Source organism: Citrobacter sp. JUb117, from assembly GCF_024809055.1.
Taxonomy (GTDB): Bacteria; Pseudomonadota; Gammaproteobacteria; order Enterobacterales; family Enterobacteriaceae; genus Citrobacter; species Citrobacter gillenii.
The window spans coordinates 573,745-630,893 of record NZ_JANUFB010000002.1 but is presented as its reverse complement, the minus strand read 5'-3'; the positions used below and the strand labels follow the sequence as shown (position 1 = coordinate 630,893).

The 57,149-nt window shown below is 55.3% G+C and carries 57 protein-coding genes (1 of these 57 running past the window's edge); 44 read left to right on the top strand and 13 right to left on the bottom strand.

The window, feature by feature from the left end; translation table 11 throughout:
- Positions 1-223 precede the first annotated feature (223 nt).
- From M2374_RS06840 to iadA, 4 genes are all read left to right on the top strand, one after another.
- The gene (locus M2374_RS06840) at positions 224-1,288 is read left to right on the top strand and encodes an AI-2E family transporter (RefSeq protein ID WP_096756194.1); all 1,065 of its coding nucleotides are present in this window, start codon (positions 224-226) and stop codon (positions 1,286-1,288) included.
- Positions 1,289-1,454: 166 nt separating this feature from the next.
- Positions 1,455-2,114, top strand: a complete 660-nt coding sequence (locus tag M2374_RS06835) for a nucleoside recognition domain-containing protein (RefSeq protein WP_117343530.1) — start codon at positions 1,455-1,457, stop codon at positions 2,112-2,114.
- Position 2,115: 1 nt separating this feature from the next.
- Positions 2,116-2,577, top strand: a complete 462-nt coding sequence (locus M2374_RS06830) for a YjiG family protein (RefSeq protein WP_115257801.1) — start codon at positions 2,116-2,118, stop codon at positions 2,575-2,577.
- Between the two features lie 11 nt (positions 2,578-2,588).
- Positions 2,589-3,752: a beta-aspartyl-peptidase gene (gene iadA, locus M2374_RS06825; RefSeq protein WP_181688887.1), complete on the top strand. Its 1,164-nt coding sequence runs from the start codon at positions 2,589-2,591 to the stop codon at positions 3,750-3,752.
- Between the two features lie 107 nt (positions 3,753-3,859).
- Here the strand turns inward: iadA and bcp are convergent, their stop codons facing one another.
- Both bcp and M2374_RS06815 read right to left on the bottom strand, forming a co-directional pair.
- The gene (bcp, locus tag M2374_RS06820; protein WP_181617570.1) at positions 3,860-4,330 is read right to left on the bottom strand and encodes a thioredoxin-dependent thiol peroxidase; all 471 of its coding nucleotides are present in this window, start codon (positions 4,328-4,330) and stop codon (positions 3,860-3,862) included.
- Positions 4,330-4,902: a glycine cleavage system transcriptional repressor gene (locus M2374_RS06815; protein WP_003037954.1), complete on the bottom strand. Its 573-nt coding sequence runs from the start codon at positions 4,900-4,902 to the stop codon at positions 4,330-4,332. The genes bcp and M2374_RS06815 overlap by 1 nt, the downstream gene beginning before the upstream one ends.
- A gap of 145 nt (positions 4,903-5,047) precedes the next feature.
- On the opposite strand from M2374_RS06815, the gene dapA reads away from it, so the two are divergent.
- The 6 genes from dapA to ypfH all read left to right on the top strand — a co-directional run bounded on the left by dapA (position 5,048) and on the right by ypfH (position 11,600).
- Positions 5,048-5,926, top strand: coding sequence for a 4-hydroxy-tetrahydrodipicolinate synthase (gene dapA / locus M2374_RS06810; protein ID WP_096756200.1), 879 nt, complete (start codon positions 5,048-5,050; stop codon positions 5,924-5,926).
- A 16-nt stretch (positions 5,927-5,942) separates the two neighbouring features.
- Positions 5,943-6,977, top strand: coding sequence for an outer membrane protein assembly factor BamC (gene bamC, locus M2374_RS06805; protein ID WP_181617569.1), 1,035 nt, complete (start codon positions 5,943-5,945; stop codon positions 6,975-6,977).
- Between the two features lie 110 nt (positions 6,978-7,087).
- Positions 7,088-7,801 (top strand): phosphoribosylaminoimidazolesuccinocarboxamide synthase, encoded by a 714-nt coding sequence (gene purC / locus M2374_RS06800; RefSeq protein ID WP_096756202.1) that lies wholly within the window; start codon positions 7,088-7,090, stop codon positions 7,799-7,801.
- Positions 7,802-7,930: 129 nt separating this feature from the next.
- Positions 7,931-8,797, top strand: coding sequence for a neutral zinc metallopeptidase (locus tag M2374_RS06795; RefSeq protein WP_117343535.1), 867 nt, complete (start codon positions 7,931-7,933; stop codon positions 8,795-8,797).
- A 15-nt stretch (positions 8,798-8,812) separates the two neighbouring features.
- Positions 8,813-10,828, top strand: coding sequence for a tRNA(Met) cytidine acetyltransferase TmcA (locus M2374_RS06790; protein WP_181688888.1), 2,016 nt, complete (start codon positions 8,813-8,815; stop codon positions 10,826-10,828).
- Between the two features lie 73 nt (positions 10,829-10,901).
- Positions 10,902-11,600 (top strand): esterase, encoded by a 699-nt coding sequence (gene ypfH / locus M2374_RS06785; RefSeq protein ID WP_181688889.1) that lies wholly within the window; start codon positions 10,902-10,904, stop codon positions 11,598-11,600.
- 83 nt (positions 11,601-11,683) lie between these two features.
- Here ypfH and M2374_RS06780 read toward each other — a convergent pair whose 3' ends face one another.
- From M2374_RS06780 to M2374_RS06770, 3 genes are read right to left on the bottom strand one after another with little or no spacing between them, the layout of a single operon-like run.
- Positions 11,684-11,884 carry a hypothetical protein gene (locus M2374_RS06780; RefSeq protein ID WP_096756206.1) on the bottom strand — a complete coding sequence of 67 codons (201 nt, stop codon included), beginning with the start codon at positions 11,882-11,884 and terminating at the stop codon, positions 11,684-11,686.
- Positions 11,885-11,911: 27 nt separating this feature from the next.
- Positions 11,912-13,039 (bottom strand): succinyl-diaminopimelate desuccinylase, encoded by a 1,128-nt coding sequence (gene dapE / locus M2374_RS06775; RefSeq protein ID WP_259154093.1) that lies wholly within the window; start codon positions 13,037-13,039, stop codon positions 11,912-11,914.
- A gap of 3 nt (positions 13,040-13,042) precedes the next feature.
- On the bottom strand, positions 13,043-13,399 hold the full coding sequence (locus M2374_RS06770; protein ID WP_181688891.1) for an ArsC family reductase: 357 nt from the start codon (positions 13,397-13,399) through the stop codon (positions 13,043-13,045).
- Between the two features lie 388 nt (positions 13,400-13,787).
- On the opposite strand from M2374_RS06770, the gene ypfM reads away from it, so the two are divergent.
- Positions 13,788-13,847 carry a protein YpfM gene (ypfM, locus tag M2374_RS06765; RefSeq protein ID WP_001386977.1) on the top strand — a complete coding sequence of 20 codons (60 nt, stop codon included), beginning with the start codon at positions 13,788-13,790 and terminating at the stop codon, positions 13,845-13,847.
- Between the two features lie 76 nt (positions 13,848-13,923).
- On the opposite strand, the gene acrD is transcribed toward ypfM, so the two are convergent.
- Positions 13,924-17,037: a multidrug efflux RND transporter permease AcrD gene (gene acrD / locus M2374_RS06760; RefSeq protein WP_181688892.1), complete on the bottom strand. Its 3,114-nt coding sequence runs from the start codon at positions 17,035-17,037 to the stop codon at positions 13,924-13,926.
- Between the two features lie 184 nt (positions 17,038-17,221).
- Positions 17,222-18,919, bottom strand: a complete 1,698-nt coding sequence (gene narQ, locus M2374_RS06755; RefSeq protein WP_096756210.1) for a nitrate/nitrite two-component system sensor histidine kinase NarQ — start codon at positions 18,917-18,919, stop codon at positions 17,222-17,224.
- A 261-nt stretch (positions 18,920-19,180) separates the two neighbouring features.
- On the opposite strand from narQ, the gene aegA reads away from it, so the two are divergent.
- From aegA to M2374_RS06740, 3 genes are all read left to right on the top strand, one after another.
- Entirely contained in the window at positions 19,181-21,160 is a 1,980-nt protein-coding gene (gene aegA, locus M2374_RS06750) for a formate-dependent uric acid utilization protein AegA (protein WP_181688893.1), read from the top strand.
- A gap of 156 nt (positions 21,161-21,316) precedes the next feature.
- The gene (nudK, locus tag M2374_RS06745) at positions 21,317-21,895 is read left to right on the top strand and encodes a GDP-mannose pyrophosphatase NudK (protein ID WP_096756212.1); all 579 of its coding nucleotides are present in this window, start codon (positions 21,317-21,319) and stop codon (positions 21,893-21,895) included.
- 120 nt (positions 21,896-22,015) lie between these two features.
- Positions 22,016-23,059: a DUF1176 domain-containing protein gene (locus tag M2374_RS06740; protein WP_181506728.1), complete on the top strand. Its 1,044-nt coding sequence runs from the start codon at positions 22,016-22,018 to the stop codon at positions 23,057-23,059.
- Here M2374_RS06740 and tkt read toward each other — a convergent pair.
- The gene (tkt, locus tag M2374_RS06735) at positions 23,049-25,043 is read right to left on the bottom strand and encodes a transketolase (RefSeq protein ID WP_115257812.1); all 1,995 of its coding nucleotides are present in this window, start codon (positions 25,041-25,043) and stop codon (positions 23,049-23,051) included. The genes M2374_RS06740 and tkt overlap by 11 nt on opposite strands.
- 279 nt (positions 25,044-25,322) lie before the next feature.
- Between tkt and maeB the strand changes: the two genes are divergently transcribed.
- The 18 genes from maeB to eutR all read left to right on the top strand — a co-directional run bounded on the left by maeB (position 25,323) and on the right by eutR (position 42,679).
- A complete protein-coding gene (gene maeB, locus M2374_RS06730) occupies positions 25,323-27,602 on the top strand; it encodes an NADP-dependent oxaloacetate-decarboxylating malate dehydrogenase (protein WP_181688894.1) in 2,280 nt (759 codons plus the stop codon).
- Positions 27,603-27,761: 159 nt separating this feature from the next.
- Positions 27,762-28,097 carry an ethanolamine utilization microcompartment protein EutS gene (gene eutS, locus M2374_RS06725; protein WP_096756222.1) on the top strand — a complete coding sequence of 112 codons (336 nt, stop codon included), beginning with the start codon at positions 27,762-27,764 and terminating at the stop codon, positions 28,095-28,097.
- Between the two features lie 12 nt (positions 28,098-28,109).
- Positions 28,110-28,589, top strand: a complete 480-nt coding sequence (gene eutP / locus M2374_RS06720; RefSeq protein WP_096756223.1) for an ethanolamine utilization acetate kinase EutP — start codon at positions 28,110-28,112, stop codon at positions 28,587-28,589.
- Complete coding sequence (gene eutQ / locus M2374_RS06715; RefSeq protein WP_115257814.1) at positions 28,567-29,280, top strand: ethanolamine utilization acetate kinase EutQ; 714 nt, start codon at positions 28,567-28,569, stop codon at positions 29,278-29,280. Before eutP ends, eutQ begins: the two co-directional genes overlap by 23 nt.
- A gap of 9 nt (positions 29,281-29,289) precedes the next feature.
- Positions 29,290-30,093 carry an ethanolamine utilization cob(I)yrinic acid a,c-diamide adenosyltransferase EutT gene (gene eutT / locus M2374_RS06710; RefSeq protein ID WP_137361928.1) on the top strand — a complete coding sequence of 268 codons (804 nt, stop codon included), beginning with the start codon at positions 29,290-29,292 and terminating at the stop codon, positions 30,091-30,093.
- Positions 30,090-31,106: a phosphate acetyltransferase gene (gene pta / locus M2374_RS06705; RefSeq protein WP_181517990.1), complete on the top strand. Its 1,017-nt coding sequence runs from the start codon at positions 30,090-30,092 to the stop codon at positions 31,104-31,106. The genes eutT and pta overlap by 4 nt, the downstream gene beginning before the upstream one ends.
- A 38-nt stretch (positions 31,107-31,144) precedes the next feature.
- A complete protein-coding gene (gene eutM / locus M2374_RS06700; RefSeq protein ID WP_005121908.1) occupies positions 31,145-31,438 on the top strand; it encodes an ethanolamine utilization microcompartment protein EutM in 294 nt (97 codons plus the stop codon).
- A 121-nt stretch (positions 31,439-31,559) separates the two neighbouring features.
- Positions 31,560-31,847 (top strand): ethanolamine utilization microcompartment protein EutN, encoded by a 288-nt coding sequence (gene eutN / locus M2374_RS06695; RefSeq protein ID WP_096756227.1) that lies wholly within the window; start codon positions 31,560-31,562, stop codon positions 31,845-31,847.
- 11 nt (positions 31,848-31,858) lie between these two features.
- Entirely contained in the window at positions 31,859-33,262 is a 1,404-nt protein-coding gene (locus tag M2374_RS06690) for an aldehyde dehydrogenase family protein (protein ID WP_096756228.1), read from the top strand.
- Between the two features lie 12 nt (positions 33,263-33,274).
- Complete coding sequence (gene eutJ, locus M2374_RS06685) at positions 33,275-34,114, top strand: ethanolamine utilization protein EutJ (protein WP_096756229.1); 840 nt, start codon at positions 33,275-33,277, stop codon at positions 34,112-34,114.
- Complete coding sequence (eutG, locus tag M2374_RS06680) at positions 34,104-35,291, top strand: ethanolamine utilization ethanol dehydrogenase EutG (protein ID WP_115257818.1); 1,188 nt, start codon at positions 34,104-34,106, stop codon at positions 35,289-35,291. The genes eutJ and eutG overlap by 11 nt, the downstream gene beginning before the upstream one ends.
- 123 nt (positions 35,292-35,414) lie before the next feature.
- A complete protein-coding gene (eutH, locus tag M2374_RS06675) occupies positions 35,415-36,662 on the top strand; it encodes an ethanolamine utilization protein EutH (RefSeq protein ID WP_096756231.1) in 1,248 nt (415 codons plus the stop codon).
- Positions 36,659-38,062, top strand: coding sequence for an ethanolamine ammonia-lyase reactivating factor EutA (gene eutA, locus M2374_RS06670; RefSeq protein ID WP_115257819.1), 1,404 nt, complete (start codon positions 36,659-36,661; stop codon positions 38,060-38,062). Before eutH ends, eutA begins: the two co-directional genes overlap by 4 nt.
- Positions 38,063-38,073: 11 nt before the next feature.
- A complete protein-coding gene (eutB, locus tag M2374_RS06665; protein ID WP_096756233.1) occupies positions 38,074-39,435 on the top strand; it encodes an ethanolamine ammonia-lyase subunit alpha in 1,362 nt (453 codons plus the stop codon).
- A 20-nt stretch (positions 39,436-39,455) separates the two neighbouring features.
- Positions 39,456-40,352: an ethanolamine ammonia-lyase subunit EutC gene (eutC, locus tag M2374_RS06660; RefSeq protein WP_096756234.1), complete on the top strand. Its 897-nt coding sequence runs from the start codon at positions 39,456-39,458 to the stop codon at positions 40,350-40,352.
- 9 nt (positions 40,353-40,361) lie between these two features.
- Complete coding sequence (gene eutL, locus M2374_RS06655) at positions 40,362-41,021, top strand: ethanolamine utilization microcompartment protein EutL (RefSeq protein WP_096756235.1); 660 nt, start codon at positions 40,362-40,364, stop codon at positions 41,019-41,021.
- Between the two features lie 11 nt (positions 41,022-41,032).
- Positions 41,033-41,578, top strand: a complete 546-nt coding sequence (eutK, locus tag M2374_RS06650) for an ethanolamine utilization microcompartment protein EutK (RefSeq protein ID WP_096756236.1) — start codon at positions 41,033-41,035, stop codon at positions 41,576-41,578.
- A 48-nt stretch (positions 41,579-41,626) separates the two neighbouring features.
- The gene (gene eutR / locus M2374_RS06645; protein WP_115257821.1) at positions 41,627-42,679 is read left to right on the top strand and encodes an HTH-type transcriptional regulator EutR; all 1,053 of its coding nucleotides are present in this window, start codon (positions 41,627-41,629) and stop codon (positions 42,677-42,679) included.
- Positions 42,680-42,766: 87 nt separating this feature from the next.
- On the opposite strand, the gene hemF is transcribed toward eutR, so the two are convergent.
- Together hemF and amiA are read right to left on the bottom strand one after the other, a co-directional pair.
- Positions 42,767-43,684: an oxygen-dependent coproporphyrinogen oxidase gene (gene hemF / locus M2374_RS06640; RefSeq protein WP_181688895.1), complete on the bottom strand. Its 918-nt coding sequence runs from the start codon at positions 43,682-43,684 to the stop codon at positions 42,767-42,769.
- 2 nt (positions 43,685-43,686) lie between these two features.
- Positions 43,687-44,556, bottom strand: a complete 870-nt coding sequence (gene amiA, locus M2374_RS06635) for an N-acetylmuramoyl-L-alanine amidase AmiA (protein WP_117343548.1) — start codon at positions 44,554-44,556, stop codon at positions 43,687-43,689.
- A 212-nt stretch (positions 44,557-44,768) separates the two neighbouring features.
- On the opposite strand from amiA, the gene M2374_RS06630 reads away from it, so the two are divergent.
- From M2374_RS06630 to cysM, 10 genes are all read left to right on the top strand, one after another.
- A complete protein-coding gene (locus tag M2374_RS06630; protein WP_096756240.1) occupies positions 44,769-45,194 on the top strand; it encodes a GNAT family acetyltransferase in 426 nt (141 codons plus the stop codon).
- Positions 45,181-45,630, top strand: coding sequence for a DUF2919 domain-containing protein (locus M2374_RS06625; RefSeq protein WP_115257824.1), 450 nt, complete (start codon positions 45,181-45,183; stop codon positions 45,628-45,630). Before M2374_RS06630 ends, M2374_RS06625 begins: the two co-directional genes overlap by 14 nt.
- A gap of 60 nt (positions 45,631-45,690) precedes the next feature.
- Positions 45,691-46,266, top strand: coding sequence for an RpoE-regulated lipoprotein (locus tag M2374_RS06620; protein ID WP_181688896.1), 576 nt, complete (start codon positions 45,691-45,693; stop codon positions 46,264-46,266).
- A 93-nt stretch (positions 46,267-46,359) separates the two neighbouring features.
- Positions 46,360-47,259: a porphyrinogen peroxidase gene (gene yfeX / locus M2374_RS06615; protein WP_096756243.1), complete on the top strand. Its 900-nt coding sequence runs from the start codon at positions 46,360-46,362 to the stop codon at positions 47,257-47,259.
- A gap of 198 nt (positions 47,260-47,457) precedes the next feature.
- Positions 47,458-48,255, top strand: coding sequence for an SDR family oxidoreductase UcpA (gene ucpA / locus M2374_RS06610; protein ID WP_181688897.1), 798 nt, complete (start codon positions 47,458-47,460; stop codon positions 48,253-48,255).
- Positions 48,256-48,412: 157 nt separating this feature from the next.
- The gene (cysP, locus tag M2374_RS06605; protein WP_115257825.1) at positions 48,413-49,426 is read left to right on the top strand and encodes a thiosulfate/sulfate ABC transporter substrate-binding protein CysP; all 1,014 of its coding nucleotides are present in this window, start codon (positions 48,413-48,415) and stop codon (positions 49,424-49,426) included.
- Entirely contained in the window at positions 49,427-50,260 is an 834-nt protein-coding gene (gene cysT / locus M2374_RS06600) for a sulfate/thiosulfate ABC transporter permease CysT (RefSeq protein WP_096756246.1), read from the top strand.
- Entirely contained in the window at positions 50,260-51,135 is an 876-nt protein-coding gene (gene cysW / locus M2374_RS06595) for a sulfate/thiosulfate ABC transporter permease CysW (protein WP_115257826.1), read from the top strand. Before cysT ends, cysW begins: the two co-directional genes overlap by 1 nt.
- A complete protein-coding gene (gene cysA, locus M2374_RS06590) occupies positions 51,125-52,222 on the top strand; it encodes a sulfate/thiosulfate ABC transporter ATP-binding protein CysA (protein WP_096756248.1) in 1,098 nt (365 codons plus the stop codon). The genes cysW and cysA overlap by 11 nt, the downstream gene beginning before the upstream one ends.
- A 118-nt stretch (positions 52,223-52,340) precedes the next feature.
- On the top strand, positions 52,341-53,252 hold the full coding sequence (cysM, locus tag M2374_RS06585) for a cysteine synthase CysM (protein ID WP_115257828.1): 912 nt from the start codon (positions 52,341-52,343) through the stop codon (positions 53,250-53,252).
- Between the two features lie 91 nt (positions 53,253-53,343).
- On the opposite strand, the gene M2374_RS06580 is transcribed toward cysM, so the two are convergent.
- Both M2374_RS06580 and ptsJ read right to left on the bottom strand, forming a co-directional pair.
- Positions 53,344-54,060, bottom strand: a complete 717-nt coding sequence (locus M2374_RS06580; protein WP_181688898.1) for a type 1 glutamine amidotransferase — start codon at positions 54,058-54,060, stop codon at positions 53,344-53,346.
- Positions 54,061-54,073: 13 nt separating this feature from the next.
- The gene (gene ptsJ, locus M2374_RS06575) at positions 54,074-55,366 is read right to left on the bottom strand and encodes a transcriptional regulator PtsJ (RefSeq protein ID WP_137399774.1); all 1,293 of its coding nucleotides are present in this window, start codon (positions 55,364-55,366) and stop codon (positions 54,074-54,076) included.
- 82 nt (positions 55,367-55,448) lie between these two features.
- On the opposite strand from ptsJ, the gene pdxK reads away from it, so the two are divergent.
- Both pdxK and M2374_RS06565 read left to right on the top strand, forming a co-directional pair.
- Positions 55,449-56,315, top strand: a complete 867-nt coding sequence (gene pdxK / locus M2374_RS06570; protein ID WP_115257831.1) for a pyridoxine/pyridoxal/pyridoxamine kinase — start codon at positions 55,449-55,451, stop codon at positions 56,313-56,315.
- A complete protein-coding gene (locus tag M2374_RS06565; protein ID WP_096756253.1) occupies positions 56,312-56,551 on the top strand; it encodes a cytoplasmic protein in 240 nt (79 codons plus the stop codon). The genes pdxK and M2374_RS06565 overlap by 4 nt, the downstream gene beginning before the upstream one ends.
- 138 nt (positions 56,552-56,689) lie before the next feature.
- Here the strand turns inward: M2374_RS06565 and crr are convergent, their stop codons facing one another.
- On the bottom strand, positions 56,690-57,149 hold the 3' portion of the coding sequence (gene crr / locus M2374_RS06560) for a PTS glucose transporter subunit IIA (RefSeq protein WP_049841435.1). The gene runs 50 nt beyond the window's last position; only the last 460 of its 510 coding nucleotides appear in the window; its start codon lies off the right edge, out of view; its stop codon occupies positions 56,690-56,692.

The following is a 57,149-nucleotide window of genomic DNA, read 5'->3' as shown; positions in this document are numbered from 1 at the left end:
TCTGTCCTGTATTCTTTTTTGAGATAGCCATTTGACCCATGCTGTGAAGTATCGTTCACCCTCAGCCAGCTTTGGGAGTGTAACTGCGAAATTCGACGATGAACACCCAGGAAAAATGTCTTTTCACTTTGCGTAAACCGCTATAAAAAGCGAAGTCTTTTTTGTGACATTTCGATACAATTCGGGATCGCAATCCCGCTATTGAGGTTCATGGAAGGGTTTTATGCTCGAGATGTTGATGCAATGGTATCGCCGCCGCTTTAGCGACCCTGAGGCTATTGCCTTGCTGATTATTCTGGTTGCCGGTTTTGGCATCCTTTTCTTCTTTAGTGGGCTGTTAGCGCCGCTGCTGGTTGCCATTGTGCTGGCTTATCTGCTGGAATGGCCCACCGTGCGGCTGGAAAATATCGGCTGTTCAAGGCGTTGGGCGACATCCATTGTACTGGTGGTGTTCGTCGGTATTCTGCTGCTGATGGCGTTTGTGGTAATGCCGGTCGCGTGGCAGCAGGGGATCTACCTGATTCGTGATATGCCCGGCATGCTTAACAAGCTGTCTGATTTTGCCGCCACCTTGCCGCGACGGTATCCGGCGCTGATGGATGCCGGCATCATTGATGCGATGGCAGAGAATATGCGCGCGCGAATGCTCAATATGGGCGATTCCGTGGTGAAATATTCGCTGGCTTCGCTGGTCGGATTGCTGACGCTGGCGGTGTATCTGGTTCTCGTTCCGCTCATGGTGTTCTTCCTGGTGAAAGACAAAAGCCAGATGCTGAATGCCGTACGTCGGGTGCTGCCACGTAATCGCGGGCTGGCCGGGCAGGTCTGGAAAGAGATGAACCAGCAAATCACCAACTATATTCGCGGCAAAGTGCTGGAAATGGTGGTGGTAGGCGTCGCCACCTGGCTGGGCTTCCTGCTGTTTGGCCTCAACTACTCCTTGCTGCTGGCTGTACTGGTCGGTTTTTCAGTTCTGATCCCGTATATCGGTGCCTTCGTGGTGACCATCCCGGTGGTGGGCGTGGCGCTGTTCCAGTTTGGTCTCGGGACCGAGTTCTGGAGCTGCTTTGCCGTGTACCTGATCATTCAGGCGCTGGATGGCAATCTGTTAGTCCCGGTACTGTTCTCCGAAGCTGTAAACCTGCACCCACTGGTGATTATTCTGTCGGTGGTGATTTTTGGCGGGCTGTGGGGATTCTGGGGCGTATTCTTTGCTATTCCGCTGGCGACGTTAATCAAAGCAGTGGTCCATGCCTGGCCGGATGGTCAGACGATTGACGAGTCATAGACCCTGACGCCCGGCGGTGCAATGCCGCCGGGCCAGAACTTGTCTGACCTCTATACACACTTTCTGAATAATCTTCCTGGGTGTCGTTTTTCTCCGTATTAGCCTTTAACTTGACCAATGTGATGTCTTTTTGTCACACAAGGAATAAGACCAACAGGAGAAAAAAATGGGTCACAACACGCACACGCAACAAAAAGCGGGATGGGTTGGCTATCTCGCCTTTTTCGTCACTATTATCCTTTTTTCCGGCATGTTTTCGAAAAGTACCGACTGGTGGCGGGTGTTCGATTTCACCGTTCTCAACGGCGCATTTGGGCAGATAAACGCGGCAGGCGAGACGGCGGTCTCGTTTCGCGGTGCCGGCGGGATGGGCGCAAAAGATGGCTTTTTATTTGCGCTGGAACTGGCGCCCTCCGTCATTCTGTCACTTGGCATCATCTCCATTACCGAAGGCTTGGGAGGGTTGCGCGCGGCGCAGCAGCTAATGACGCCGGTCCTGCGGCCCTTACTCGGCGTTCCGGGTATTTGCTCGTTGGCGCTGATTGCGAATGTGCAAAATACCGATGCCGCAGCCGGAATGACCAAAGAGCTGGCGGAAGAGGGGATTATCACCGAGCAGGAACGCGCTATTTTTGCCTGCTGGCAAACCAGCGGTAGCGCGTGTATCACCAACTATTTTTCCTCAGGCGCGGCGCTGTTTACGATGGTTACCGTTCCGGTGATAACGCCACTGGCGGTGATCCTGGTCTTCAAATTTGTCGGCGCGAACCTGCTACGGCTGTGGATCGCGCAGCTTGAAAATCGCCGTACGCAGCAGGAGGCCTGAGATGACAACACACGTACGTAAAAATGTCATGGATATGTTCATCGATGGCGCAAGGCGCGGGTTTACCATTGCCACCACCAGCCTGTTACCGAACGTGGTGATGGCGTTTGTGATTATTCAGGCGCTAAAGGTAACGGGGTTGCTCGACGTCGTTGGCCGGGTGTGCGAACCGGTAATGGCGCTGTGGGGATTGCCGGGGGAATCCGCCACCGTGCTGTTGGCGGCGGTGATGAGTATGGGCGGCGGCGTTGGCGTTTGCGCCAGTCTGGTTGTTGCCGGTACGCTTTCAGGACATGATGCCACGGTATTGCTACCGGCCATCTACCTGATGGGCAATCCAGTGCAAAATGTCGGACGCTGTCTGGGGACTGCGGGGGTTCATCCTCGCTATTATCCGCTTATTATTGCGGTATGCGTGATTAATGCGCTGCTCTCTATTTGGGTTATGCAGGTAATTGCCTGACAAGGAAGGTTATGAACTGTTCAATTCTTGGTCTGACGCTGTTCCAGTGCGGACACGTTTACGCGCCTGATGATTTGGGGCAACAAGATATTCTGGTCGCGGGCGGAAAAATTGTCGCCATCGCGCCGTCTATCCTGGCAGATGATTTTCCCGGCTGTCAGTGTATCAATCTCGACGGCGCGATTGTGTGTCCGGGATTTATCGATCAACACGTCCATCTGATTGGTGGCGGCGGGGAGGCCGGACCGCATACCCGCACGCCAGAAGTGCGTCTGTCACGCCTGGTTGAAGCCGGCATTACCTCGGTGGTGGGATTGCTGGGCACCGATGGAATTACCCGTCATCCGGAGTCGCTACTGGCGAAAACCCGCGCGCTGGAATATGAAGGCATCAGCGCCTGGATGCTCACCGGCGCGTATTCGTTACCCTCCCCGACCATTACCGGCAGTATTGAGCGTGATGTGGCGCTGATCGACAAGGTGATTGGGGTGAAATGTGCGATTTCAGACCATCGCTCATCAGCCCCGAATACCGCGGTGCTGGCGAACATGGCGGCGCAGTCGCGCGTCGGCGGATTATTAGGGCAGAAGCAGGGGATTAGCGTCTTCCATATGGGTGACAGCCCGCGCATGCTGGAGCCGCTGTATGACGTCCTCGCGCATTCAGATGTGCCGATAACCAAACTGCTGCCAACGCATGTTAACCGCGCGGAACCGTTGTTTGAGGCCGCCTTAGCCTATGCCCGCAAAGGGGGGTATATCGACATTACCAGCAGTATTGATGAGCCCGTGGATCCGGCAACGGCCATCGCGACCGCGCTGCGCAGCGACGTTCCACTGTCCCGGATTACCTTGAGTTCAGACGGTAACGGCAGCCAGCCGGAGTTTGATGAACAGGGCAATCTGACGGGGATTGGTGTGGCCGGATTTGAATCACTGGCACACACGCTGCGCCAACTGGTGACGGTTCATGCCATTCCTCTGGAGCAGGCATTGTGTCCGCTCACGCGCACGGTCGCAGAATTTTTGGGGCTTGGGCATAAAGGACGTCTGGCGGTGGGATGCGATGCGGACATTCTGGTGCTGAGCGACGCGCTGGAAGTGAATGACCTGTGGGCGAAGGGGAAATCCGTGGTGAAAGAGAAAAAGGCGTGCGTTAAAGGGACGTTTGAGTAACCGGGCGGTTATCTGCCGGATGGCGACGCTAAAGCATCTTATCCGGCCTACGTGCGTGCATTTGTAGGCCGGATAAGGCGTTCACGCCGCCATCCGGCATTTCACGGTCAGGCGTTTTCCAGAACCCATTTCAGCACGATGTCGTGGTGATTGCTGGTTTTGAAATCATCAAACACATGTTCAATCTTGCCGTCAGCATCCACCAGGAAGCTGATGCGATGAATGCCATCATAGGTTTTACCCATAAATGACTTTTCTCCCCAGACGCCAAACTGCTCGCAAACCTGGTGATCTTCATCGGACAGGAGCGTGAAGTTAAGCACTTCCTTCTCCACGAAGCGGGAAAGCTTCTCCGGTTTATCGGTGCTGATACCCAGCACTTCCACACCGGCTTTTTTTAACTGATCCATGTTATCGCGTAAGCCACAGGCCTGTACGGTACAGCCGGGCGTCATGGCTTTCGGGTAGAAATAAACCAGAACACGCTGTCCCTGGAAGTCGGTTAAATTTACTTGTTCTCCGTCTTGATCCGGCAAGCTAAATTTCGGTGCGATATCACCGGCTTTCAGTGGGTTCATTACTTAACTCCATCCTGTTCATCATGCTGTGAGTAATTGACGACGTTAATACTGCCTTGCGCATTGAGTTCTGTACAGAGTGCTTTAAACGCATCCTCAATATTTGCCGAATCGTGTGACGCAGGGCTATGTGCGGTAATCTGAATAAACAACTGGGCAGCCTTTCCGTTCTCCGCCGGTTGGGTGCGAGAAACCAGTTCGGCAATATTCATTTGATGACTGTCGAAAAGGGCGGTAAAACGCTCAATCAAATGGGGAGAGTCAGGGACATCAACTTGCACCCATACCGTGGCGGGCATCGCCGGGCGGGGACGGGCGGTTGTACGCTTCATCACAATCAATAAATCCAGCTCTGCGCCTTTCAACGGCAAGGTTGATTCAATCAGGGTGATGGCATTCCAGGTACCAGACAACAGCATGATAAATGTAAACTCGTCACCCAGCATGGCCAGTCGGCTGTCTTCAATATTACAGCCACAACTGCTGACATGACGAGTGATGGTGTTCACAATTCCTGGGCGGTCGGCACCCAGCGCAGTAATGACCAGATAGTGTTGCGATGACGATGTCAAACCTGTTCTTCCTTTGAGCGGTGAGGTAATTATAAGGAAAGCATAAAAAAAACATGCATACAACAATCAGAAGGGCTCTGGTCGCTTGCTTTTATTGTCGTACCAAACGTACCATTGAGACACTTGTTTGCACAGAGGATGGCCCATGTTCACGGGAAGTATTGTCGCGCTTATTACGCCGATGGATGAGAAAGGTAAAGTCTGCCGGTCGAGCCTGAAAAAACTGATTGATTATCATGTCGCCAGCGGCACCTCGGCGATCGTTTCGGTTGGCACTACCGGTGAGTCCGCCACGCTGAGTCATGATGAACATGGCGATGTGGTGATGATGACGCTGGAGCTGGCCGACGGGCGTATTCCGGTGATTGCCGGAACTGGCGCCAATGCGACCGCAGAAGCCATTAGTCTGACGCAGCGTTTCAACGACAGCGGTATTGTCGGCTGCCTGACGGTGACGCCTTACTACAACCGCCCGACGCAGGAAGGTTTGTTCCAGCATTTCAAAGCCATCGCTGAACATACTGACTTGCCACAAATTCTGTATAATGTGCCGTCCCGTACTGGCTGCGATATGCTGCCGGAGACCGTGGGTCGTCTGGCGAAAGTAAAAAATATTGTCGCTATCAAAGAGGCCACAGGGAACTTAAGTCGTGTTCACCAGATCAAAGAGCTGGTTTCAGACGATTTTATTCTGCTCAGCGGTGATGACGCGACCGGGCTGGACTTTATGCAGCTCGGTGGTCATGGCGTGATTTCCGTTACCACTAACGTAGCGGCACGTGAAATGGCTGAAATGTGCAAACTGGCGGCAGAAGGGCGTTTTGCCGAGGCGCGGGTGATTAACCAGCGTTTGATGCCGTTACACAACAAACTATTTGTCGAACCCAATCCTATCCCGGTGAAATGGGCATGTAAGGAATTGGGTCTTGTGGCAACCGATACGCTGCGTCTGCCGATGACGCCAATCACGGACAATGCTCGTGATATCGTCAAAGCGGCGCTTAAGCATGCCGGTTTGCTGTAAAGTTTAGGGAGATTTGATGGCTTACTCAGTACAAAAGTCGCGCCTGGCCAAGGTTGCGGGTGTTTCGCTAGTTATGTTGCTCGCGGCCTGTAGTTCTGACTCGCGCTATAAGCGCCAGGTGAGCGGTGATGAATCCTATCTGGAGGCCGCACCGCTTGCTGAGCTTCACGCGCCAGCTGGGATGATTCTGCCGGTCACGACCGGTGATTATAACATCCCGGTAACCAACGGCAGCGGTGCTGTTGGTAAAGCGCTGGATATTCGCCCACCGGCTCAACCGCTGGCATTGGTTAGCGGTGCTCGTACCCAGATCGCAGGTGATACGGCAACGTTGCTGGTGGAGAATGGTCGTAGTAACACGCTGTGGCCGCAGGTCGTTAGCGTGATTCAGGCGAAAAACTACACCATTACCAAACGTGATGATGCCAGTCAGACGCTGACGACCGATTGGGTTGACTGGAACCGTCTTGATGAAGACGAGCAGTATCGCGGACGTTATCAAATCTCGGTTAAACCGCAGGGCTATCAGCAGGCGGTAACGGTGAAACTGGTTAACCTTGAGCAGGCCGGTAAGCCGGTGGCAGATGCTGCATCAATGCAGCGCTACAGCGCTGAGATGATGAACGTTATCTCTGCGGGTCTGGATAAGACCGCCACCGACGCCGCGAATGCCGCGCAGAGCCGCTCTGCCGCCACCATGGATGTTCAGAGCGCCGCCGATGACACCGGCTTGCCGATGCTGGTGGTACGTGGACCGTTCAACGTGGTGTGGCAGCGTCTGCCAGCAGCACTTGAGAAAGTGGGTATGAAAGTGACCGACAGTACTCGTTCTCAGGGCAGCATCGCCGTAACCTACAAACCGCTGTCCGATAGCAACTGGCAGGAACTGGGCGCGAGCGATCCGGGTCTGGTATCCGGCGACTACAAACTGCAGGTCGGTGATTTAGACAACCGCAGCAGCTTGCAGTTTATCGATCCGAAGGGACATACCCTGACGCAAAGCCAGAACGACGCGCTGGTCGCCGTCTTCCAGGCAGCATTCAGTAAGTAAAAATCAAGGGCTGGATAACTCCAGCCCTTTTTTCTGGTATGATACGCAAACGTGTGCGTCAGCAGAAAAACGCAATATTTATCGTTATTTCACACCCAGGAGTAATAAAGATGCAAAAGCAAGCTGAGCTGTATCGTGGTAAAGCGAAGACCGTATACAGCACGGAAAACCCGGACCTGTTGGTGCTCGAATTCCGCAATGATACGTCAGCAGGGGATGGCGCGCGCATCGAACAGTTCGATCGTAAAGGCATGGTGAACAATAAGTTCAACCATTTCATTATGACCAAGCTGCAAGAAGCGGGCATTCCGACCCAAATGGAGCGACTGCTATCCGATACCGAATGTCTGGTGAAAAAACTGGAGATGGTCCCGGTCGAGTGCGTGGTGCGTAACCGCGCGGCAGGTTCCCTGGTGAAGCGTTTAGGCGTTGAGGAAGGTATTGAACTGAATCCGCCGCTGTTTGATCTGTTCCTGAAAAACGATGCTATGCACGATCCAATGATTAACGAGTCCTATTGCGAAACGTTTGGTTGGGTGAGCAAAGAGAATCTGGCACGAATGAAAGAGCTGACCTACAAAGCCAACGACGTGCTGAAGAAAATGTTTGATGACGCGGGTCTGATCCTGGTCGACTTCAAACTTGAGTTTGGTTTGTATAAAGGTGAAGTGGTTCTGGGCGACGAATTCTCTCCGGACGGTAGCCGTCTGTGGGACAAAGAAACGCTGGATAAAATGGACAAAGACCGTTTCCGCCAGAGTCTGGGCGGCCTGATCGAAGCCTATGAAGCTGTCGCACATCGCCTGGGTGTGAAGTTAGACTGATCCCTTCCTGAGCCGGCGATCGCTCTCCGGCTCATCAATTCCCCCCTGGTTTGATGACTCTTTCTTATGGTAATCCTGTTCCGAACCGCCTACGATCATCATCATAATGAATAAAAAGCTGAGGTGATTATGCGCTGGCAAGGGCGTCGCGAAAGCGACAATGTAGAAGACAGACGTAACAGTTCGGGCGGCGGACCTTCTATGGGCGGGCCGGGCTTTCGTTTGCCACGTGGTAAAGGCGGCATCATCCTGCTGATTGTGGTCCTCGTTGCCGGTTATTATGGCGTCGATCTCACCGGGTTAATGACCGGCCAACCTGTTTCGCAGCAGCAATCCACGCGTTCCATCAGTCCGAATGATGATGAAGCGGCCAAATTTACCTCGGTGATCCTCGCCACGACCGAAGACACCTGGGGCCAGCAGTTTGAAAAAATGGGCCGTACTTATCAGCAGCCTAAGCTGGTGATGTACCGTGGCGCGACGCGAACCGGATGTGGAGCAGGCCAGTCAGTGATGGGGCCATTTTATTGCCCTGCGGACGGCACGGTCTATATCGATCTCTCCTTCTATGACGACATGAAAAGTAAGCTCGGTGCTGACGGTGATTTTGCTCAGGGCTATGTCATTGCCCATGAGGTTGGCCACCACGTGCAGAAACTACTAGGCATAGAACCGAAAGTTCGCCAGATGCAGCAGAATGCCTCGCAGGCGGAAGTGAATCGTCTTTCCGTGCGTATGGAGCTGCAGGCCGACTGCTTTGCTGGCGTCTGGGGCAACAGTATGCAGCAGCAGGGCGTGCTGGAAACGGGCGATCTGGAAGAAGCGCTGAACGCCGCCCAGGCAATTGGTGACGATCGCCTGCAGCAGCAGGGGCAGGGACGCGTGGTACCGGACAGCTTTACGCATGGCACCTCTGAACAGCGCTATAGCTGGTTCAAACGTGGTTTTGATAGCGGCGACCCGGCGCAATGTAATACTTTTGGCAAAGGCATTTAAGATCCTGAGGCAGGGATGTCCGATAACACCGCACTGAATGCGTTAACTGAACACATGGCCCGGGAAGGCATCCGTCGTCTGCTGATTATTAGCGGCGAGGGTCTGTGGCCTCAGGAGCGGGCGCTCGCGCTACGCAACACATTACCCGGCGACTGGCTTTGGGTGGGGGCAACGGCTCCCGCTGAACCGTACTGCACGCCGCAAGCGCTACAAACGTTACTGGGGCGTGAGTTTCGCCATGCGGTTTTTGATGCCCGTCAGGGATTTGACGCTGCGGCGTTTGCCGCCCTAAGCGGTACGCTGCGTGCCGGAAGCTGGCTGGTGCTGCTGACGCCCCCCTGGCTGACCTGGCAAACACATCCCGATGTGGATTCACTGCGCTGGAGTGATTGCGCCGAACCTATCCCTACGCCGCACTTTGTCGAACACTTTCAACGGGTGATGACCCGTGACGGACAAACCCTGCACTGGCAACAGCATCAGCCTTTTGCGCCTGGACATTTTCCCGCGCGCGCTCGCTGGCAGCCAGCCAACGGCGAGCCTCAGCCAGAGCAGGCGGTCATTTTACAGCAGCTGCTGGATATGCCGCCCGGCGTGGCGGCGGTAACCGCCGCGCGAGGCCGGGGTAAATCCGCGCTGGCCGGGCAGTTGATATCACGCATGAAGGCAAGCGCCATTGTTACCGCCCCGGCAAAAGCGGCGACGGATGTGCTGGCGCAGTTTGCCGGAGAACGTTATCGCTTTATGGCGCCAGATGCGTTACTCACCGGCAGCGAAACCGCTGACTGGTTGATTGTGGATGAAGCGGCCGCTATTCCCGCCCCGTTGCTGCATCAGCTGGTTTCGCGTTTTCCACGTGTGCTGTTGACTACCACCGTTCAGGGCTACGAGGGAACCGGCAGAGGGTTCTTATTGAAGTTCTGCGCGCGTTTCCCCCATCTTCTGCGTTATGAACTGCAGCAGCCCATCAGGTGGGCTCAGGGGTGTCCGCTGGAACAAACCGTCAGTGAGGCGCTGGTGTTCGACGATGACACTTTTTTGCATCCCCCTCAAGGCGATATCCACTTCTCCACCTTTGAGTCGACGGCCTGGCATAGCAACCCGCATCTGCCGCTGGCGGTATACCGGCTGCTCTCCGGGGCGCATTACCGTACGTCTCCACTGGATTTGCGTCGAATGATGGACGCGCCTGGCCAGCATTTTATGCAGGCATCGGCGGCTGACGCGGTGGTGGGGGCCGTCTGGTTGGTGGATGAAGGCGGCTTATCCGCTGAACTTAGCCAGGCCGTCTGGGCAGGTTATCGTCGTCCAAGAGGAAACCTGGTGGCGCAGTCACTGGCGGCGCACGGCGGCGATCCGTTGGCGGCAACGCTCATTGGGCGGCGGGTAAGCCGAATTGCGGTTCATCCTGCTCGCCAGCGAGAAGGTATCGGGCAGCAGTTGATTATGCAGGCCCAGCGTTACTCCACGCAGTGTGACTATCTGTCGGTCAGTTTTGGGTATACGGTCGAGCTATGGCGTTTCTGGCAGCGCTGTGGTTTTGTTCTGGTGCGTATGGGCAATCACCGCGAAGCCAGCAGCGGCTGCTATACCGCCATGGCGTTATTGCCCATCAGCGAGGCGGGAAAACGCCTGGCCGCAACCGAACACCTGCGCCTGCGTCGGGATGCTGACGTTCTGGCACAGTGGAACGACGAGGTGCTCCCGGTTGCGCCGCTGAAAGAGACTACGCTTAATAATGACGACTGGCAGGCGCTGGCCGGATTTGCTTTTGCACACCGACCGCTGCTCACTTCGTTAGGCTGTCTGAGTCGTCTGCTCCAGCGCAGCGAGCTACCTCTCCCGGCATTGCGCGGATGTATCGATGAGAGATGCCGCGACGCTGAACTGTGCCAGCGACTGAAGGTGTCCGGGCGTAAAGCGTTGTTGCTGGTTCAGCGGGCTGAGGCGGCGCAGGCGTTGGCCCAGATCGATGCGGAACGGACGCAACGGCTACAGAACCGCATTATGCAATGGCAATTTTTTCACTAACTTCTTCAATTTCCTGGCATGGTCATTGCGATTAAGCGGCGTAGAATTACTCTTATCAGTTAAGGAGATCGCCATGAAACATGACCATTTTGTTGTTCAAAGTCCCGATAAACCCGCGCAACAGCTGTTGCTGTTGTTTCATGGCGTCGGCGATAACCCGGTTGCTATGGGCGAAATTGGTTCCTGGTTCGCCCCGCTGTTCCCGGATGCGCTGATTGTCAGCATTGGGGGGGCACAGCCTTACGGTTCCACCGGCGGACGTCAGTGGTTTTCGGTGCAGGGTGTAACGGAAGAGAACCGTCAGGAGCGGGTTGATGCCATCATGCCGGTGTTTATCGAAACCGTGCGTTACTGGCAGAAGCAAAGCGGCGTTTCGCCTCAGGCTACCGCGCTGATTGGTTTTTCTCAGGGGTCTATTATGTCGCTTGAGAGCATCAAAGCCGAGCCGGGACTGGCGTCGCGGGTCATTGCCTTCAATGGCCGCTACGCCACTTTGCCGGAGACGGCAACCACCGCGACGACAGTGCATTTGATTCACGGCGGGGAAGACCGGGTGATCGAGTTATCTCACGCCGTTGCCGCGCAGGAAGCATTAATTCGTGCCGGAGGGGATGTGACGCTGGATATCGTCGAGGATCTTGGCCATGCCATTGACGATCGCAGCATGCAGTTTGCGCTCGATCATTTGCGGTTTACCGTACCGAAGCACTACTTCGATGAAGCACTAAGCGGCGGTAAGCCCCACGATGATGATGTGATCGAAATGATCTAGCCCGTAGGCCGGATAAGGCGAGGCCGCCATCCGGTACTTAATGCCGGGTGGCGCTAACGCTTACCGGGCCTACGGGACTGCGTTTATTTCTTCGGCTGATCCTTGTTCGGCCAGTCATCGTCATCATCCCATTTATCGTTAAAGTCACGATGCGGGGGAAGCTCCGGTTTATTGGCGAGAAATTTTTTATGGTCAACGCGCTTGAGATCTTTAATCACGTTCAGCAGTACGCCTACCAGAAAAACCAGTACTAAAATCCACCAATACTTTGCCAGCAAGTCCATGCTCATTTCCTCTTGCAGGAACGCTCATCAGGCGACGAGCTGCTCCATGATACGTTGATACATACGGGCAAGCAGCTGCAGGTCGGCGGCATTAACACATTCATTAATTTTATGAATGGTGGCATTGACCGGCCCAAGTTCTACTACCTGCGCCCCCATGCGGGCAATAAAGCGCCCGTCGGATGTCCCGCCTGTAGTCAGTAACTGCGGTTTAATTTCATTATAGTGCTCAATGGCGTTGACCACTGCATCCACCAGTTTACCGCGATCCGTCAGGAACGGCTGACCGGAAAGCCACCAGTCGACGGTATAACGCAGCTGATGCTTATCCAGCAGCGCCAGCACCCGCGATTTGATCATCTCATCGTTGAGTTCGGTGCTGAACCGGAAGTTGAACTGGACAAAAAGCTCGCCGGGGATGACGTTATTGCTGCCGGTTCCTGCCTGAATATTGGCAATCTGCATGCTGGTCGCGGGGAAAAATTCATTGCCCTGATCCCATTCAATGCCTACCAGTTCATTCAGCATTGGCGCAGCGCGGTGTACCGGGTTATCGGCCAGATGCGGATAGGCCACGTGTCCCTGAACCCCGTGAATCGTCAGGTTGCAGGTCAGCGAACCCCGACGCCCGTTTTTGACCACGTCGCCGACGATTTCAGTACTGGACGGCTCGCCGACCAGGCAATAGTCCAGTCGCTCGTTACGGGCCATCAGCGCTTCAACCACCTTTACAGTGCCATTTTTCGCGCTGGCTTCTTCGTCAGAGGTGATTAAAAATGCCAGACGGCCTTTATGATTAGGATGTTGGGCGACAAAGCGTTCTGCCGCCACGACCATCGCCGCCAGTGAACCTTTCATATCCGCAGCGCCGCGCCCGAACAGCAGGCCGTCGCGGATTGTCGGTTCAAATGGCGGATTGATCCAGCGATCAACATCGCCGGCAGGCACGACGTCGGTGTGACCGGCAAATGCCAGCGTCTCACCCTGTCCGCGCCATGCCCAAAAATTCTGTGTGTCACCAAAATCCATACGCTCAACGGTAAAACCTACCGCGCGCAGGCGCTCAATCATTAACGCCTGGCACCCGGCATCATCCGGGCTCAGAGAAGGACGGCGAATAAGCTGCTGTGTCAGCTCAATAACCGGGCACGACATAGACTACACCTCATTAAAAAACAGAGTATAACTGGATTCACTAAAACCCAGCAGCATAGGCTTACCCGGCGCGCAGAGCAATGGGCGTTTGATAATTGCAGGCATTTCAATCATCAACGCGGCGGCGGCGTCAGCCGTGGTGATGTGGCTACGCGTGGCTTCGTCCAGTTTACGCCAGGTGGTCCCGCGCGTATTGAGCAGCGCCTCCCAGCCTAACTCGCTGATAAAGGACTGCATGAGTGCGTTATCCAGACCGTCAACGCGATAATCATGGAAGCGGTACTCAATACCGCGTCCCTCCAGCCAGCGTCGGGCTTTTTTAATTGTATCGCAGTTTTTAATGCCGTAAAGGGTGATCATTTGAATCCTTATTGACGTAATTTGAATATTTATTCTTAATCTGTGTTATTGCAGATAATACATAGTGTCACTCAATCGTTATAGAAAAATATAACATTGTTGAACAACAGTGAATAATGATTCCTGAAAGTTCCAGAATCAGGGATGGCGTAAAATTCAGAATTTACTGCTTTGCATCTGACTGTTTTTCCATCAGAATTGTCAAAGTCGTAGATTATGTATGAATATTTCAAAATATTGCCGTAAGTCACATAAAATTTATGGGTATAGCGCATAGTGATGACATACACCCCACACTCGGGAGGATGCAATCACAACCATTGGTTAAATTGTCTTCTTTTAATGATGATGATTTCGTAGAATGCTCATAATAATAAGAGAGGTTGTTATGATTGAACGTGAACTGGGGAACTGGAAAGACTTTATCGAAGTGATGCTTCGTAAATAAATTTCTGGCAGACATCCTGATCCCGCAAGGGATAAAAAAAGGCGACTCATAATAAGTCGCCTTTTTTGTGCCCTGATTATTCCGGGCGTGGCTTCAACGGGAAGCGCCTGCGTACCAGCACAAAAAACAGAGGCACGAAGTAAATAGCCAAAATGGTGGCGGATATCATCCCGCCCATCACGCCGGTCCCTACCGCATGCTGACCGCCGGAGCCTGCGCCGCTGCTGATGGTCATCGGCAGCACCCCGAAGATAAACGCCAGTGAGGTCATTAAAATTGGACGTAAACGCTGACGACAGGCGTGCAGTGTGGCGTCGAGCAAATCGTGTCCTTTTTCATTCATTTCATTCGCGAACTCAACAATTAATATCGCGTTTTTCGCCGACAGCCCGATAACAGTCAATAGCCCGACCTGGAAATAAACGTCGTTTTCCAGACCGCGTATCCAGGTCGCCAGCAGCGCGCCAATCACCCCCAACGGCACTACCAGCATGACGGAGAACGGTACCGACCAGCTTTCGTACAGTGCCGCCAGACACAGGAACACCACCAGCAGCGAAATAGCGTACAGGGCAGGGGCCTGAGAGCCCGAGAGCCGTTCCTGGTAAGACATCGCCGTCCATTCGAGGCCAAATCCGGTCGGAAGCTGATGCACCAGCGATTCCATCACGTCCATTGCCGTCCCGGTACTGACGCCGGGCGCGGCTTCGCCGACGATCTCGACGGCAGAGTAGCCGTTGTAGCGTTCCAGACGCGGTGAACCGGTTTCCCAGCGCGAGGTGGCAAACGCCGAGAACGGCACCATACCACCGCTATTGTTGCGCACGTACCACAGGTTGATGTCGTCAGGGAGCATGCGATATTTCGCCGCCGCCTGCACGTAGACTTTTTTCACACGGCCGCGGTCCATAAAGTCATTGACGTAACTGGAGCCCCAGGCTGTCTGCAGCGTGTCGTTGATATCATCGATAGAAACCCCCAACGCCTGTGCTTTGCGCTGATCGATATCAATTTGCAGCTGCGGGCTGTCGTCGAGGCCATTATGACGTACGCGGGTGAGAGAGGTGTCCTTCCCGGCAAGTTCTATCAGTTTGTCCCGTGCGGCCATTAACGCGTCATGACCCGCACCGGCGTGATCCTGCAACTCCATATCAAAACCGGCAGAGCTACCCAGGCCGCTGATGGCCGGAGGGCTGCTGGCAAAAACGCGCGCCTCTTTAATCTGGTTAAAGGCTTTGGTGGCGCGTTCGATAATGGCAAATGAGGTGCCGGTGGTGGCGTCACGATCGTCCCAGTCTTTTAAGCGGACGAACATACGCGCTACGTTCTGCCCGTTGCCACCAGGGCCAGAGCCGACGGTTGAGAAGACCGACATGATGTTGTCTTTTTCATGGGTGAAATAATACTTCTCGACTTCTTCCACCACTTTTAATGTTTGCTGCTGCGTGGAACCGCTGGGCAGCTGTACCGAGGTGGTAAACATGCCGCGGTCTTCCAGCGGCAGGAACGAGGTTGGCAGGCGCAGGAACAGGAATACCATGCCGCCGAGCAGCAAGCCGTAGATCAGGATCCAGCGCAGGCTGCGATGTAAAATTCGGGCAACGCCTTTTTCATAGCGTTCAGCATTGCGGTTAAACATGCGGTTAAACCAGCCGAAGAACCCGGTCTGACCGTGATGTTCGCCCTTGTGCAGCGGCTTGAGCAATGTGGCGCACAGGGCCGGGGTCAGGATCATCGCCACCAGCACCGACAGCACCATTGCCGAGACGATGGTTATCGAGAATTGGCGGTAAATCGCCCCGGTGGTGCCACCGAAGAAGGCCATCGGGATAAATACCGCGGACAGCACCATGGCGATACCCACCAGCGCACCCTGGATCTGCCCCATCGATTTCCGCGTGGCTTCACGCGGCGAGAGGCCTTCCTCGCTCATGATGCGCTCGACGTTCTCCACCACCACAATGGCATCATCGACCAGCAGGCCTATGGCCAGCACCATCGCAAACATCGTCAGCGTGTTGACGCTGTAACCAAAGGCATAGAGCACGGAGAAGGTGCCCATTAACACCACCGGGACGGCGATGGTTGGGATAAGCGTCGCACGGAAGTTTTGCAGGAACAGATACATCACGAGGAAGACCAGCGCGATGGCTTCCAGCAGCGTTTTGACCACGTCGATAATCGACGCTTTGACGAAGGAGGTGGTTTCATACGCCACCTTGTATTCCAGTCCGTGCGGGAAATATTGCGACAGCTCATTCAGGCGATTGATAACCAGATTCGCTGTCGCCATTTCATTGGCGCCAGAGGCTAATTTAACCCCCAGACCGGAGGCCGGATTGCCGTTAAAGCGGCTGAGGTAATCGTATTTCTCTGCGCCCATTTCGACTGTGGCGACGTCGCCCAGTTTGACGTCGGAACCGTCCTGGTTCACGCGCAGCGTAATCGCGCGGAAATCGTCCGGCGTTTGTAGCAATGACTGAGCATTGATCGTCGCATTCAGCGCCTGTTTGTCCACCGAAGGCGTACCGCCAAGTTGGCCGACTGCAATTTGCGCATTTTGCGACTCGATAGCGTCAGTGACGTCTTTGGCGGTCATCTGGAAGCTGTTCAGCTTGGCCGGATCGAGCCAGATACGCATGGAGTATTGAGAGCCGTAGGCGTCAATATCCCCCACGCCGTTAATACGGCTGAGCGGGTCCTGAATATTACTCGCCACGTAGTCGGCAATATCCTGCTTGTCCATTGAACCGTCGGTGGAGACAAAGGCGATAGTCAGGATATTGGTATCCCCGGTTTTACGTACCGTCACCCCCTGATCCTGTACCGCCTGCGGCAGCTTACGCATCGCCGACTGCAGTTGGTTTTGTACCTGCTGTACGGCTTCGTCAGGATCGGTCCCTGCCACAAAACTTAGCGTCACCGACGCCTGGCCGGTCCCGCTGCTTTGCGACGACATATACATCAGGTTATCGAGACCAGTCATGTTCTGTTCGATAACCTGGGTCACGGTGTTTTCCAGCGTTTGTGCCGACGCGCCTGGATAGTTCGCGGTGACGCGCACGTTCGGCGGCGCCAGATCGGGATATTGCTCAACGGGCAGCGAAAAAATAGCCAGGGTTCCTGTGAGACACAACAGGATAGCTAACACCCAAGCAAAAATGGGGCGATCGATAAAAAAATTCGCCATTAAAAGGGGACCTCGTGTTTCTGCGTATATTTGTGGGTATGACCTGCTTCACTGTAGCGGCAAGGTACGAGCCAAACGTGGAGAAAAAAAGAAGATAATGTAAATTATCATACGCGTTTACAGCGTACCTTTCGTGCCAACGCCGTCTGGACTGGGTGCAGACCAGACGGTGCATTGCTGTTCTTTACGTTAGCTGACTTTCTGTCTCTGCCGATCGAAAACTAATGCTGACCAGCGTTCCGCCCCCGGAGGGTTGCGAGAAGGTCAGTGTACCGCTGAGTCTTTCTGCTCGCTCACGCATAATATTCAAACCATAGTGTCCCGCGGGTTCTTGCGGGTCACCGATACCGACGCCGTTATCGCGGATATACACGGTATGATTCCCATCCGGCGCGGTCACGCAGCTGACGGCAATTTCGCTCGCACTGGCGTGTTTAATGGCATTCAACACTGCTTCACGAACGATCTGCAACAGGTGCACCTGCATTTGCGCATCCAGTGCCAGCGTCGGTAACCGGCAATCGAGCGTCAGTTTAGCCGACGTTTGGTTTTGCAGCGTTTCCAGCATTTCGTGCAAGGCAGAAGGCAGATCGGCCTGCTGTAAGGTCAGGCGGAAGGTGGTGAGCAGCTCGCGCAACTGGCGATACGCATCATTCAACGCCTGGGAGAAATCGGCCATGATGCCCTGCGCCGGGGCATTATCTTCCGGAATCGAACGCTTCAGTAGCGTTAACTGAATGCGCAAATAAGACAGCACCTGCGCCAGCGAGTCGTGGAGTTCACGCGCGATGGTCGCTCGCTCTTCCATTAACAACAGCTGCTGAAAATGTTTTTGCGCCTGATTGAAGTACAGCCCGCGACCCAGCATGGTTGACACGCTATTAAGCAGCGGTGTGGACGCACTCACGTTAGGGCTTTGCCAGTGTAGTTCTCCATAGACGGTCTCCTGCATGGTGACCGGCAGGATCTGCATCGGCAGTTCGGGGCTTTTAGTCCCTTCGCTGATCCGCCAGTTATCACCGACGGTGAGTTCCAGGAAATATGCAGCGTCGTGCTCGCGAACGATCTGTAAAATATGGCGGAAGCAGTGCACGTCAATTTGGCTGGTATTCAGCGCCTGAGAGCACTGATACAGCACTTCCAGGCGGCGATTGGCTTCGTGAAGGTCGTGTGTTTTCTCCGCCACGGAGGCTTCCAGCGAGCGGTACAGTTTATGCAGTTCACTCGACATCTGGCTAAACGTCTTCGCCAGCAGCCCCAGTTCGTTGGGCAAGCCGGTATCCAGTTGGGGGATATCAAACTGACCGTGTTCAATCTGCTGGCTGGCCATCACCAGGTTATTGAGTGGACGTACTACCTGCTGGCGAATACGCCGCAAAGTAAAGAACACCAGGGTGAATATGCCGATCCCGCCCGCCAGCGATATGCCAAACACCAGCATCACTTTGCGCTCAGCATAATGCTGCAACGCCAGCACGAAGAGGTCGATTTGATTGACATAGTTGTTGATATTGGCCTGATACCAGGGCAAATCGCCGCTTATCAGTCGGGTGTTCATTTCCAGCCAGTTCGCATGCAGACGTCCATAGCGACTTTTTACTGCCTCTGGAACATACCAGGCGTTCAGATTTTGTAATGCCGGCGCGTTTAACGCCTGCTGGAAAAGCTGGCGATGGGCGTTGAGTTGTGGGCTTTGGCTTTGCAGGTCATACCCCAGCCGATAACTTTGCATACGCAGGGAACCGGCAATATTAATTGCCTCCGCGTCGCGCAAACTGCTGGTGAGCGTAAGCAGCGCAATGCCCGTAGAGAGAATTGACAGCAGCACGATGTAGAAAAAAGCCTTGGCTAAACTGGCCGAGACAGGACGCTTTACCGTCACTCGCACATCCTCACACAATGCGCCTCGCGCCTGGTTGCAGCCCGAACGACTCAGTGTATTTGTTAAATGTTAATAAAATCGCCATGAAACAGGATGGTAACTGAAACACAATTTCATATGCGATGAAATAAATTGATCTGCCACAGGTTCTGGATAAATAGTTGTACTTTCTGGGCAAATGGACATTGCCGCTCACTTCAGGGTCGGTTAATAACAGTCATATAAAGAATAAGGTTTTTGCAACCAAAAAAGAAGGAAGCCATGAATCGTTTTATTATGGTCAACAGCCAACAGTGCCTGGGATGCCACGCCTGTGAGGTCGCCTGTGTCATGGCGCATAACGATGAGCGGCATGTCCTGAGCCAACGGCATTTTCAGCCGCGCATTACCGTCATCAAACATCAACACCAGCGCAGTGCGGTGACTTGCCGCCACTGTGAAGACGCGCCCTGTGCCAGAAGCTGTCCGAATGGCGCAATCAGTCATGACAATGACAGCGTGCAGGTGAACGCGAAAAAGTGTATTGGCTGTAAATCCTGCGTTGTTGCCTGTCCTTTTGGCACGATGCAGATCGTACTGACACCGGTGGCGAAAGGAAAGGTGAAAGCGACCGCGCATAAGTGCGATTTGTGTCAGGGGCGGGAAGAAGGACCGGCCTGCGTTGAGAACTGTCCGGCGCAGGCGCTACAGCAGGTGACTGAAAGCTCACTTGCCGGTCTTTCAAAAGCACGCAGGCTGCGCGCAGCCAGTCAGGAGTGTCAACCCTGGCATGCGATTGCCAGCGGAGTGACGCAGCATGTCACCAGTAAAGTTGAACAAATGCGGGCCACGCCCCCGCGCGGTGAGCCCGATAAACTGCCGATTGAAGCCCGTAAAACCAGCTTTGATGAAATTTATTTGCCGTTCCGCACGGCGCAGGCTGAACGGGAAGCCTCCCGCTGCCTGAAGTGTGGCGAGAACAGTATTTGCGAGTGGACGTGCCCGCTGCACAACCATATTCCACAGTGGATCGAACTGGTGAAAGCCGGAAACATTGACGCAGCGGTTGAGCTTTCGCACCAGACCAACTGTCTGCCGGAAATTACCGGACGCGTCTGTCCGCAGGACCGGCTCTGCGAAGGGGCTTGTACGGTACGTGATGAACACGGTGCGGTCACCATTGGCAATATTGAACGTTACATCTCCGACCGCGCGTTGAGCAAAGGGTGGAGACCGGACCTAAGTCATGTACAGAAAGTCGATAAACGCGTCGCCATTATCGGTGCGGGTCCGGCGGGGCTGGCTTGTGCGGATGTGTTAACCCGCAACGGCGTTAGCGCCACCGTCTTCGATCGCCATCCTGAAATTGGCGGCTTACTGACGTTTGGTATTCCGGCCTTCAAACTGGATAAATCATTGCTGGCGCGCCGTCGTGAAATCTTCAGTGCCATGGGTATTCATTTCGAGCTGAACTGCGAAGTCGGCAAGGACGTGACGCTGGCCGCGTTGCTGGAAGACTACGATGCGGTGTTTGTGGGCGTCGGGACCTATCGTTCGATGAAAGCGGATCTGCCGAATGAAGACGCCCCTGGGGTGTATGACGCGCTACCGTTCCTGATTGCCAATACCAAGCAGGTGATGGGACTGGATGAACTGCCAGAGGAGCCGTTTATTGACACCGCCGGACTGAACGTCGTGGTCCTCGGTGGCGGCGATACGGCCATGGACTGCGTGCGTACCGCGCTGCGCCACGGGGCAAGCCAGGTCACCTGCGCTTACCGTCGGGATGAAGCCAACATGCCCGGCTCGAAAAAAGAGGTCAAAAATGCCCGCGAAGAGGGGGCTAACTTTGAATTTAACGTCCAGCCAGTTGAGCTGGTGCTGAATGCTGAAGGGCGCGTCAGCGGCGTGCGTTTCTTACGCACCCAACTCGGTGAACCTGATGCGCAGGGGCGGCAGCGTCCGGTTCCCATCGCCGGGAGTGAATTTGTGATGCCTGCCGATGCGGTGATCATGGCGTTTGGTTTTCATCCGCACGGCATGCCATGGCTGGAGGCGCACGGCGTGAAGGTTGATAGCTGGGGGCGGATCGCTGCTGACGTTGAGAGCGCTTACCGTTATCAAACCACGAACCCGAAGATTTTTGCCGGGGGGGATGCGGTGCGCGGAGCCGATCTGGTGGTGACGGCCATGGCGGAAGGGCGTCATGCCGCACAGGGGATCGTCGACTGGCTGGGTATAAAATCAGTTAAATCTCACTAATCAGCGGGTAGGCCGGATAAAACGCGTTAGCGTTGCCATCCGGCAATATGCCGTATGAATGCCTGATGGCGCTTCGCTTATCAGGCCTACATTGTTCTAAGACAAACCCGGTTTCACGGCGTAGTATTATTGCTCACTTCTCTCCGTGGAGCCGGTATGTCGCAAAAAATTACCCTCATCAAAGACAAAGTCCTTTCCGATAACTACTTCATCCTGCGCAATATCACCTATGAACTGACCCGTAGCAACGGCGAGGTCATCCGCCACAAACGCGAGGTTTACGATCGCGGTAACGGGGCCACCATCCTGCTGTATAACCCGGAGAAAAAGACCGTGGTGTTGATCCGCCAGTTTCGCGTCGCGACCTGGGTCAACGGTAACGAAAGCGGACAGCTAATAGAAACCTGCGCCGGACTGCTGGACAACGACGAGCCGGAAGCCTGCATTCGCAAAGAGGCGATAGAAGAGACCGGCTATGAAGTGGGTGAGGTGCGTAAACTGTTTGAGTTGTACATGTCGCCGGGCGGCGTGACCGAATTAATCCACTTTTTTATCGCGCAATACAGTGACAGCCAGCGGGCGAATGCCGGCGGCGGCGTTGAAGATGAAGATATTGAGGTTCTGGAGCTCCCCTTCACGCAGGCGCTGGAGATGATCAAAACCGGTGAGATCCGAGATGGTAAAACGGTGCTATTGCTGAACTATTTGCAGTCGTCACATCTCATGGACTCATGATCGGGATTTATATTTCTTTACAAAATAACGGCCAATCCGACGATTCTGATTGAGCCTCATCAATCGCGCAAGGAAGATACGGCTCAGGTTGTTGGTTTTGACTTCGGGGTTGTACCGTCCATGCGCTATCGCGTTATTTTCATCTTTCTGCTCGGTTTGCTGCCGGTCCGCTTTTTGTGGGCGGCTCCTGCGCAGCAGGCATTTTCCGACTGGCAGGTGACCTGCAATAACCAGAATTTTTGCGTGGCGCGCAATACCGGTGAACATCACGGCCTGGTGATGACCCTAAGCCGCAGCGCCGGGGCGCATACCGACGCGGTGTTGCGCATCGAACTGGGGGGACTGGACTCCCCCGATGCCAAAGAGGCAGAGATTGCGCCGCGTTTGCTGCTCGACGGCGCACCGCTGCCGTTGACCGGTGAACACTGGAATATAACGCCCTGGCATCTGATGACTGACGATCCTGTCACCATTAGCGCCTTTTTACAGACCGTGCAAAACGCGCAGGCTATTACCCTGCAAAAAGGGGGGCAAACCCTGTCGCTGGCAGGACTGAAAGCCGCGCTGTTGTTTATTGACGCACAGCAAAAACGTGTAGGCAGTGAAACCGCCTGGATACAAAAAGGTGACGAGCCGCCGCTCAGCGTGCCACCGGCTCCCGCCCTGAAAGGTGTGGCCATCGTGAATCCCACGCCAACGCCGCTGTCTGAACAAGAACGCAGCGACCTGCTGGATTATGGGAACTGGCGGATAAACGGGTTGCGTTGTTCGCTCGACCCGATGCGTCGTGAGGTGCGGGTGTCTGCGTTAACGGACGACAAAGCGCTGCTGATGATCGGCTGTGAGGCCGGGGCATATAACACCATCGATTTGGCATGGATTGTGTCCCGCAGCAAACCGCTGACCTCCCGCTCCGTGCGGTTGAGTCTGCCGTTTAAAACGGATGCAGAAAGCAATGATATGGAGTTGACCAATGCTGCGTTCGATGAAAAATCGCGCGAGCTGATTACGCTCGCCAAGGGCCGAGGTTTGTCGGACTGCGGTATCCAGACTCGCTGGCGTTTTGACGGCCAGCGTTTTCGTCTGGTGCGTTATGCGCAGGAGCCAAGCTGTGATAACTGGCATGGCCCCGACGCCTGGCCCACATTGTGGATCACCCGTTAAGCACCTTATGTGCTTTTTCGACAATGTTCTCCACCGTAAAGCCGAAAAACGGGAATAATTTGTCCGCCGGGGCGGATTCCCCATAGCCGGTCATGCCGACAATCGCGCCTTTCAAACCGACGTATTTGTACCAGTAATCGGCAATGCCTGCTTCGACCGCCACGCGTGCGCTGACGTTTGCTGGCAGGACCGATTCACGGTATGCCTCGTCCTGGGCGTCGAAGATATCCGTTGAGGGCAGGGAGACCACGCGAACGTTACGCCCTTCACCCGTCAATTTCTCTGCCGCCAGCAGCGTGATCTCCATCTCTGACCCGGTAGCAATCAGGATAATATCCGGCTTCCCCCCGCCGTCTTTCAGCACGTAGCCGCCGCGGGCAATCTCTTTGACCTGCTCAGGCGTGCGTTCAACCTGTGCCAGGTTCTGCCTGGAAAGGATCAGCGCCGTGGGACCGTTATGGCGCTCAACGGCCAGTTTCCAGCCTACCGCCGCTTCGACCTGATCGCACGGACGCCAGGTGCTGAAGTTGGGCGTCAGGCGTAGGCTGGCGAGCTGCTCTACCGCCTGGTGAGTCGGACCGTCTTCCCCCAGACCAATCGAGTCGTGGGTATAGACCATGATCTGTCGGGCCTTCATTAATGCTGCCATGCGTGCGGCGTTACGGGCGTATTCGACAAACATCAGGAAGGTGGCGGTATACGGGACAAAACCGCCATGATGGGCGATGCCGTTGGCAATGGCTGTCATGCCAAATTCACGCACGCCGTAGTGAATGTAATTCCCGGCCGGGTCGTCTTTCAGCGAGGTTGAGCCTTTCCAGATGGTCAGGTTGCTGGGGGCGAGATCGGCAGAACCGCCAAGCAGTTCGGGCAGCATCGGGCCATAGACGTTGAGGGTGTTTTGCGATGCCTTACGGGTGGCAATTTTTGCCGGATTAGCCTGCAATTCGCGAATGTATTTCTCGGTACTCTTTTCCCACTCTTTTGGCAGCCCACCACGCATCCGGCGGGTAAACTCTGCTGCCAGTTCAGGATGTGCTTGCTGGTACGCGGAGAAGGTCGTATTCCAGTCCTGCTGGGCTTTTTCGCCTTTTTCCCGCGCGTCCCAGGCCCGATAAATCTCTTTGGGGATGTGAAAGGCGGGATGATGCCAGCCCAGCTTCTGGCGGGTCAACGCCACTTCTTCTTCACCCAGTGCCGCGCCGTGCGCCTCTTCTTTCCCGGCCTTATTCGGCGAGCCAAAGCCAATTACCGTCCGGCAGATAATGAGTGATGGCTTATCGGTCACGCTTTGGGCTTCCAGAATGGCTTTCTTCACCGCTTCAGGATCGTGCCCGTCTATCTCGTGTACCACATGCCAGTGATACGCTTCAAAGCGCTTCGCGGTATCGTCGGTAAACCAGCCTTTGGTTTCGCCATCAATAGAGATGCCGTTGTGGTCGTAAAAGCCGATCAGCTTGCCCAGTCCCAGCGTCCCCGCCAGCGAACAGACTTCGTGGGAAATCCCTTCCATCAGGCAGCCGTCGCCCATAAAAACATAGGTGAAATGGCTGACAATCTCATGGCCCGGCTGATTAAACTGCGCGGCCAGCGTTCGTTCGGCCACCGCCAGCCCGACGGCGTTCGCCAGGCCCTGACCCAATGGCCCGGTGGTGGTTTCCACGCCCGGCGTGTAGCCCAGTTCCGGGTGCCCGGGCGTTTTTGAATGCAGCTGGCGGAAGTTCTTTAACTCGTCCAACGGCAGGTCGTAACCGGAAAGATGCAGCAGGCTGTAAAGCAGCATTGAGGCGTGACCGTTGGACAAAATAAACCGGTCACGATCGTACCAGTGAGGATCGCTCGGGTTATGGCGGAGAAAATCGTTCCACAGCACTTCGGCAATATCGGCCATGCCCATCGGTGCGCCGGGATGTCCGGAGTTGGCTTTCTGGACCGCATCCATACTCAGCGCACGAATGGCATTGGCAAGCTCTTTACGGGTCATAGGAAATACTCCTTGAAAAGTAAAGTGTTAGAGCGTGTGTTAATTCACACTTTTGGAGAATTTGCAGGCGTTGTCAGCAAAAAGCATAGCAGACAGGCATGGTATTGCTGGCTTAAGCAGGTAACATGGCTGTTATAAATTGATAACAAATTCTTTCTTTGAGTAGTGAGAGTTTGGCGACCTTCAAAGTTTGCGCCGCTAACTGAGGTGATAATGTGCGGCTCTGCAAAAGGGTTACCTGCGCCACTTTATTGATCGATACGTGAAAGGAACAACAAGATGGATGACCAGTTAAGACAAAGCGCCCTCGATTTCCACGAGTTTCCAGTACCCGGCAAAATTCAGGTTTCGCCAACCAAACCCCTTGCCACCCAACGTGACCTGGCGCTGGCCTATTCACCCGGTGTTGCAGCCCCGTGTCTGGAAATCGAAAAAGACCCGCTGGCGGCCTACAAATACACCGCGCGCGGCAACCTGGTGGCGGTGATTTCCAACGGTACTGCGGTACTGGGGCTGGGCAACATTGGTGCGCTGGCCGGCAAACCGGTGATGGAAGGGAAAGGCGTTCTGTTTAAGAAATTTGCCGGGATTGACGTGTTCGATATTGAAGTCGACGAACTCGATCCGGATAAATTTATTAACGTGGTGGCGGCCCTTGAGCCGACGTTTGGCGGCATCAACCTCGAAGATATTAAAGCGCCGGAATGCTTCTACATAGAGCAAAAACTGCGTGAGCGCATGAATATTCCGGTATTCCATGACGACCAGCACGGCACGGCTATCATTAGCACCGCTGCGATCCTCAACGGTCTGCGGGTGGTGGAGAAGAATATCTCTGATGTGCGTATGGTGGTGTCCGGTGCGGGGGCGGCGGCGATTGCCTGTATGAACCTGCTGGTGGCGCTGGGCATGCAGAAGCACAACATTGTGGTCTGCGACTCCAAAGGTGTGATTTACAAAGATCGCGAACCAAATATGGCTGAAACCAAAGCAGCCTACGCGGTGGAAGATGACGGCAAGCGTACACTGGATGACGTGATTGACGGGGCTGACATCTTCCTTGGCTGTTCCGGCCCGAAAGTGCTGAGCCAGGAGATGGTCAAGAAAATGGCGCGTGCGCCGATGATTCTGGCGCTGGCCAACCCGGAACCGGAAATTCTGCCGCCGCTGGCGAAAGAAGTGCGTTCCGATGCCATTATTTGTACCGGTCGCTCCGACTACCCGAACCAGGTCAACAACGTCCTGTGCTTCCCGTTCATCTTCCGCGGTGCGCTGGACGTGGGTGCCACTGCAATCAACGAAGAGATGAAGCTGGCGGCGGTACACGCTATTGCGGAACTGGCGCATGCTGAGCAGAGCGAAGTGGTGGCCTCCGCCTATGGCGATCAGGACCTGAGCTTTGGCCCGGAATACATCATTCCTAAGCCGTTTGACCCGCGTCTGATTGTCAAAATTGCACCGGCGGTGGCGAAAGCGGCCATGGACTCCGGCGTGGCAACGCGCCCGATTGCCGACTTTGATGCGTACATCGATAAGCTGAGTGAGTTTGTCTACAAAACCAACCTTTTCATGAAGCCGATTTTCTCGCTGGCACGCAAAGCGCCGAAGCGCGTGGTGCTGACGGAAGGGGAAGAGGCGCGCGTGCTGCATGCGACCCAGGAATTGATCACCTTAGGTCTGGCGAAGCCGATCCTGATTGGCCGTCCGAGCGTGATCGAAATGCGCATCCAGAAACTGGGGCTGCAGATCAAAGCCGGTGTTGATTTTGAGATCGTCAACAACGAATCCGATCCGCGCTTCAAAGAGTACTGGAGTGAGTATTATCAGATCATGAAGCGCCGGGGGATCACCCAGGAGCAGGCGCAGCGTGCGGTGATTGCCAACACCACGGTGATTGGTGCGATCATGGTGCAACGCGGTGAAGCGGATGCGATGATCTGCGGCACGATTGGCGACTATCACGAGCATTTCAGCGTGGTGAAAGCGGTATTTGGTCACCGCGACGGTGTGCATACGGCGGGGGCGATGAACGCGCTGTTGCTGCCAAGCGGCAACACCTTTATCGCCGATACCTACGTTAACGATGACCCGACGCCGGATCAGCTGGCGGAAATCGCCGTGATGGCGGCCGAAACCGTACGGCGTTTTGGTATCGAACCGAAGGTGGCATTGCTGTCGCACTCCAACTTTGGCTCTTCCAACTGTCCGTCGGCCAGCAAAATGCGCGCAGCGCTGGAGCTTATCAAGGTGCGTGCGCCAGAACTGATGATCGACGGTGAGATGCACGGTGACGCCGCGCTGGTAGAAAGCATTCGTAATGATCGGATGCCGGACAGTCCGCTGAAAGGCTCCGCCAATATTCTGGTGATGCCGAATATGGAAGCGGCGCGTATTAGTTACAACTTACTACGCGTGTCCAGCTCTGAAGGCGTAACGGTCGGCCCGGTGCTGATGGGTGTGGCGAAACCGGTTCATGTATTAACGCCGATCGCCTCTGTTCGTCGTATCGTGAATATGGTGGCGCTGGCGGTTGTAGAAGCGCAAACACAACCGCTGTAATTTCACTTTAATTAATTCTGGCGCGGGTTTCTCCCGCGCCTTTTTATTTTCCCTTTCTTAGTGATCTCCCTCACCTTTTAAACCTGGTTGCCGAATTTTGTTATTTACTCTGACGAAAAATTGCCACGATGGGGTCAGTTTTAGCAGAGGCGGTGAGCAATGGAAAAAGAACGCATCATCCAGGAATTTGTGCCGGGGAAACAGGTCACGCTGGCGCATCTGATAGCGCACCCCGGCGAAGAGTTGGCGAAAAAGATCGGCGTTCCCGAGTCTGGCGCTATCGGCATCATGACCTTAACGCCGGGTGAAACGGCGATGATTGCCGGTGACTTAGCCATGAAAGCGGCGGATGTACATATCGGCTTTCTCGATAGATTCAGCGGCGCGCTGGTGATCTACGGCTCTGTAGGTGCAGTGGAAGAGGCGTTGCTCCAGACGGTGAGCGGTCTGGGCCGGTTATTAAATTTCACTTTGTGCAACCTGACAAAAAGTTAATCAGAGGCGGCGATGAAACGTATTGCGTTTGTCGGTACGGTGGGAGCGGGAAAAACCACGCTCTTTAATGCGCTCCAGGGGAATTATTCCCTCGCCAGAAAAACACAGGCTGTCGAGTTTAATGAAAACGGCGATATCGACACTCCGGGAGAATATTTTAGCCATCCGCGCTGGTATCACGCCTTAATTACCACGCTGCAGGATGTTGATACGTTGATTTATATACACGCGGCAAATGATTTAGAAAGTCGCTTACCTGCCGGGCTGTTGGATATCGGCGCCAGTAAACGACAAATCGCCGTTATCAGCAAAACGGATGTGCCGGATGCCAATGTCGCCGCAACGCGACAATTACTTCGCGGGATAGGGTTTCAGGAGCCGATTTTTGAGCTCAATAGCCATGACCCAAGCAGTGTGCAGCACCTGGTGGATTATCTGACTGAGCTCAGCCAAAAGGAGGAAAGGGCAGGTGAAAAAACTCATCACAGCTAACGATATTCGTGCGGCCCACGCACGCGGTGAACAGGACGTATCGGTTGTTCTGCGCGCCAGCATCATCACCCCGGAAGCACGCGAAGTTGCGGCGCTGCTGGGCGTCACTATCACTGAATGCGATGAATCCGCGCCGGCAGTCGTATCAACGTCTACGGCAGCACCTGCTGCTGCGGATGACGGCAAAACGGAAAGCCAGCGTATTCGCGAAACCATCATTGCGCAGTTACCGGAAGGACAGTTTACCGAAAGCCTGGTCGCGCAGCTGATGGACAAAGTGATGAAGGAGAAACAGTCGCTGGAGCAGGGCGGAATGCAGCCCAGCTTTGCCTCGGTGACCGGCAAAGGTGGCGTCAAAGTCATTGACGGCAGCAGCGTCAAGTTTGGCCGTTTTGATGGCGCCCAGCCGCACTGTGTCGGCTTAACCGACTTAGTTACTGATCAGGACGGGAGCAGCATGGCCGCCGGGTTTATGCAGTGGGATAACGCATTTTTCCCATGGACGCTGAACTACGACGAAATTGACATGATTCTGGAAGGCGAGCTGCACGTTCGTCATGAAGGCGAAACCATGATTGCGAAGGCCGGGGATGTGATGTTTATCCCGAAAGGTTCCAGCATTGAGTTTGGTACGCCGACGACGGTGAAGTTCCTGTATGTGGCCTGGCCTGCGAACTGGCAGTCCTGCTAAGGCGGATGTATGAAGGATTTCATTACCGAAGCATGGCTCAGAGCGAATCATACGCTTAGCGAAGGGGCTGAAATTCATCTCCCCGCTGATGCTCGCCTGACGCCGTCTGCCCGGGAGTTGCTGGACAGTCGTCGACTGCGCATTAAGTTTATCGATGAGCAGGGAAGCCTGTTTATCGACGACGAGCAGCAGCAACCGCAGCCGGTGCATGGTTTAACCAGCAGCGATGCACACCCGCAGGCAAGCTGCGAGCTGTGTCATCAACCGGTGGCGAAGAAACCTGACACGCTGACGCATCTGACAGCGGACAAAATGGTCGCCAAAAGTGACCCGCGCCTGGGATTTCGCGCGGCGCTGGACAGCACCATTGCGCTGGCCGTGTGGTTACAGATTGAGCTGGCCGAACCGTGGCAGCCGTGGCTGGCGGATATCCGCTCGCGCTTAGGCAACATTATGCGCGCCGACGCCATGGACGAACCTCTGGATGCGCAGGCCATTGTTGGCTTAAGCGACGGAGATTTACACCGGCTCTCGCATCAACCGCTGCGCTACCTGGACCACGACCATCTGGTGCCGGAAGCCAGCCACGGTCGTGATGCTGCACTGCTTAATTTGCTGCGCACCAAAGTCCGTGAAACGGAAACGGTGGCGGCGCAGGTGTTTATCACCCGTGGTTTTGATGTGTTGCGACCAGACATCCTGCAGGCGCTAAACCGTCTTTCGAGTACGGTTTACGTAATGATGATTTTGAGCGTGGCGAAGCATCCACTGAGCGTCAGCCAAATCCAACAGCGATTAGGGGAGAAGTCATGATCATTGAACGCGCTCGCCAACTCGCCAAACGTTCACCTGCTCGGGTGGTGTTCCCGGATGCGCTGGATGTCCGAGTGCTGAAAGCGGCGAACTACCTGCATCAGCACGGTCTGGCTCGCCCTATTCTCGTCGCCAGCCCATTTGCATTGCGCCAGTTTGCCCTCAGTCACCGCGTGGCAATGGACGGTATTCAGGTTGTCGATCCGCAAAGCAATGTGCAAATGCGTGAAGAATTTGCCCTGCGATGGCTGGCCCGTGCGGGCGAAAAAACGCCGCCGGATGCGCGGGAAAAACTCAACGATCCGCTGATGTTTGCCGCCGCGATGGTCAGTGCCGGTAAAGCCGATGTCTGTATTGCCGGCAACTTGTCGTCAACGGCAAACGTGCTGCGCGCAGGGTTGCGCATCATTGGCCTGCAGGCGGGTTGCAAAACGCTGTCATCGATTTTCCTGATGCTGCCGCAGTATCTCGGACCGTCATTAGGATTTGCCGACTGTAGCGTGGTGCCGCAGCCGACCGCCGCACAGCTGGCGGATATTGCCATCGCCAGCGCGGAAACCTGGCAGGCGATTACCGGTGAAGAGCCGCGAGTGGCCATGCTGTCGTTTTCAAGTAATGGCAGTGCCCGTCATCCCAACGTCGCTAACGTGCAGCAGGCAACGGACATCGTTCGTGAACGCGCGCCGCAGCTTACCGTCGACGGTGAACTGCAGTTTGATGCCGCTTTTGTACCGGATGTCGCCGCGCAAAAAGCGCCCGCCAGTCCGCTACAGGGCAATGCCAATGTGATGGTTTTCCCGTCGCTGGAGGCAGGCAATATTGGTTATAAAATCGCCCAGCGCCTGGGAGGGTATCGTGCAGTCGGCCCCTTAATTCAGGGACTTGCCGCACCGCTTCACGACCTCTCTCGCGGCTGTAGCGTGCAGGAAATTATCGAACTGGCGTTGGTGGCAGCTGTGCCGCGCCAGACTGAAATGAGTCGTGAAAGCGCCTCGCAAACACTGGTTGTTTAGGTCCCGTTCTGGACCCCTTCTACTAAGAGGAAAACACAATGGAAGCATTAGGAATGATCGAAACCCGGGGCCTGGTTGCACTGATTGAGGCTTCTGACGCAATGGTTAAAGCGGCACGCGTGAAACTGGTTGGCGTGAAGCAGATCGGTGGCGGCCTGTGTACTGCCATGGTTCGTGGTGATGTGGCCGCTTGCAAAGCAGCTACGGATGCCGGAGCTGCTGCTGCGCAGCGTATTGGCGAACTGGTTTCTGTACACGTTATCCCGCGTCCGCATGGCGATCTGGAAGAAGTATTCCCGATCAGCTTCAAAGGCGACAGCAACGATATGTAAGTCGTCCATGTGACGCCACTGGATTGTTAAGAGAAAGCTGGCGTCACCCTCTCTCCTTTTCACATTACCTTCTGCGGAGGGTAGGGGGAGGTTTTACCTGAAATATGCCACGGAGGCGGGTATGAAACTGGCAATCGTCACAGGACAAATTGTTTGTACCGTACGCCATCAGGGGCTCGCGCACGACAAGTTGCTGATGGTGGAAATGATTGATGCTCAGGGAAATCCCGACGGGCAGTGTGCTGTTGCTACCGACAGCATCGGGGCGGGAACCGGAGAGTGGGTGCTGCTGGTCAGTGGAAGCTCTGCCCGCCAGGCGCACAGTAGTGACTCATCGCCTGTCGATCTGTGCGTGATTGGCATTGTCGATGAAGTGGTGGCAGGTGGTCAGGTGATCTTCCATAAATAAGGCAGAAAATCATGAATCAACAGGATATTGAACAGGTCGTGAAAGCGGTGCTGCTGAAAATGAAAGACAGCAGCCAACCCGTCAGTGCCGTTCAAGAAATGGGCGTATTTGCCTCCCTGGATGACGCAGTGGCGGCAGCAAAACTGGCACAGCAGGAGCTGAAAAGCGTCGCTATGCGCCAGTTGGCCATTCACGCCATTCGTGAAGCAGGCGAAAAACACGCCAGAGAATTAGCGGAATTTGCTGTCAGTGAAACCGGCATGGGACGCGTTGAAGATAAATTTGCCAAAAACGTGGCGCAGGCACGCGGCACGCCGGGCGTGGAATGCCTGTCTCCACAGGTACTGACCGGTGATAACGGCCTGACGCTGATTGAAAACGCACCGTGGGGCGTGGTGGCATCGGTAACGCCGTCCACCAACCCGGCCGCGACCGTCATTAATAACGCCATCAGCCTGATTGCGGCGGGTAACAGCGTGGTCTTTGCGCCGCATCCTGCTGCAAAAGGCGTTTCTCAGCGTGCGATCGGTCTGCTTAACCAGGCGGTAGTCGCTGCGGGTGGTCCGGCAAACCTGCTGGTGACCGTTGCCAATCCTGATATCGAAACCGCTCAGCGTCTGTTCAAGTACCCAGGTATCGGCTTGCTGGTGGTGACCGGCGGCGAAGCGGTGGTGGAATCTGCGCGTAAGCACACCAACAAACGTCTGATTGCCGCAGGTGCGGGTAACCCGCCGGTGGTGGTGGATGAAACCGCCGATCTGGCGCGCGCCGCGCAGTCCATCGTTAAAGGTGCGTCGTTTGATAACAACATCATCTGCGCCGATGAAAAAGTCCTGATCGTCGTGGATAGCGTTGCCGACGAGCTGATGCGTCTGATGGAAGGTCAGCACGCGGTCAAGCTCACCGCAGCTCAGGCTGAGCAATTGCAGCCGGTGTTGATGAAAAACGTCGATGAACGCGGTAAAGGCACGGTTAGCCGTGACTGGGTCGGGCGCGATGCGGCCAAAATCGCCGCGGCGATCGGCCTGAATGTCCCGGAGCAAACCCGCTTGTTGTTCGTCGAAACCTCAGCCACACATCCGTTTGCGGTAACTGAACTGATGATGCCGGTGCTGCCGGTGGTGCGGGTGGCTAACGTTGACGAAGCCATTGCGCTGGCGGTCACGCTTGAAGGTGGTTGCCACCATACGGCGGCGATGCACTCACGCAACATCGATAACATGAACCGTATGGCTAACGCCATCGACACCAGCATTTTCGTCAAGAACGGACCGTGCATTGCCGGTCTTGGGCTTGGCGGTGAAGGCTGGACCACCATGACCATTACCACGCCAACCGGGGAAGGGGTGACCAGTGCGCGCACGTTTGTCCGCCTGCGTCGCTGTGTATTGGTGGATGCGTTTCGCATTGTATAAGGAGTGAAAGAGATGGCGCATGACGAACAACTGTGGCTCACACCCAGACTGCAAAAAGCAGCAACGCTGTGTAACCAGACGCCGGCCGCGAGTGATTCACCGCTGTGGCTCGGCGTTGATTTGGGGACCTGTGATGTGGTGTCGATGGTTGTCGACAGTGAAGGACAGCCGGTTGCGGTTTGTCTGGATTGGGCCGACGTCGTGCGTGACGGCATCGTCTGGGATTTTTTCGGTGCCGTGACCATTGTTCGTCGCCATCTCGATACGCTCGAACAACAACTGGGTTGCCGCTTTACCCACGCGGCAACCTCGTTCCCGCCAGGAACGGACCCGCGTATCTCCATTAACGTGCTGGAGTCTGCCGGACTTGAGGTTAGCCATGTGCTGGATGAGCCCACCGCCGTGGCGGATCTACTTCAGCTGGATAACGCAGGCGTGGTGGATATCGGCGGTGGGACGACCGGTATTGCCATCGTGAAGCAGGGCAAAGTGACCTATTCCGCCGACGAAGCGACCGGTGGGCATCACATTTCTCTGACGCTGGCTGGGAATCGTCGTATTCAACTGGAAGAAGCCGAGCAGTACAAGCGCAGCAACGGCAAGGAAATCTGGCCGGTAGTGAAGCCGGTTTACGAAAAGATGGCGGAAATTGTCGCCCACCATATTGCCGGGCAGGGCGTCATGGATTTATGGCTGGCCGGTGGGTCCTGTATGCAGCCGGGGGTTGATGAGCTGTTCCGTAAGCGTTTCCCGGAGCTGCAGGTGCATTTACCGCAGCACAGTCTGTTTATGACCCCGCTGGCGATTGCCAATAGCGGAAAAGTAAAAGCGGAAGGAATCTATGCAAGCTGAATTGCAGACCGCGCTCTTTCAGGCATTCGATGCCCTGAATCTACAACGCGTAAAAACGTTCAGCGTTCCACCGGTCACGCTATGCGGACTGGGAGCGCTCAGCACCTGCGGACAGGAAGCGCAAACGCGCGGGCTGACGCACATGTTCGTTATGGTAGATAGCTTCCTGCATGAAGCGGGAATGACCGCCTCACTGGAACGCAGCCTGGCGATGAAAGGCGTGGCGATGACGCTGTGGCCGTGCCCGGTCGGTGAGCCGTGCATCACTGACGTTTGCGCGGCGGTCGCACAGTTGCGCGAGTCAAAATGTGACGGCGTTGTGGCCTTCGGCGGCGGCTCGGTACTGGATGCCGCCAAAGCCGTCGCGTTGCTGGTAACCAACCCAACGCAGACACTGGCTGATATGACGGAAAACAGCGTGCTGCGTCCTCGTTTACCGCTGATTGCCGTGCCAACCACCGCCGGGACCGGGTCAGAAACCACCAACGTCACGGTGATTATCGATGCCGCTACCGGACTGAAAAAAGTGCTGGCCCACGCCACGCTGATGCCGGACGTCGCCATTCTCGATGCGGCGGTAACGGAAGGCGTACCGCCGCACGTGACGGCAATGACTGGCATCGATGCACTCACCCACGCTGTTGAAGCCTACAGCGCGCTGAACGCGACACCGTTTACCGACAGCCTGGCAATTGGCGCGATTGCGATGATCGGCAAGTCGCTGCCTAAAGCGGTGGGTTACGGCCATGACCTGGCGGCGCGCGAAAGCATGTTACTGGCTTCCTGTATGGCGGGGATGGCTTTTTCCAGCGCAGGTTTGGGCTTGTGTCATGCGATGGCTCACCAACCAGGTGCTGCGCTGCACATCCCGCACGGGCAGGCTAATGCCATGCTGCTTCCTACGGTAATGGGCTTTAACCGCATGGTGTGCCGTGAACGCTTCAGCCATATCGGCAGAGCGTTAACCAATAAGAAATCAGACGATCGTGACGCTATCAGCGCGGTAATTGAGCTGATCGCTGAAGTGGGCCAGACCAAACGGCTCGCTGACGTGGGCGCGAAACCTGAGCATTACAGTACCTGGGCGCAAGCCGCATTGAACGATATTTGTATACGCAGCAACCCACGAACCGCCACGCAGGAACAGATTATCGACCTGTACGCGGCGGCACAATAAGGCATACCAGGACGTAGGCCGGATAAGGCGTTCGCGCCGCCATCCGGCAACAACGCGACATCATTGCCTGATGGCGCTGCGCTTATCAGGCCTACTAAGCACCTGGCAAATGGAGATAGGGCTATGGGAATTAACGAAATCATCATGTACATCATGATGTTCTTTATGCTGATTGCCGCCGTGGACAGGATCCTGTCGCAGTTCGGTGGTTCAGCGCGTTACCTCGGTAAGTTTGGTAAGAGCATCGAGGGATCGGGCGGTCAGTTTGAAGAAGGTTTTATGGCGATGGGCGCACTGGGTCTGGCGATGGTCGGTATGACTGCGCTGGCACCGGTACTGGCGCATGTGCTCGGACCGGTAATTATTCCGCTGTATGAAATGCTGGGCGCGAACCCGTCAATGTTTGCCGGAACGCTGCTGGCGTGTGATATGGGCGGCTTCTTCCTGGCGAAAGAACTGGCGGGTGGCGATGTGGCCGCATGGCTGTACTCTGGCCTGATCCTCGGGGCAATGATGGGGCCGACGCTGGTCTTCTCCATCCCGGTTGCGCTGGGAATTATTGAACCGTCAGACCGTCGTTATCTGGCTCTGGGCGTACTGGCCGGTATCGTGACCATTCCGGTTGGCTGTATCGCTGGCGGCCTGGTGGCAATGTACTCCGGGGTTGAAATCAACGGGCAACCGGTGGAGTTCACCTTCGCGCTGATTCTGATGAACATGATTCCGGTGCTGATCGTCGCCATCCTGGTGGCGCTGGGGCTGAAATTTATCCCGGAAAAAATGATTAACGGCTTCCAGATCTTCGCCAAGTTCCTGGTGGCGCTGATCACTATCGGCCTGGCGGCGGCGGTCATTAAGTTCCTGCTTGGCTGGGAGCTGATCCCGGGTCTCGATCCTATCTTCATGTCTGCGGGTGATAAGCCCGGCGAAGTGATGCGCGCCATCGAAGTGATCGGTTCTATCTCCTGCGTGCTGCTGGGTGCCTACCCGATGGTACTGCTGCTGACCCGTTGGTTTGAAAAACCGCTAATGAGTGTCGGCAACCTGCTGAAAATCAACAATATAGCCGCTGCGGGTATGGTGGCAACGCTGGCGAACAACATCCCGATGTTCGGCATGATGAAAAATATGGATACCCGCGGCAAAGTGATCAACTGCGCGTTCGCGGTCTCTGCAGCCTTCGCTCTGGGTGACCACTTAGGTTTTGCCGCCGCGAACATGAACGCCATGATTTTCCCGATGATTGTCGGCAAGTTGATTGGTGGTGTGACGGCGATTGGCGTAGCGATGATGCTGGTGCCAAAAGACGAAAATGTTCCGGCCGTTGTTGACGCGGAAACTGCAGAAGCAAAAGCGGAGGCGCAATCGTGAATACTCGCCAGCTACTGAGCGTCGGTATCGATATCGGCACCACCACCACTCAGGTGATCTTCTCCCGCCTTGAGCTGGTTAACCGTGCGGCAGTGTCGCAGGTGCCGCGCTACGAATTTATCAAACGCGAAATTAGCTGGCAAAGCCCGGTCTTCTTCACACCCGTCGATAAGCAGGGCGGGTTGAAAGAGGCTGAACTTAAAGCGCTGATCCTGGCTCAGTATCAGGCGGCGGGTATTGCGCCGGAAACGGTTGATTCCGGCGCGATCATCATTACCGGAGAAAGCGCGAAAACCCGCAACGCCCGTCCGGCGGTGATGACGCTCTCCCAGTCGCTGGGTGACTTCGTGGTGGCCAGTGCCGGTCCGCACCTGGAATCGGTGATTGCCGGTCACGGTGCCGGTGCACAAACTCTGTCTGAGCAGCGTCTGTGCAGCGTGCTGAATATCGATATCGGCGGCGGGACGTCAAACTACGTACTGTTTGATGCCGGAAAGGTCAGCGGCTCTGCGTGCCTGAACGTCGGGGGACGACTGCTGGAAACTGACGGTCAGGGGCGCGTGGTCCATGCGCACCAGCCGGGACAGATGATCGTCGACGAGGTGTTTGGTGCCGGTACCGACGCCCGAACGCTCAATGCCGCACAGCTTGTCCAGGTCGCGCGGCGAATGGCGAATCTGATCGTGGAAGTGATTGACGGCACGCCTTCTGCCCTGGCGCAGGCGCTGATGCAAACCGGTTTACTGCCTGCGGGCGTGAAACCGGATGTGATTACGCTTTCCGGAGGAGTGGGCGAGTGCTACCGCAACCAGCCTGCTGATCCGTTCTGTTTTTCTGACATTGGACCGCTGCTGGCGACGGCGCTGCATGAACATCCGCGCTTGCGTGAGATGAACGTGCAGTTCCCGGCGCAAACCGTGCGCGCCACGGTGATTGGCGCCGGGGCGCATACGCTGTCGCTGTCGGGCAGCACCATCTGGCTGGAAGGCGTGGCACTTCCGCTGCGCAATCTGCCGGTGGCGATCCCGGTTGACGACGCTGATTTGGTGGCGGCCTGGCAGCTGGCGCTGGTGCAGCTCGATCTTGATCCGAAAACAGACGCCTATGTGCTGGCGCTGCCCGGGTCGCTGCCGGTGCGCTACGCCGCGCTATTAACGGTCATCGACGCGCTGCTGGCCTTTGTCGCGCGTTATCCGAATCCGCATCCCCTGCTGGTGGTAGCCGAGCAGGATTTTGGTAAAGCCCTGGGCATGCTGTTACGCCCACAGTTACAGCAACACCCGCTGGCGGTCATCGATGAGGTGATTGTCCGGGCGGGGGACTATATCGACATTGGTACGCCTCTTTTTGGCGGATCGGTTGTGCCGGTGACGGTGAAATCACTCGCATTTCCTTCCTGAGGGAACGACTTATGAAACTAAAGACCACATTGTTCGGCAATGTTTATCAGTTTAAGGATGTAAAAGAGGTGCTGGCCAAAGCCAACGAACTGCGTTCGGGGGATGTGCTGGCAGGTGTCGCCGCGACAAGCTCACAGGAGCGCGTGGCGGCCAAACAGGTGTTGTCGGAAATGACGGTGGCGGATATTCGCAACAACCCGGTGATTTCCTATGAAGAGGACTGCGTCACGCGTCTGATTCAGGATGACGTCAACGAAACAGCCTATAACCGCATCAAAAACTGGAGCATCAGTGAGCTGCGCGAGTACGTGTTGAGTGATGAAACCTCTGTCGATGACATTGCGTTTATGCGCAAAGGGTTAACGTCAGAAGTGGTCGCTGGGGTGGCAAAAATTTGCTCCAACGCGGACCTGATCTACGGCGGCAAAAAAATGCCGGTGATCAAAAAAGCCAACACCACGATCGGCTTGCCGGGCACCTTCAGCTGCCGTTTGCAGCCGAACGACACCCGTGACGATGTGCAGAGTATTGCCGCGCAAATCTACGAAGGGCTTTCTTTCGGTGCGGGCGATGCGGTGATCGGCGTTAACCCGGTAACCGATGACGTGGAGAACTTAAGCCGCGTACTCGACACCGTGTATGGCGTGATCGACAAATATAACATTCCTACTCAGGGCTGCGTGCTGGCGCACGTTACTACCCAGATCGAAGCGATTCGTCGCGGCGCGCCGGGCGGGCTGATTTTCCAGAGTATCTGCGGTAGCGAGAAAGGCTTGAAAGAGTTCGGCGTTGAGCTGGCGATGCTGGACGAGGCGCGTGCAGTGGGCGCTGAATTCAACCGTATCGCCGGGGAAAACTGCCTGTACTTTGAGACCGGGCAGGGGTCTGCGCTTTCTGCTGGCGCTAACTTCGGTGCCGATCAGGTGACGATGGAAGCGCGTAACTACGGGCTGGCACGCCACTACGATCCGTTCCTGGTGAATACCGTTGTCGGCTTTATCGGGCCAGAGTATCTCTACAATGACCGCCAGATTATTCGCGCCGGTTTAGAAGATCACTTCATGGGCAAGCTGAGCGGCATTTCGATGGGCTGTGACTGTTGTTACACCAACCATGCCGATGCTGACCAGAACCTCAATGAAAACCTGATGATTCTGCTCGCCACCGCAGGCTGCAACTACATCATGGGCATGCCGCTCGGTGACGACATCATGCTCAACTATCAGACCACCGCGTTCCACGACACCGCGACTGTGCGCCAGTTGCTGAACCTGCGTCCGTCGCCGGAGTTTGAACGCTGGCTGGAAAACATGGGCATTATGGCAAACGGTCGCCTGACCAAACGGGCGGGCGATCCGTCACTGTTCTTCTGATGACGCGGGGATGACACACGATGGATCAAAAACAGATTGAAGAAATTGTACGCAGCGTAATGGCGTCAATGGGTGAGTCACAACCGCAGGCTCAAGCGCCGTCAGCGGAAGTGAAATGCAGCACCACGCAGTGCGCCGCACCAACGGGCGAAAGCTGTGCCATGGATTTAGGATCGCCGGAAGCGAAAGCGTGGATTGGCGTTGAAAACCCGCACCGCGCAGAAGTGTTGACGGAGCTGCGTCGCAGCACCGCTGCACGTGTCTGTACCGGTCGTGCTGGCCCTCGTCCGCGTACCCAGGCGCTGCTGCGCTTCCTGGCTGACCACTCACGCTCGAAAGATACCGTGCTGAAAGAGGTGCCGGAAGAGTGGGTGAAAGCACAAGGCTTGCTGGAAGTGCGCTCGGAAATCAGTGACAAAAATCTGTACCTGACCCGCCCGGACATGGGCCGTCGTCTGAGTGCGGAAGCGATTGAAGCGCTGAAATCCCAGTGCGTGGCGAACCCGGATGTCCAGGTGATTGTCTCTGATGGTCTGTCTACGGATGCCATCACCGCCAACTACGAAGAGATTCTGCCGCCATTGTTGTCTGGATTAAAACAGGCTGGGCTGAAGGTTGGCACGCCGTTCTTTGTCCGCTATGGCCGCGTGAAAATCGAAGATCAGATTGGCGAGCTGCTGGGTGCGAAAGCGGTGATCCTGCTGGTCGGTGAACGTCCGGGCTTAGGCCAGTCGGAAAGTCTTTCCTGCTACGCCGTCTATTCACCGCGCGTGGCGACTACCGTTGAGGCCGACAGAACCTGTATTTCCAACATTCACCAGGGCGGTACGCCACCGGTCGAAGCGGCTGCGGTAATCGTGGATTTGGCCAAACGCATGCTGGAGCAAAAAGCGTCCGGCATCAACATGACCCGTTAAGGAGGCATCATGCCAGCATTAGATTTGATTAGACCTTCAGTCACCGCCATGCGCGTGATTGCCTCGGTAAATGACGGTTTTGCCCGCGAACTTAAATTACCGCCACATATACGTAGCCTCGGACTCATCACAGCAGACTCTGATGACGTGGCGTATATTGCCGCAGACGAAGCGACAAAACAGGCAATGGTCGAAGTGGTTTATGGCCGCTCGCTGTATGCCGGTGCGGCGCACGGACCTTCTCCAACGGCAGGTGAAGTGTTGATTATGCTCGGTGGACCTAACCCGGCGGAAGTTCGCGCGGGTCTGGATGCGATGGTGGCCAATATTGAAAATGGCGCCGCGTTCCAGTGGGCCAATGATGCAGAAAATACGGCTTTCCTGGCACACGTGGTATCGCGTACCGGTTCATACCTTTCTGCTACGGCGGGATGCGTACTGGGCGATCCGATGGCTTATCTGGTGGCTCCGCCATTAGAAGCAACCTACGGGATTGATGCTGCGCTGAAATCTGCCGATGTACAGATTGTTACCTACGTGCCGCCACCGTCAGAAACCAACTACTCGGCGGCGTTTTTAACCGGTAGCCAGGCCGCCTGTAAAGCCGCCTGTAACGCCTTCGCTGATGCTGTTCTGGATATTGCCCGTAATCCTGTCCAGCGCGCGTAAGAGAGGTTGCAATGATCAATTCACTGGGATTACTGGAAGTGGATGGCATGGTGGCTGCTGTAGACGCGGCGGATGCCATGCTGAAAGCCGCGAACGTGCGTCTGCTTAGCCACCAGGTGCTCGATCCTGGCAGGCTAACGCTGGTGGTGGAAGGCGATCTGGCGGCGTGTCGTGCAGCGCTGGATGCCGGTTGTGCTGCTGCTGCGCGTACAGGACGTGTTATCAGCCGCAAGGAGATAGGACGGCCGGATGATGACACCCAGTGGCTGATCGGCGGTTTTACGCGCCAGCCGAAAAAACCAGAACCGAAGAAATCAGAACCGAAGCCGGAAGTGACATCAGACGTGAAAACAGAGAAGACGCAGGAAGCACCGGTGTCCTCTGAATCCTCTGACGAATTACTGGCGCTGTTAACATCGGTCCGTCAAGGAATGACGGCAGGGGAAGTGGCCGCGCACTTTGGTTGGTCACTTGATAAAGCCAGAATTGCGCTGGAACAGCTCTTTTCTGCCGGAGCGTTGCGTAAACGCAGTAGTCGCTATCGCTTAAAAAATTAACCTGTCGGAGGGCCGGGGGCTTCAGTGAAGCTTCCGGCTTCAAAGGTCATGAAAAAGAAACGTACTGCAAACCTGCACCATCTTTATCATGAAGTATTACCCGAAGACGTTAAACTTACGCCGAAAGTGGAAGTGGACAATGTTCATCAGCGGCGAACAACGGATGTGTATGAGCACGCGCTGACCATTACCGCCTGGCAGCAGATCTACGACCAGCTGCATCCAGGTAAATTTCATGGCGAGTTCACTGAAATCCTGCTTGATGATATTCAGGTGTTCCGTGAATACACCGGTCTGGCGCTGCGTCAGTCCTGTCTCGTCTGGCCAAATTCATTCTGGTTTGGTATTCCTGCTACGCGCGGCGAACAGGGGTTTATTGGCACCCAATGTCTGGGTAGCGCTGAAATTGCCACCCGTCCGGGCGGGACGGAATTTGAGCTGAGTACGCCGGATGACTACACCATTCTTGGCGTCGTGATCTCTGAAGAGGCGATCGCTCGTCAGGCTAACTTCCTGCACAACCCGGAAAGGGTGCTGCATATGCTGCGCAACCAGTCGGCGCTGGAAGTAAAAGAACAACACAAAGCCGCATTGTGGGGCTTTGTGCAACAGGCGCTGGCGACGTTTAGCGAGAATCCTGAAAATCTTCGCCAGCCTGCGGTGCGCAAAGTGTTAGGGGATAATCTGCTGTTGGCGATGGGTACCATGTTGGATGAAGCCCAGCCGATCATCACCGCCGAGAGTATCAGCCATCAGAGTTACCGTCGGTTGCTGTCGCGTGCGCGCGAATATGTGCTGGAAAATATGTCGGAGCCGCTGACCGTGCTCGACCTGTGCAATCAGCTGCATGTCAGCCGAAGAACCTTGCAAAATGCCTTCCATGCGATCCTGGGGATTGGGCCGAATGCCTGGTTAAAACGCATTCGTTTGAACGCAGTCCGCCGTGAGCTTATCAGCCCGTGGTCGCAGAGTACGACGGTAAAAGATGCCGCGATGCAGTGGGGATTCTGGCATTTAGGGCAGTTTGCCACCGATTACCAGCAGCTGTTTGCCGAGAAACCGTCGCTCACGCTGCATCAGCGTATGCGTCAGTGGGCGTGATGAGATTATTGAGTCGGATGCGACGCTTCGCGTTTTATCCGACCTACGGGACGGTGCCATTATTGAAGTTGTAGGCCGGATAAGGCGTTAGCCGCCATCAGGCAATGACACCCAGTCGCGCACCTGAATAAACTCGCTAAGGGCGGCTTCCGGGCTGTTCGCTTCCGGCTGCCAGTCATACTCCCAGCGCACCAGCGGCGGCAGCGACATCAGAATGGATTCCGTACGCCCGCCAGTCTGTAGACCAAACAGCGTGCCGCGATCCCACACCAGGTTAAATTCCACGTAGCGTCCACGACGATAAAGCTGGAAGTTGCGCTCGCGCTCACCCCAACTCATCGCTTTGCGCCGCTCAACGATCGGCAGATACGCGTCGGTATAGCCTGTGCCAACTGCTCGCATAAAATCGAAACAGTGGTCGAAGTCCGGGGTATTTAAATCATCGAAAAACAGTCCGCCGATGCCGCGCTGTTCGTTGCGATGCTTAAGGAAAAAGTAGTCATCGCACCACTTTTTGTAACGCGGGTAAACGTCATCGCCAAACGGCTGGCACAGCTCAAGCGCCGTACGGTGCCAGTGAACGGCGTCCTCTTCAAAGCCGTAGTAGGGCGTTAAATCAAAGCCACCGCCAAACCACCACACCGGATCGACACCGGGTTTTTCGGCGATAAAAAACCGCACGTTGGCATGACTGGTGGGAATGTACGGGTTGAGCGGGTGCACCACCAGTGACACGCCCATCGCTTCAAAACTGCGCCCGGCCAGTTCTGGTCGATGTGCTGTCGCCGAGGCTGGCATCGCGTCACCATGGACATGGGAGAAATTCACGCCCGCTTGTTCAAAAATCCCACCGTTACGCAGCACCCGGCTGCGTCCGCCGCCACCTGCTTCGCGCTGCCAGCTATCTTCAACAAATTCAGCGCCGTCTACGGCAGACAGTTGCTGGCAAATATCATCCTGCAGGCTGAGCAGGAACTGTTTAACGCGCTGGGCATCGGGCTTCATGATTAACGTTTCTTCGAGTGGGCTTTCTGGTTATCAAACCAGTGGAAATAGCTGATAACGCCATTGGCGATAGCGGTGGCAATTTTCTGCCGAAATGCCGTGGTGCCCAGCAGGCGTTCTTCTTCCGGGTTGGTAATAAATGAGGTTTCTACCAACACCGAAGGAATAGACGGCGATTTTAGCACCACGAAGGCGGCCTGTTCTGTACTGCGGCTGTGCAGACGGTGTACTGGCTTGATCTTCTTCAGGATGTGCGACCCTAAGGTCAGGCTATTTTTAATGGTGTCGGTCTGAACCAGATCGAACAGCACTTGCTGCAACAAATGATCTTTGTCGGTGGCTTTTTTCCCGGCGACTTCATCCGCGCGGTTTTCACGATCGGACAGATACTTTGCCATGGCGCTACTGGCGCCGCGGTTAGACAGAGCAAAGACCGACGCCCCCGCCGCGCTGGGGTTAGTAAAACCGTCGGCGTGGATGGACATAAACAGGTCGGCACCGTGCTTGTGGGCGATCTCGACGCGGTCGTACAGCGGAATAAAGGTATCGCCGGAGCGGGTCAGCCGGGCATCGATCCCCTGGCTACGCAGGATGGATCGCACGTTTTTGGCAATCGCCAGCACCACGTGTTTTTCCTTCGAACCGTTGCGACCAATTGCCCCGGTATCAATGCCACCGTGACCCGGATCGAGAACCACAACACGCTTTGCGCCTGATTTTTTCGCTTTCGGTTTACTGTGACCATTGCTGGTTTTTAGCGCTTCTTCTTTAGCGATAGCTGGCGACATACCTGACAGCGTCAGGGCAGCCAGCCCGGCTTTCAGCACCTGGCGGCGCGATGTGAGAGTTTTTAGTGGTTTAAAAGTGCTCATACGGCCTGAGTTGTAATAAATAAGTTCCAGATGTTATATCGTATCGCGTAGTCCGTTGCGACGGATCGGGATAATAATTGTTTTACTTTTCATTTCAATACGTGACAGTTGCCTATTATGCCATTTTTTACGCCGCTTCGCGTCAGATATTGGCTTAATCAGTTGTTCACGCCATAATCACTATTTTTAGGGCTAAAAAGGGTCTCAATACCATGGAGATACGCGTATTTCGCCAGGAAGATTTCGAAGAGGTTATCACCCTCTGGGAGCGCTGCGACCTGCTGCGTCCATGGAACGATCCGGAAATGGATATTGAGCGCAAGGTGAATCACGACGTCAGCTTGTTCCTGGTCGCCGAGGTGAACGGTGAAGTCGTTGGCACGGTGATGGGGGGTTACGACGGTCATCGCGGCTCAGCGTACTATCTTGGCGTACACCCTGAATTTCGTGCTCGTGGCATTGCGAATGCACTGCTCAGCCGGCTGGAGAAAAAGCTCATTGCCCGCGGATGTCCGAAGATTCAAATTATGGTGCGTGACGACAATGACATCGTGCTGGGCATGTATGAACGTCTGGGATATGAACATGCTGACGTACTCAATCTGGGCAAGCGCTTGATTGAAGATGAAGAGTACTGAGTTTCATCCCGCCGACTATGACGGTCACGGGCGTCTGCGCCTCCCTGTTTTGTTCTGGTGCGTGCTGTTGCTTCAGGCGCGCACGTGGGTGCTGTTTGTGATTGCGGGATCTTCTCGCGAGCAGGGTAACACCTTACTGAATTTGTTTTACCCCGATCACGATGCGTTCTGGCTGGGATTGCTCCCAGGCGTTCCGGCAGTGCTGGCGTTTTTACTCAGCGGGCGGCGTTTTGCATTTCCTGCGCTGTGGCGCTGGCTGCGCGGATTACTGATTTTGGCCCAGTTGGCGTTGCTTTGCTGGCAGCCACTGCTGTGGTTGGGGGGCGATCCGGTCAATGGCGTTGGGCTGGCGCTGCTGGTAGCCGATGTTGTCGCCCTGGTCTGGCTACTGACTAACCCGCGTTTACGTGCCTGTTTTGCCATCGAAAAAGAATAACGGCACTTTTTTATGAAGCCGGACTCCAAGCAACGTTAATTAATAAAGAAAGGATGTGAGATGAAATCGCTGCGTTTGATGTTATGCGCGATGCCGCTGGTACTGACTGGCTGCTCGACGCTCTCGTCGGTGAACTGGTCCGCCGCAAATCCGTGGAACTGGTTTGGTTCTTCGACGGAAGTCACCGAGCAGGGGGTGGGACAACTCACTGCTGCGACGCCGCTGGATGAGAAAGCCATTGCCGATGCGCTGGACGGAGATTATCGCCTGCGCAGCGGGATGAAGACCGACAACGGCAATGTGGTGCGCTTTTTTGAAGCAATGAAAGAAGATAAGTTGGCGATGGTGATCAATGGCGATGGGGGGACCATCAGCCGTATTGATGTACTGGACGGCGATATTGAGTCAGCGTCCGGTGCAGAAATCGGTACACCGTTTAGTGACCTTTACACCAAAGCGTTCGGTAATTGCCAGAAAGCGACCGGCGATGATAGTGCAGGTGTTGAGTGTAAAGCTGAGGGAAGTCAGCATATTAGCTACATTTTTTCCGGTGAGTGGAGCGGTCCTGAAGGCATAATGCCGTCTGACGATACGCTGAAAGACTGGAAAGTAAGCAAAATTATCTGGCGGCGTTAATTTGCGTCTGAACAAATCGACAGACTAAAAAAACAGGTAGAATAACGCCCATCAATGCCCCGAGGTCGTGGCATCTTTTTTTCAGGAGGAACAATGTCTCAGGTTCAGAGTGGCATTTTGCCAGAACATTGCCGTGCGGCGATTTGGATTGAAGCCAATGTAAAAGGCGACGTTGAGGCTTTGCGCGCTGCCAGCAAAACATTTGCTGATAAGTTGGCGACCTTTGAAGCAAAATTCCCGGATGCACATCTGGGCGCGGTTGTGGCTTTCGGTAACAAAACCTGGCGCACGCTGAGCGGTGGCGTAGGGGCTGAAGAGTTAAAGGACTTTATCCCTTACGGTAAAGGTCTGGCCCCGGCAACGCAGTATGACGTGCTGATCCACATTCTTTCTCTGCGTCATGACGTGAATTTCTCTGTTGCGCAGGCGGCCATGGACGCCTTTGGTGATTGCATCGACGTGAAAGAAGAGATCCACGGTTTCCGTTGGGTCGAAGAGCGTGATCTGAGCGGCTTCGTTGATGGTACGGAAAACCCGGCCGGGGAAGAGACGCGTCGTGACGTTGCGGTTATCAAAGATGGCGTGGATGCGGGGGGTAGCTATGTGTTCGTGCAGCGCTGGGAGCACAACCTGAAGCAGCTGAACCGCATGAGCATCCACGATCAGGAAATGATGATTGGTCGCACCAAAGAAGCTAACGAAGAGATCGACGGCGACGATCGCCCGGCCACCTCTCACCTGAGCCGCGTAGATTTGAAAGAAGACGGTAAAGGGCTGAAAATTGTCCGCCAGAGCCTGCCATACGGTACCGCCAGCGGTACGCACGGTCTGTACTTCTGCGCTTACTGCGCGCGCCTGCACAATATTGAGCAGCAACTGCTGAGCATGTTCGGCGACACCGACGGTAAACGTGACGCCATGCTGCGCTTCACCAAGCCGGTGACCGGCGGCTATTATTTTGCGCCATCGCTGGACCGCTTAATGGCGCTGTGAGAGTGAGTTGCCGGATGGTGGCATAACGCCTTCTCCGGCCTACACACTGGCGTAAAATACATCTCCCCGCACCGTCGGGGATTTTTTTTACCTGAAATTAACCTGATTTAGTGAGCCATTTCGCAGCACTGATTTGTTAATGCTGTATCTTCTGCGTGAATGAAGCGGATGCTTCATATTCAAAAGGAGAATATTGAAATGGGAAAACTCACGGGCAAAACAGCATTGATTACGGGCGCATCTCAGGGTATTGGCGAAGGGATCGCCAGAACATTTGCCCGCCACGGTGCGAACCTGATCTTGCTGGATATCTCCGATGAGATTGAAAAACTGGCGGATGAGCTTGTTGGACGCGGTCACCGTTGTACAGCAGTTTATGCGGACGTCAGAGATTTTGCTTCTGTCACGGCGGCGGTAAAACGCGCGAAGAACATTGAGGGCAAAATCGATATTCTGGTCAACAACGCAGGCGTATGCCGCCTCGGCAGCTTCCTTGAAATGAGCGATGAAGATCGCGATTTCCATATTGATATCAACATCAAAGGTGTCTGGAACGTGACGAAAGCCGTTCTGCCGGAGATGGTTGCTCGCAAGGATGGGCGCATCGTGATGATGTCATCCGTCACCGGCGATATGGTCGCCGATCCGGGCGAAACGGCCTATGCACTGTCAAAAGCCGCTATTATCGGCTTAACCAAATCGCTGGCGGTGGAATACGCGCAATCCGGCATCCGCGTTAATGCTATTTGCCCCGGCTATGTCCGCACGCCAATGGCGGAAAACATCGCGCGTCAGTCTAACCCGGACGATCCGGAATCAGTGTTGACTGAAATGGCAAAAGCCATTCCGCTGCGTCGCCTGGCGTGTCCGCTTGAAGTCGGTGAACTGGCGGCGTTCCTGGCGTCTGATGAGTCCAGCTACTTAACCGGCACGCAGAACGTGATCGATGGCGGCAGTACCCTGCCAGAAAGCGTTAGCGTTAGCGTCGGCGTCTGAGTGATGCTTGTCTCCTCCCCGCGAACAGGGGAGGAGTTACCTCTTATTCTCTTTTCAACTTTCAAATCATCAAACGGTATATAAAACCGTTACTCCTTTTACTCCCGTTATAAATATGATGGCCATAAGAAAGTCATTAAATTTATAAGGGTGCGCAATGGCCGTTAACTTACTGAAAAAAAGAACTCTGACGCTGGCGGCGCTGCTGCTGGTCGGTCAGGCGCAGGCAACGGAACTGCTGAACAGTTCCTATGATGTGTCTCGCGAACTGTTTGCCGCCCTTAACCCGTCGTTTGAACAGCAATGGGCGCAGGATAACGGCGGTGACAAGCTGACGATTAAACAATCTCATGCCGGGTCATCAAAACAGGCGCTGGCGATTCTGCAGGGGCTGAAAGCCGACGTCGTCACCTATAACCAGGTCACTGATGTGCAGATTCTGCATGACAAAGGAAAGCTGATTCCGGCCGACTGGCAAAGCCGTCTGCCAAATAACAGCTCGCCGTTCTATTCCACAATGGGCTTCCTGGTGCGCAAAGGTAACCCGAAAAACATCCATGACTGGAATGACCTGGTGCGTTCTGACGTCAAACTGATCTTCCCAAACCCGAAAACCTCCGGTAACGCGCGCTATACCTATCTGGCGGCGTGGGGTGCGGCGGCAAAAGCGGACGGCGGCGATAAAGCTAAAACCGAACAGTTCATGACCCAGTTCCTGAAAAATGTTGAAGTCTTTGATACCGGCGGTCGCGGTGCCACCACCACCTTTGCGGAACGTGGGCTGGGCGACGTGCTGATCAGCTTCGAATCAGAAGTGAACAACATTCGTAAGCAGTATGAAGCGCAGGGTTTCGAGGTCGTTATTCCTAAGACCAATATCCTCGCCGAGTTCCCGGTGGCGTGGGTCGATAAAAACGTGCAGGCCAATGGCACTGAGAAAGCGGCGAAAGCCTACCTGAACTGGCTGTACAGCCCGCAGGCGCAGACCATCATCACGGATTACTACTACCGTGTGAATAACCCGCAGGTGATGGACAAGCTGAAAGATAAATTCCCGCAGACCGAGTTGTTCCGCGTGGAAGATCAGTTTGGCGCATGGCCTGAGGTGATGAAAACGCACTTTGTCAGCGGCGGTGAGCTGGACAAACTGTTGGCGGCGGGGCGTAAGTAAATGTTTGCTGTTTCCTCCCGACGCGTGCTGCCCGGCTTTACCTTAAGCCTGGGCACCAGCTTACTGTTTGTCTGCCTGATATTGCTGCTGCCGCTCAGTGCGCTGGTGATGCAACTGGCGCAAATGAGCTGGGCGCAATACTGGGAAGTGATTACCAATCCGCAGGTGGTGGCTGCCTATAAGGTAACGCTGCTGTCCGCGTTTGTGGCCTCGATCTTTAACGGCGTGTTCGGCCTGCTGATGGCGTGGATCTTAACCCGCTATCGCTTTCCAGGTCGCACACTGCTGGATGCGTTAATGGACCTGCCGTTTGCGCTGCCTACGGCAGTGGCGGGCCTGACGCTGGCCTCGCTGTTTTCGGTTAACGGTTTTTACGGCGAGTGGCTGGCGAAACTGGATATTAAAGTAACCTACACCTGGCTCGGTATTGCGGTCGCCATGGCGTTTACCAGCATTCCGTTCGTAGTGCGTACCGTACAGCCGGTGCTGGAAGAGTTAGGCCCGGAGTATGAAGAAGCTGCGGAAACGCTCGGCGCCACGCGCTTGCAGAGCTTTCGTAAAGTGGTGCTGCCGGAATTATCTCCGGCGCTGGTTGCCGGGATCGCACTTTCGTTCACCCGCAGTCTGGGGGAATTTGGTGCGGTTATCTTCATCGCCGGGAACATCGCCTGGAAAACGGAAGTCACTTCTCTGATGATTTTTGTCCGCTTGCAGGAGTTTGACTATCCCGCCGCCAGCGCGATTGCGTCGGTGATCCTCGGGGCATCGCTGTTGCTGCTGTTTTCGATTAACACCCTGCAGAGTCGCTTTGGTCGACGCGTGGTAGGTCACTGATGGCAGAGATTACCCAATTGAAACGCTATGGCGCGCCCCGCATCAACTGGGGGAAATGGTTTCTGATCGGCACCGGTATGCTGGTCTCCGCGTTCATTTTGCTGGTGCCGATGATTTATATCTTCGTGCAGGCGTTCAGCAAGGGATTAATGCCGGTATTACAGAACCTGGCCGACCCGGACATGCTGCACGCTATTTGGCTAACGGTGCTGATTGCGCTGATCGCGGTACCGGTGAACCTGGTGTTTGGCGTGCTGCTGGCGTGGCTGGTCACGCGCTTTAACTTCCCCGGTCGCCAGTTGCTGCTGACGTTGCTGGATATCCCGTTTGCCGTGTCGCCAGTGGTCGCCGGTCTGGTCTATCTGCTGTTTTATGGTTCCAACGGCCCGCTCGGCGGCTGGCTGGATGAGCACAACCTGCAGGTGATGTTCGCCTGGCCGGGAATGGTGCTGGTCACGGTCTTCGTCACCTGTCCGTTTGTGGTGCGTGAGCTGGTGCCGGTGATGTTGAGCCAGGGCAGCAATGAAGATGAGGCGGCTATTTTACTTGGCGCATCCGGCTGGCAGATGTTCCGCCGCGTGACCTTGCCAAACATTCGCTGGGCGCTGCTGTACGGCGTGGTGCTGACCAACGCCCGCGCGATTGGCGAGTTTGGCGCGGTGTCGGTGGTGTCCGGCTCGATTCGCGGCGAAACCCTGTCTCTGCCTTTGCAGATTGAATTACTGGAGCAGGACTACAACACCGTCGGCTCCTTTACCGCTGCGGCGTTATTAACGCTGATGGCGATTGTTACCCTGTTTTTGAAGAGCATGTTGCAATGGCGTCTGGAGAACCAGGAAAAACGCGCGCAGCAGGAGGAAAATCATGAGCATTGAGATTGCCAATATTAAGAAGTCTTTTGGTCGCACCCAGGTGCTGAACGATATCTCACTGGATATTCCTTCAGGTCAGATGGTCGCGCTGCTGGGGCCGTCCGGTTCAGGCAAAACTACGCTGCTGCGCATTATTGCCGGGCTGGAGCATCAGTCCAGCGGGCATATTCGCTTTCACGGTACGGACGTCAGTCGTCTGCACGCTCGCGAGCGTAAGGTGGGGTTTGTATTCCAGCACTACGCGCTGTTCCGGCATATGACCGTCTTCGACAATATCGCCTTTGGTCTGACGGTACTACCACGTCGCGAGCGTCCGAATGCGGCGGCGATCAAAGCAAAAGTCACCAAACTGCTGGAAATGGTACAGTTGGCCCATCTGGCAGAACGCTTCCCGGCGCAGCTTTCCGGTGGTCAAAAACAGCGCGTGGCGCTGGCGCGTGCGCTGGCGGTAGAGCCGCAGATCCTGCTGCTCGACGAACCATTTGGCGCGCTTGATGCCCAGGTGCGTAAAGAATTGCGTCGCTGGCTGCGTCAGTTGCATGAAGAACTGAAATTCACCAGCGTGTTCGTTACCCACGATCAGGAAGAAGCGACGGAAGTGGCGGATCGCGTGGTGGTGATGAGTCAGGGTCATATCGAGCAGGCCGATGCGCCGGATCAGGTATGGCGTGAACCGGCCACCCGCTTTGTGCTGGAGTTTATGGGCGAAGTGAACCGCCTGCAGGGCACCGTACGCGGTGGGCAGTTCCACGTTGGCGCGCATCGCTGGCCGCTGGGATATACGCCCGCGTATCAGGGACCGGTCGATTTGTTCCTGCGTCCGTGGGAAGTCGATGTGAGTCGCCGTACCAGCCTCGATTCGCCGCTGCCGGTACAGGTGCTGGAAGCCAGTCCGAAAGGTCACTACACCCAATTAGTTGTCCAGCCACTGGGGTGGTATAACGAGCCGCTGACGGTGGTGATGCAGGGCGATAACCCCCCAAGCCGCGGTGAACGTCTGTTTGTGGGACTGCAAAATGCGCGTCTGTATAACGGTGAACAGCGGATTGAAACGCGTGAAACCGAACTTGCTCTGGCACAATCCGCCTGATAGGTTAATTCGCATAGTTATCGCCCGGTGGCGCTATGCTTACCGGGCCTACGGGCTAAATCATGACCTGTAGGCCGGGTAAGCGCAGCGCCACCCGGCATTTTATTGAGCAGAAAACGTGAACACATTAGAACAAACAATTGGCAATACGCCTCTGGTAAAACTGCAACGTCTGGCGCCGGATAACGGCAGTGAAATTTGGGTCAAGCTGGAAGGCAATAACCCGGCAGGGTCGGTAAAAGATCGTGCCGCGCTGTCAATGATTGTCGAAGCGGAAAAACGTGGAGAAATTAAGCCTGGTGATGTGCTGATCGAGGCGACCAGCGGCAATACCGGGATCGCGCTGGCGATGATTGCTGCGCTGAAAGGCTATCGTATGAAGCTGTTGATGCCGGACAACATGAGTCAGGAGCGTCGTGCCGCGATGCGCGCCTACGGTGCTGAGCTGATTCTGGTTAGCAAAGAGCAGGGCATGGAAGGGGCGCGCGACTTAGCCCTGGAGATGGCTCAGCGCGGTGAGGGCACGCTACTCGATCAGTTTAACAACCCTGATAATCCGTATGCGCATTACACCACCACCGGGCCGGAGATCTGGCAGCAAACGTCAGGCCGTATCACTCATTTCGTTTCCAGTATGGGCACCACCGGCACCATTACCGGCGTGTCACGTTTTCTACGCGAGCAGGATAAACCCGTGACCATCGTCGGATTACAACCGGAAGAGGGCAGCAGTATTCCGGGGATACGTCGCTGGCCCGCGGAATATATGCCGGGGATTTTTAACGCCTCGCTGGTGGATGAAGTACTGGATATTCATCAGGACGACGCTGAGAAAACCATGCGTGAGCTGGCGGTCCGCGAGGGTATTTTTTGTGGCGTGAGTTCCGGCGGCGCGGTAGCCGGTGCGCGCCGTATAGCAGAGCAAAACCCTGGTGCGGTTGTGGTGGCGATCGTTTGCGATCGCGGCGATCGCTATCTCTCGACCGGCGTGTTCGGTGAAGAGCATTTCAACCAGGGATTAGGGATCTAAGTTGTTTGCCTGATAAGCGTAGCGCCATCAGGCAAACATATGACACGATCGCCGGATGATGACGTAAAGCGTGTTATCCGGCCTGCAATGTTCAATCGTTACGTTTTTCTACCAGCAGATCAAGGAACTGCCACAGTTTCTCGTTCATCTGCTGGTAGTTCCATGCACGCATTTCTGTAACGGATCGAATAAACGGTTTACCTTTGGCATCCGCCAGTTCCTGCTCTGAGTGCTGGATCAGTCCTTCAACCGCTTCGGCAGTGAACTCCATATGGCACTGGAAACCATAGACAAAATTACCGTACTGCACAATTTGTCGTGGGCAACCCTCGCTGGTGGCAAGAACCGTAGCCTGATCGGTTAACCCCGGCATATCGTTATGCCAGTGCCCGACCATCAGCGGTGAACCGAAGTGGGCGATCAGCGGATGCGTTTTACCTGCGTCGGTCAACGTAATGGGGTAATGACCAATCTCTTTTTCCGGGCTTTGACACACTCTCGCCCCCAGAGCCTCACCGATCAGCTGCGAACCGAGACAAATACCGACCACAATCTTACGCGCCGCAATCGCCTGGTTGATCAGGTGCTGTTCAGCCTGAGCATCAAAATATGGGCACTCTGCCAGCGTGGTACGCGGTGATTGCGGGCCACCGAAGACCACCAGCATATCGAAATCGTCGGCACTGGCGGGAACGGACTCTCCGGCGTAAACGCGCGACCAGCTGATGGCGTAACCGCGTTCTTCGGCCCATGGCAGATAGGCGCCAGCAGATTCAAATGACTCATGAATAACAAAATGAACTCGCATGTATTCTCTCCGGTTAGCGCTTCAGCGCCTGATGAATATCAGCCGCCAGCCTGGTAATGTCGTGGTCGTCTAATGTTGACAGCGTAATGCGCAGGCCGTGTGACGGCGCATTGATGCCAAATACTTCGCCTTCTCGTACCAGCCAGCCGGCTTTCGCCAGCGCGAAAGCGAGCGACTGGCTGTGGGTCTGTAGCGGCAGCCACAGATTCAGACCATCGCCAGCGGCAAGTTCAATGCCCTGTTGCTGAAGGGTCTGGCTTAGCTTTTGTTGCTGAGAGGCGTAAAACTGCTGAGTCTGCACCAACGTGCGCTGATAGTTCTCATCACTCAGACAGGCGCAGGCCAAATCCTGCAACAGGTGGCTGACCCACTGACTGCCGGCGTTAAGCCGCAGACGCAGTTTTGCCGAGGTATCGGGATCGCTGGCAACGATGGCGAGGCGTAGATCCGGGCCTAATGTTTTTGACATCGAACGGATGACTGCCCAGTGTTTTGTCTGCGGCGCAATCACCGGATACAACGGGGATGCGGACAGCAGGGCAAAGTGATCGTCGATAATCACCAGCGTTTGCGGGTAACGTGACAGGATATCCTGCAACCGGGCGGCGCGGATAGCACTGAGGCTACAGCCGGTTGGATTGTGCGCGCGCGGGGTGATGATCACCGCCCGCGCTCCTTTCTGTAGCGCCAGCTCCAGCATGTCTGGCTGCATGCCTTCGCTGTCCACGCTGACCGGGCTTGCTGAGTACCCGGCATAACGCAGCATATTGATGCTGCTTAAAAAACAGGGATCTTCGACGGCGACGCTATCACCCGGCAGCAAATGGGCGCACAGTAGCCGTTCGATGGCATCAATGGCGCCGCTGGTAATATCAATTTCACCTGGGCCGGGCAGGACATCCTGCATCCATTGCGTCGCCCACGTCTTAAGCCCAGGGGAGACGACCTCGTCGCCATATAAGCGGGGGTGTTTATTTATTTTCGCGAAATAGTGACTCAGGTCGGGGAGGCGTGAAGGCGCAGGATTGCCGCCGGAAAGGTCGGTTAGCGGTGTATCCGGATTCCCCCCTTCCAGCGCAACGGGCGAGGATACGCCCTTGATTACCGTGCCGTTACGTCCCTGGCTAAGTGCCAGTCCGGTAGTGACCAGGCGTTTATAGGCCGCTGCGACAGTATTGCGATTAACGTTTAATACCGTTGCCAGATCCCTGACCGGCGGCAGCGTGTCTCCTGCGACAAGTGCGCCTGTAGTGATATGTTGACGAATACTGTCAAAAATTTCGTTAGCGGTTTTTCCGTCGATCATTATTGACCTATGACAAAATGAATTTTAGCATATGACGATAATAGTGAGGCATCAGCCCGCTGTCCAGCGAGAGGAGAGGTTTATGGAGCAGGAGAGTGAAATACAGTCAGTGCTCTTCGACGACAAGCATCGGGCGTTACAAACCGATATCGTCGCCGTCCAGTCACAGGTGGTGTATGGCAGCGTAGGCAACAGTATTGCCGTGCCGGCCATTAAAGCGCATGGGTTACGGGTGACGGCGGTACCGACGGTGCTGTTCAGTAACACCCCACATTATGAAACCTTTTATGGCGGGATTATCCCCGGCGACTGGTTTAATGGTTATCTCACTGCTTTACATGAGCGCGATGCCTTACGTGAACTCAAGGCGGTAACGACCGGCTATATGGGAAGCGCAGAGCAGATAGCGCTGCTCGCACGGTGGCTGGAAACCGTTCGCGCCGCGCATCCAGAGCTGTGTATTCTGGTCGATCCGGTGATGGGTGATATCGACAGCGGGATGTACGTGAAGGCCGAGATTCCGGAGGCGTACCGCACGCACCTGCTCCCGCTGGCGCAGGGCGTGACGCCGAACGTGTTTGAACTGCAAATGCTGAGTGGAAAACCGTGTCGCACGCTCGATGAGGCGATTTTGGCGGCAAAATCTCTGCTTACCGACACGCTGAAATGGGTGGTAATAACCAGTGCGCCGGGTGATGTCGAGGAGGTTATCAACGTGGCGGTGGTGACGGCTGAAACGGTTGAGGTGTTAGCCCACCCGCGGGTGAAAACGGACCTCAAGGGAACCGGCGATCTGTTTTGCGCTGAACTGATAAGCGGTATCGTTGCAGGAAAAGCGCTTACCGCCGCCACACATGATGCTGCGCAGCGCGTGCTGGAAGTGATGACCTGGACCCACCTGTGCGGGTGTGATGAATTAATTCTGCCGCCGGCAGGGGAGGCGCGATGAAGAGTTATCGGTTGGTGGTTCGCCAGCATGGACGTTTAGTGGGGCATTTCGATACCAGCGGCACCGAGGCGCTGGAAGATATCTGCGTGGCGCGCGCGATGTTTGGTATTGCCGGAGGATATGACTGTGAACTGCTGGTGGCGGATTCAGAAAGACGGATGCTGGAAAGCGGGCCTGAAGGGATGAAAATTTTGATGCGCGAAGCGTGTTACCGCCCGATGACCTCGCAGATTTAATGCCGGATGGTGGCGTGAACGCCTTATCCGGCCTACGGTGAGAGTTTCTTTGTAGGCCGGATAAGCGCTGCGCCATCCGGTAAAGTGCTGCCTGATTGCCGGATGGCAGCGTAAACGCCTCATCCGGCCTACGCAGAATTACTTCTTGATGCGGATAACCGGGGTTTCGCCCACGGTCACGCTACCGGACAGTTTGATCAGTTCTTTGATTTCGTCCATGTTGGAGATAACAACCGGCGTCAGGGTAGACTTGGCTTTTTCTTCCAGCAGTGCCAGATCGAATTCAATAACCGGGTCGCCCACTTTAACGCGTTGACCTTCTTCAGCAATACGCTTGAAGCCTTCGCCTTTCAGTTCAACGGTATCAATACCGAAGTGAACGAACAGCTCAATGCCGCTATCAGATTCGATAGAGAACGCATGGTTGGTTTCAAAGATTTTGCCGATGGTGCCGTCTACAGGGGCAACCATTTTGTTACCGGTTGGTTTGATAGCGATGCCATCACCAACGATTTTTTCAGCAAAAACTACATCCGGCACGTCTTCGATGTTGACGATCTCGCCAGAGAGCGGAGCTATAATCTCAATAGTTCCGGTG

Coding starts and splice junctions, on each gene's coding strand:
- eutH (WP_096756231.1), top strand. CDS start 35,415: ATGGGAATTAACGAAATCATCATGTACATCATGATGTTCTTTATGCTG.
- hemF (WP_181688895.1), bottom strand. CDS start 43,684: ATGAAGCCCGATGCCCAGCGCGTTAAACAGTTCCTGCTCAGCCTGCAG.
- eutK (WP_096756236.1), top strand. CDS start 41,033: ATGATCAATTCACTGGGATTACTGGAAGTGGATGGCATGGTGGCTGCT.
- eutL (WP_096756235.1), top strand. CDS start 40,362: ATGCCAGCATTAGATTTGATTAGACCTTCAGTCACCGCCATGCGCGTG.
- eutB (WP_096756233.1), top strand. CDS start 38,074: ATGAAACTAAAGACCACATTGTTCGGCAATGTTTATCAGTTTAAGGAT.
- ypfH (WP_181688889.1), top strand. CDS start 10,902: ATGAAACATGACCATTTTGTTGTTCAAAGTCCCGATAAACCCGCGCAA.
- amiA (WP_117343548.1), bottom strand. CDS start 44,556: ATGAGCACTTTTAAACCACTAAAAACTCTCACATCGCGCCGCCAGGTG.
- M2374_RS06835 (WP_117343530.1), top strand. CDS start 1,455: ATGGGTCACAACACGCACACGCAACAAAAAGCGGGATGGGTTGGCTAT.
- M2374_RS06630 (WP_096756240.1), top strand. CDS start 44,769: ATGGAGATACGCGTATTTCGCCAGGAAGATTTCGAAGAGGTTATCACC.
- M2374_RS06690 (WP_096756228.1), top strand. CDS start 31,859: ATGAATCAACAGGATATTGAACAGGTCGTGAAAGCGGTGCTGCTGAAA.
- eutP (WP_096756223.1), top strand. CDS start 28,110: ATGAAACGTATTGCGTTTGTCGGTACGGTGGGAGCGGGAAAAACCACG.
- eutR (WP_115257821.1), top strand. CDS start 41,627: ATGAAAAAGAAACGTACTGCAAACCTGCACCATCTTTATCATGAAGTA.
- acrD (WP_181688892.1), bottom strand. CDS start 17,037: ATGGCGAATTTTTTTATCGATCGCCCCATTTTTGCTTGGGTGTTAGCT.
- cysA (WP_096756248.1), top strand. CDS start 51,125: ATGAGCATTGAGATTGCCAATATTAAGAAGTCTTTTGGTCGCACCCAG.
- M2374_RS06840 (WP_096756194.1), top strand. CDS start 224: ATGCTCGAGATGTTGATGCAATGGTATCGCCGCCGCTTTAGCGACCCT.
- M2374_RS06795 (WP_117343535.1), top strand. CDS start 7,931: ATGCGCTGGCAAGGGCGTCGCGAAAGCGACAATGTAGAAGACAGACGT.
- purC (WP_096756202.1), top strand. CDS start 7,088: ATGCAAAAGCAAGCTGAGCTGTATCGTGGTAAAGCGAAGACCGTATAC.
- M2374_RS06780 (WP_096756206.1), bottom strand. CDS start 11,884: ATGGACTTGCTGGCAAAGTATTGGTGGATTTTAGTACTGGTTTTTCTG.
- M2374_RS06580 (WP_181688898.1), bottom strand. CDS start 54,060: ATGCGAGTTCATTTTGTTATTCATGAGTCATTTGAATCTGCTGGCGCC.
- nudK (WP_096756212.1), top strand. CDS start 21,317: ATGTCGCAAAAAATTACCCTCATCAAAGACAAAGTCCTTTCCGATAAC.
- pta (WP_181517990.1), top strand. CDS start 30,090: ATGATCATTGAACGCGCTCGCCAACTCGCCAAACGTTCACCTGCTCGG.
- M2374_RS06565 (WP_096756253.1), top strand. CDS start 56,312: ATGAAGAGTTATCGGTTGGTGGTTCGCCAGCATGGACGTTTAGTGGGG.
- bamC (WP_181617569.1), top strand. CDS start 5,943: ATGGCTTACTCAGTACAAAAGTCGCGCCTGGCCAAGGTTGCGGGTGTT.
- dapE (WP_259154093.1), bottom strand. CDS start 13,039: ATGTCGTGCCCGGTTATTGAGCTGACACAGCAGCTTATTCGCCGTCCT.
- eutS (WP_096756222.1), top strand. CDS start 27,762: ATGGAAAAAGAACGCATCATCCAGGAATTTGTGCCGGGGAAACAGGTC.
- bcp (WP_181617570.1), bottom strand. CDS start 4,330: ATGAACCCACTGAAAGCCGGTGATATCGCACCGAAATTTAGCTTGCCG.
- pdxK (WP_115257831.1), top strand. CDS start 55,449: ATGGAGCAGGAGAGTGAAATACAGTCAGTGCTCTTCGACGACAAGCAT.
- M2374_RS06740 (WP_181506728.1), top strand. CDS start 22,016: ATGCGCTATCGCGTTATTTTCATCTTTCTGCTCGGTTTGCTGCCGGTC.
- M2374_RS06830 (WP_115257801.1), top strand. CDS start 2,116: ATGACAACACACGTACGTAAAAATGTCATGGATATGTTCATCGATGGC.
- cysT (WP_096756246.1), top strand. CDS start 49,427: ATGTTTGCTGTTTCCTCCCGACGCGTGCTGCCCGGCTTTACCTTAAGC.
- yfeX (WP_096756243.1), top strand. CDS start 46,360: ATGTCTCAGGTTCAGAGTGGCATTTTGCCAGAACATTGCCGTGCGGCG.
- tkt (WP_115257812.1), bottom strand. CDS start 25,043: ATGACCCGTAAAGAGCTTGCCAATGCCATTCGTGCGCTGAGTATGGAT.
- eutN (WP_096756227.1), top strand. CDS start 31,560: ATGAAACTGGCAATCGTCACAGGACAAATTGTTTGTACCGTACGCCAT.
- ptsJ (WP_137399774.1), bottom strand. CDS start 55,366: ATGATCGACGGAAAAACCGCTAACGAAATTTTTGACAGTATTCGTCAA.
- eutJ (WP_096756229.1), top strand. CDS start 33,275: ATGGCGCATGACGAACAACTGTGGCTCACACCCAGACTGCAAAAAGCA.
- dapA (WP_096756200.1), top strand. CDS start 5,048: ATGTTCACGGGAAGTATTGTCGCGCTTATTACGCCGATGGATGAGAAA.
- M2374_RS06770 (WP_181688891.1), bottom strand. CDS start 13,399: ATGATCACCCTTTACGGCATTAAAAACTGCGATACAATTAAAAAAGCC.
- M2374_RS06790 (WP_181688888.1), top strand. CDS start 8,813: ATGTCCGATAACACCGCACTGAATGCGTTAACTGAACACATGGCCCGG.
- eutM (WP_005121908.1), top strand. CDS start 31,145: ATGGAAGCATTAGGAATGATCGAAACCCGGGGCCTGGTTGCACTGATT.
- aegA (WP_181688893.1), top strand. CDS start 19,181: ATGAATCGTTTTATTATGGTCAACAGCCAACAGTGCCTGGGATGCCAC.
- eutG (WP_115257818.1), top strand. CDS start 34,104: ATGCAAGCTGAATTGCAGACCGCGCTCTTTCAGGCATTCGATGCCCTG.
- M2374_RS06625 (WP_115257824.1), top strand. CDS start 45,181: ATGAAGAGTACTGAGTTTCATCCCGCCGACTATGACGGTCACGGGCGT.
- ucpA (WP_181688897.1), top strand. CDS start 47,458: ATGGGAAAACTCACGGGCAAAACAGCATTGATTACGGGCGCATCTCAG.
- cysW (WP_115257826.1), top strand. CDS start 50,260: ATGGCAGAGATTACCCAATTGAAACGCTATGGCGCGCCCCGCATCAAC.
- maeB (WP_181688894.1), top strand. CDS start 25,323: ATGGATGACCAGTTAAGACAAAGCGCCCTCGATTTCCACGAGTTTCCA.
- M2374_RS06620 (WP_181688896.1), top strand. CDS start 45,691: ATGAAATCGCTGCGTTTGATGTTATGCGCGATGCCGCTGGTACTGACT.
- eutC (WP_096756234.1), top strand. CDS start 39,456: ATGGATCAAAAACAGATTGAAGAAATTGTACGCAGCGTAATGGCGTCA.
- iadA (WP_181688887.1), top strand. CDS start 2,589: ATGAACTGTTCAATTCTTGGTCTGACGCTGTTCCAGTGCGGACACGTT.
- cysP (WP_115257825.1), top strand. CDS start 48,413: ATGGCCGTTAACTTACTGAAAAAAAGAACTCTGACGCTGGCGGCGCTG.
- eutT (WP_137361928.1), top strand. CDS start 29,290: ATGAAGGATTTCATTACCGAAGCATGGCTCAGAGCGAATCATACGCTT.